The sequence below is a fragment of the Janthinobacterium sp. 35 genome (assembly GCF_002754575.1).
Classification (GTDB): domain Bacteria; phylum Pseudomonadota; class Gammaproteobacteria; order Burkholderiales; family Burkholderiaceae_D; genus Janthinobacterium; species Janthinobacterium tructae.
The window spans coordinates 2,987,122-3,044,792 of record NZ_PEFN01000001.1; the positions used below are offsets into that span (position 1 = coordinate 2,987,122).

At 61.9% G+C, this 57,671-nt stretch carries 48 protein-coding genes (1 of these 48 running past the window's edge); 39 read left to right on the top strand and 9 right to left on the bottom strand.

Annotated features, from left to right (window positions below):
- Nucleotides 1-119: 119 nt before the first annotated feature.
- On the bottom strand, nucleotides 120-692 hold the full coding sequence (locus CLU93_RS13305) for an acyloxyacyl hydrolase (protein WP_243420381.1): 573 nt from the start codon (nucleotides 690-692) through the stop codon (nucleotides 120-122).
- Between the two features lie 83 nt (nucleotides 693-775).
- Here CLU93_RS13305 and CLU93_RS13310 point away from each other — a divergent pair, with 83 nt between their 5' ends.
- On the top strand, nucleotides 776-1,678 hold the full coding sequence (locus CLU93_RS13310) for an NAD(P)-dependent oxidoreductase (RefSeq protein ID WP_373629844.1): 903 nt from the start codon (nucleotides 776-778) through the stop codon (nucleotides 1,676-1,678).
- 6 nt (nucleotides 1,679-1,684) lie between these two features.
- On the opposite strand, the gene CLU93_RS13315 is transcribed toward CLU93_RS13310, so the two are convergent.
- Nucleotides 1,685-2,878, bottom strand: coding sequence for a M20 aminoacylase family protein (locus CLU93_RS13315; RefSeq protein WP_099761835.1), 1,194 nt, complete (start codon nucleotides 2,876-2,878; stop codon nucleotides 1,685-1,687).
- Between the two features lie 205 nt (nucleotides 2,879-3,083).
- Between CLU93_RS13315 and CLU93_RS13320 the strand changes: the two genes are divergently transcribed.
- The 4 genes from CLU93_RS13320 to CLU93_RS13335 all read left to right on the top strand — a co-directional run bounded on the left by CLU93_RS13320 (nucleotide 3,084) and on the right by CLU93_RS13335 (nucleotide 9,906).
- On the top strand, nucleotides 3,084-5,159 hold the full coding sequence (locus CLU93_RS13320) for a molybdopterin-containing oxidoreductase family protein (RefSeq protein WP_099761836.1): 2,076 nt from the start codon (nucleotides 3,084-3,086) through the stop codon (nucleotides 5,157-5,159).
- A 1-nt stretch (nucleotide 5,160) separates the two neighbouring features.
- Complete coding sequence (locus tag CLU93_RS13325) at nucleotides 5,161-6,210, top strand: aminopeptidase (protein WP_099761837.1); 1,050 nt, start codon at nucleotides 5,161-5,163, stop codon at nucleotides 6,208-6,210.
- A 276-nt stretch (nucleotides 6,211-6,486) separates the two neighbouring features.
- Complete coding sequence (locus tag CLU93_RS13330; RefSeq protein ID WP_099761838.1) at nucleotides 6,487-8,169, top strand: long-chain fatty acid--CoA ligase; 1,683 nt, start codon at nucleotides 6,487-6,489, stop codon at nucleotides 8,167-8,169.
- Between the two features lie 54 nt (nucleotides 8,170-8,223).
- Nucleotides 8,224-9,906, top strand: a complete 1,683-nt coding sequence (locus CLU93_RS13335) for a long-chain fatty acid--CoA ligase (RefSeq protein ID WP_099761839.1) — start codon at nucleotides 8,224-8,226, stop codon at nucleotides 9,904-9,906.
- On the opposite strand, the gene CLU93_RS13340 is transcribed toward CLU93_RS13335, so the two are convergent.
- Entirely contained in the window at nucleotides 9,903-11,075 is a 1,173-nt protein-coding gene (locus CLU93_RS13340; protein ID WP_099761840.1) for an acyltransferase family protein, read from the bottom strand. The two genes, CLU93_RS13335 and CLU93_RS13340, sit on opposite strands and share 4 nt — an antisense overlap.
- 156 nt (nucleotides 11,076-11,231) lie before the next feature.
- Between CLU93_RS13340 and CLU93_RS13345 the strand changes: the two genes are divergently transcribed.
- Nucleotides 11,232-12,098, top strand: coding sequence for a LytTR family DNA-binding domain-containing protein (locus CLU93_RS13345; protein WP_099761841.1), 867 nt, complete (start codon nucleotides 11,232-11,234; stop codon nucleotides 12,096-12,098).
- On the opposite strand, the gene CLU93_RS13350 is transcribed toward CLU93_RS13345, so the two are convergent.
- Together CLU93_RS13350 and CLU93_RS13355 are read right to left on the bottom strand one after the other, a co-directional pair.
- A complete protein-coding gene (locus CLU93_RS13350; protein ID WP_099761842.1) occupies nucleotides 12,095-13,687 on the bottom strand; it encodes an alkaline phosphatase D family protein in 1,593 nt (530 codons plus the stop codon). The two genes, CLU93_RS13345 and CLU93_RS13350, sit on opposite strands and share 4 nt — an antisense overlap.
- A gap of 24 nt (nucleotides 13,688-13,711) precedes the next feature.
- Nucleotides 13,712-14,077, bottom strand: coding sequence for an acyl-CoA thioesterase (locus CLU93_RS13355; protein WP_243420446.1), 366 nt, complete (start codon nucleotides 14,075-14,077; stop codon nucleotides 13,712-13,714).
- Between the two features lie 136 nt (nucleotides 14,078-14,213).
- On the opposite strand from CLU93_RS13355, the gene CLU93_RS13360 reads away from it, so the two are divergent.
- The 15 genes from CLU93_RS13360 (at nucleotide 14,214) to CLU93_RS13425 (ending at nucleotide 30,974) form a co-directional block, all read left to right on the top strand.
- Entirely contained in the window at nucleotides 14,214-16,064 is a 1,851-nt protein-coding gene (locus CLU93_RS13360) for an ABCB family ABC transporter ATP-binding protein/permease (RefSeq protein ID WP_099764373.1), read from the top strand.
- Nucleotides 16,065-16,260: 196 nt separating this feature from the next.
- Nucleotides 16,261-17,217, top strand: coding sequence for an amino acid ABC transporter substrate-binding protein (locus CLU93_RS13365; RefSeq protein WP_099761844.1), 957 nt, complete (start codon nucleotides 16,261-16,263; stop codon nucleotides 17,215-17,217).
- Nucleotides 17,218-17,314: 97 nt separating this feature from the next.
- On the top strand, nucleotides 17,315-18,064 hold the full coding sequence (locus CLU93_RS13370; protein ID WP_099764374.1) for an amino acid ABC transporter permease: 750 nt from the start codon (nucleotides 17,315-17,317) through the stop codon (nucleotides 18,062-18,064).
- 1 nt (nucleotide 18,065) lies between these two features.
- Entirely contained in the window at nucleotides 18,066-18,758 is a 693-nt protein-coding gene (locus CLU93_RS13375) for an amino acid ABC transporter permease (RefSeq protein ID WP_099761845.1), read from the top strand.
- Nucleotides 18,759-18,777: 19 nt separating this feature from the next.
- Complete coding sequence (locus CLU93_RS13380; RefSeq protein WP_099761846.1) at nucleotides 18,778-19,503, top strand: amino acid ABC transporter ATP-binding protein; 726 nt, start codon at nucleotides 18,778-18,780, stop codon at nucleotides 19,501-19,503.
- Between the two features lie 186 nt (nucleotides 19,504-19,689).
- The gene (locus tag CLU93_RS13385; RefSeq protein ID WP_180287848.1) at nucleotides 19,690-21,360 is read left to right on the top strand and encodes a dynamin family protein; all 1,671 of its coding nucleotides are present in this window, start codon (nucleotides 19,690-19,692) and stop codon (nucleotides 21,358-21,360) included.
- Nucleotides 21,357-22,853: a dynamin family protein gene (locus tag CLU93_RS13390; RefSeq protein WP_099761848.1), complete on the top strand. Its 1,497-nt coding sequence runs from the start codon at nucleotides 21,357-21,359 to the stop codon at nucleotides 22,851-22,853. Before CLU93_RS13385 ends, CLU93_RS13390 begins: the two co-directional genes overlap by 4 nt.
- 24 nt (nucleotides 22,854-22,877) lie before the next feature.
- A complete protein-coding gene (locus tag CLU93_RS13395) occupies nucleotides 22,878-23,717 on the top strand; it encodes a hypothetical protein (protein WP_099761849.1) in 840 nt (279 codons plus the stop codon).
- 48 nt (nucleotides 23,718-23,765) lie between these two features.
- Nucleotides 23,766-25,901, top strand: coding sequence for a dynamin family protein (locus tag CLU93_RS13400; protein ID WP_099761850.1), 2,136 nt, complete (start codon nucleotides 23,766-23,768; stop codon nucleotides 25,899-25,901).
- A gap of 119 nt (nucleotides 25,902-26,020) precedes the next feature.
- Nucleotides 26,021-27,085, top strand: a complete 1,065-nt coding sequence (gene pyrC, locus CLU93_RS13405) for a dihydroorotase (RefSeq protein ID WP_099761851.1) — start codon at nucleotides 26,021-26,023, stop codon at nucleotides 27,083-27,085.
- Between the two features lie 7 nt (nucleotides 27,086-27,092).
- Nucleotides 27,093-27,911, top strand: coding sequence for a DUF3025 domain-containing protein (locus CLU93_RS13410; RefSeq protein WP_099761852.1), 819 nt, complete (start codon nucleotides 27,093-27,095; stop codon nucleotides 27,909-27,911).
- 1 nt (nucleotide 27,912) lies between these two features.
- Nucleotides 27,913-28,902: a Gfo/Idh/MocA family protein gene (locus tag CLU93_RS13415; RefSeq protein WP_099761853.1), complete on the top strand. Its 990-nt coding sequence runs from the start codon at nucleotides 27,913-27,915 to the stop codon at nucleotides 28,900-28,902.
- 11 nt (nucleotides 28,903-28,913) lie between these two features.
- On the top strand, nucleotides 28,914-30,128 hold the full coding sequence (locus CLU93_RS13420) for an MFS transporter (protein ID WP_099761854.1): 1,215 nt from the start codon (nucleotides 28,914-28,916) through the stop codon (nucleotides 30,126-30,128).
- On the top strand, nucleotides 30,128-30,253 hold the full coding sequence (locus CLU93_RS28580; protein WP_257224955.1) for a hypothetical protein: 126 nt from the start codon (nucleotides 30,128-30,130) through the stop codon (nucleotides 30,251-30,253). Before CLU93_RS13420 ends, CLU93_RS28580 begins: the two co-directional genes overlap by 1 nt.
- Before the next feature lie 229 nt (nucleotides 30,254-30,482).
- Complete coding sequence (locus CLU93_RS13425; RefSeq protein WP_099761855.1) at nucleotides 30,483-30,974, top strand: REP-associated tyrosine transposase; 492 nt, start codon at nucleotides 30,483-30,485, stop codon at nucleotides 30,972-30,974.
- A gap of 122 nt (nucleotides 30,975-31,096) precedes the next feature.
- Here the strand turns inward: CLU93_RS13425 and recG are convergent, their stop codons facing one another.
- Nucleotides 31,097-33,199 (bottom strand): ATP-dependent DNA helicase RecG, encoded by a 2,103-nt coding sequence (recG, locus tag CLU93_RS13430; protein WP_099761856.1) that lies wholly within the window; start codon nucleotides 33,197-33,199, stop codon nucleotides 31,097-31,099.
- 178 nt (nucleotides 33,200-33,377) lie between these two features.
- On the opposite strand from recG, the gene queA reads away from it, so the two are divergent.
- The 9 genes from queA to CLU93_RS28205 all read left to right on the top strand — a co-directional run bounded on the left by queA (nucleotide 33,378) and on the right by CLU93_RS28205 (nucleotide 41,762).
- Nucleotides 33,378-34,433 carry a tRNA preQ1(34) S-adenosylmethionine ribosyltransferase-isomerase QueA gene (gene queA, locus CLU93_RS13435; RefSeq protein WP_099761857.1) on the top strand — a complete coding sequence of 352 codons (1,056 nt, stop codon included), beginning with the start codon at nucleotides 33,378-33,380 and terminating at the stop codon, nucleotides 34,431-34,433.
- A 2-nt stretch (nucleotides 34,434-34,435) separates the two neighbouring features.
- On the top strand, nucleotides 34,436-35,575 hold the full coding sequence (gene tgt / locus CLU93_RS13440) for a tRNA guanosine(34) transglycosylase Tgt (protein ID WP_071075171.1): 1,140 nt from the start codon (nucleotides 34,436-34,438) through the stop codon (nucleotides 35,573-35,575).
- Nucleotides 35,576-35,771: 196 nt separating this feature from the next.
- Nucleotides 35,772-36,104 carry a preprotein translocase subunit YajC gene (gene yajC / locus CLU93_RS13445; RefSeq protein WP_099761858.1) on the top strand — a complete coding sequence of 111 codons (333 nt, stop codon included), beginning with the start codon at nucleotides 35,772-35,774 and terminating at the stop codon, nucleotides 36,102-36,104.
- Between the two features lie 95 nt (nucleotides 36,105-36,199).
- Nucleotides 36,200-38,065 (top strand): protein translocase subunit SecD, encoded by a 1,866-nt coding sequence (secD, locus tag CLU93_RS13450; RefSeq protein ID WP_099761859.1) that lies wholly within the window; start codon nucleotides 36,200-36,202, stop codon nucleotides 38,063-38,065.
- Nucleotides 38,066-38,155: 90 nt separating this feature from the next.
- Nucleotides 38,156-39,178, top strand: coding sequence for a protein translocase subunit SecF (gene secF, locus CLU93_RS13455; RefSeq protein ID WP_099761860.1), 1,023 nt, complete (start codon nucleotides 38,156-38,158; stop codon nucleotides 39,176-39,178).
- Nucleotides 39,179-39,251: 73 nt separating this feature from the next.
- Nucleotides 39,252-40,001, top strand: a complete 750-nt coding sequence (locus CLU93_RS13460; protein WP_143451739.1) for a hypothetical protein — start codon at nucleotides 39,252-39,254, stop codon at nucleotides 39,999-40,001.
- On the top strand, nucleotides 39,998-40,699 hold the full coding sequence (locus CLU93_RS13465) for a helix-turn-helix transcriptional regulator (RefSeq protein WP_165829559.1): 702 nt from the start codon (nucleotides 39,998-40,000) through the stop codon (nucleotides 40,697-40,699). The genes CLU93_RS13460 and CLU93_RS13465 overlap by 4 nt, the downstream gene beginning before the upstream one ends.
- A gap of 74 nt (nucleotides 40,700-40,773) precedes the next feature.
- Nucleotides 40,774-41,400 (top strand): glutathione S-transferase family protein, encoded by a 627-nt coding sequence (locus CLU93_RS13470; protein ID WP_099761862.1) that lies wholly within the window; start codon nucleotides 40,774-40,776, stop codon nucleotides 41,398-41,400.
- Between the two features lie 188 nt (nucleotides 41,401-41,588).
- On the top strand, nucleotides 41,589-41,762 hold the full coding sequence (locus CLU93_RS28205; RefSeq protein WP_180287849.1) for a hypothetical protein: 174 nt from the start codon (nucleotides 41,589-41,591) through the stop codon (nucleotides 41,760-41,762).
- Here the strand turns inward: CLU93_RS28205 and CLU93_RS13475 are convergent.
- The 3 genes from CLU93_RS13475 to CLU93_RS13485 all read right to left on the bottom strand — a co-directional run bounded on the left by CLU93_RS13475 (nucleotide 41,759) and on the right by CLU93_RS13485 (nucleotide 43,522).
- Nucleotides 41,759-42,604: an HDOD domain-containing protein gene (locus CLU93_RS13475; RefSeq protein WP_099761863.1), complete on the bottom strand. Its 846-nt coding sequence runs from the start codon at nucleotides 42,602-42,604 to the stop codon at nucleotides 41,759-41,761. The genes CLU93_RS28205 and CLU93_RS13475 overlap by 4 nt on opposite strands.
- Before the next feature lie 153 nt (nucleotides 42,605-42,757).
- Nucleotides 42,758-43,042 carry a hypothetical protein gene (locus CLU93_RS13480; protein ID WP_071075179.1) on the bottom strand — a complete coding sequence of 95 codons (285 nt, stop codon included), beginning with the start codon at nucleotides 43,040-43,042 and terminating at the stop codon, nucleotides 42,758-42,760.
- A gap of 45 nt (nucleotides 43,043-43,087) precedes the next feature.
- Entirely contained in the window at nucleotides 43,088-43,522 is a 435-nt protein-coding gene (locus tag CLU93_RS13485; RefSeq protein ID WP_165829557.1) for a MarR family winged helix-turn-helix transcriptional regulator, read from the bottom strand.
- A gap of 131 nt (nucleotides 43,523-43,653) precedes the next feature.
- Here CLU93_RS13485 and CLU93_RS13490 point away from each other — a divergent pair, with 131 nt between their 5' ends.
- The 9 genes from CLU93_RS13490 to CLU93_RS13530 form a co-directional block, all read left to right on the top strand.
- Nucleotides 43,654-44,598, top strand: coding sequence for a GlxA family transcriptional regulator (locus tag CLU93_RS13490; protein WP_099761864.1), 945 nt, complete (start codon nucleotides 43,654-43,656; stop codon nucleotides 44,596-44,598).
- A gap of 301 nt (nucleotides 44,599-44,899) precedes the next feature.
- Entirely contained in the window at nucleotides 44,900-46,141 is a 1,242-nt protein-coding gene (astC, locus tag CLU93_RS13495) for an acetylornithine/succinylornithine family transaminase (RefSeq protein WP_071075182.1), read from the top strand.
- Between the two features lie 107 nt (nucleotides 46,142-46,248).
- Nucleotides 46,249-47,280, top strand: a complete 1,032-nt coding sequence (locus CLU93_RS13500; RefSeq protein ID WP_071075183.1) for an arginine N-succinyltransferase — start codon at nucleotides 46,249-46,251, stop codon at nucleotides 47,278-47,280.
- A 13-nt stretch (nucleotides 47,281-47,293) separates the two neighbouring features.
- Complete coding sequence (astA, locus tag CLU93_RS13505; RefSeq protein WP_099761865.1) at nucleotides 47,294-48,346, top strand: arginine N-succinyltransferase; 1,053 nt, start codon at nucleotides 47,294-47,296, stop codon at nucleotides 48,344-48,346.
- Nucleotides 48,339-49,820, top strand: coding sequence for a succinylglutamate-semialdehyde dehydrogenase (astD, locus tag CLU93_RS13510; RefSeq protein ID WP_099761866.1), 1,482 nt, complete (start codon nucleotides 48,339-48,341; stop codon nucleotides 49,818-49,820). Before astA ends, astD begins: the two co-directional genes overlap by 8 nt.
- 9 nt (nucleotides 49,821-49,829) lie before the next feature.
- On the top strand, nucleotides 49,830-51,170 hold the full coding sequence (gene astB, locus CLU93_RS13515; RefSeq protein ID WP_099761867.1) for an N-succinylarginine dihydrolase: 1,341 nt from the start codon (nucleotides 49,830-49,832) through the stop codon (nucleotides 51,168-51,170).
- Between the two features lie 153 nt (nucleotides 51,171-51,323).
- Complete coding sequence (locus CLU93_RS13520; RefSeq protein WP_099761868.1) at nucleotides 51,324-56,039, top strand: NAD-glutamate dehydrogenase domain-containing protein; 4,716 nt, start codon at nucleotides 51,324-51,326, stop codon at nucleotides 56,037-56,039.
- On the top strand, nucleotides 56,039-57,058 hold the full coding sequence (locus CLU93_RS13525) for a succinylglutamate desuccinylase (protein WP_099761869.1): 1,020 nt from the start codon (nucleotides 56,039-56,041) through the stop codon (nucleotides 57,056-57,058). Before CLU93_RS13520 ends, CLU93_RS13525 begins: the two co-directional genes overlap by 1 nt.
- Before the next feature lie 136 nt (nucleotides 57,059-57,194).
- Nucleotides 57,195-57,671, top strand: the 5' portion of a protein-coding gene (locus CLU93_RS13530; protein WP_099761870.1) for a DUF1993 domain-containing protein. The gene runs 33 nt beyond the window's last position; the window shows 477 of its 510 coding nt (coding positions 1-477); the start codon lies at nucleotides 57,195-57,197; the stop codon falls past the right edge of the window.

The following is a 57,671-nucleotide window of genomic DNA, read 5'->3' on the forward strand; positions in this document are numbered from 1 at the left end:
GAAAAACCCCGATCAGCAATGGTCGGGTTTTTTTTCGTTTGGCGCTTTGGCAGGTTTTACAGCGTACAGGCGTAAAAAAAGGCAGCGCTACGCGCTGCCTTTGTCATTTATTAAACCCATTAAAAGTGATAAGCGACTTTGACGTTCATGTAATTGACGCCACTGTTAGGCTTCTTGTAGCCGCCATTCGAGAAATGCTGGATCTTCGCAGCGACTTCCCATTTGTTATTGAAGATATAGCCGACGCCGATATGGTCGCCGAACTGGAAGTGGGTCGACAGACGGTTATCGTCGTTGTCGTACAGCTTCGACAGCATGTGTACGCCAATGCCGCCTTCCGCATAGAAGCCCAGCTTGTTTGTGTTTTCAAAGCGGAACACGGGAGTAAAGCCCAGATCCCACAGTTTTTGATGCTGGCCAGGGACGTTGCGATAGCTCTTGCCATCCCAGCCGCCGATGCTGGCATCCCAGTAACCGCTCAGCTGCGTGCCATTCGATACAAACCAGGCCTTATCCCAGTTCGAGGTCACGCCAGCGCGTACCATTTGTACCTTCACGCCCTTGGCATATTCGCCGTAGACGGAGTCGATCAGTTTGTCGTCGGCGGCAAAGCCGGCGTTGGCCGCCATCAGCGCGGCAACGGCGGCGATGGATTTGAGGAGATTCTTCTTGAAGAACATAGAGACTTTCATCGTAAAATTGGCCGATAGGCTATTGTTGTACAGGCACCTTGCTTTGATGCCGCTCTCGCCACTTGTTGATCTCAGGGGTTCAATTGACATTCTCTACAAAAATCGCATTTCTCGGTATCGGTCTGATGGGGGATCCGATGGTCCGGTGCCTGCTGCGCGCTGGATATTCTGTCACAATTTGGAATCGCACGCACAGCAAGGCCCAAGTGCTGCGTGCGGCAGGGGCGCAGCCGGCCGTATCCGTGGCTGAGGCGGTCAGTGGCGCGGACGTGGTTATCTCGATGCTGGAAGCCGGTCCCATCGTGGCGCAGGTGTTGCAAAAGGCGCTGCCGGCCCTGCCCGCAGGTGCGCTGTGGATCGATATGAGTTCCACCAAGCAATCAGAGGCCCAACAATTTCATGCCACCTTGCACGCGGCAGGCCATGCCTTCATCGATGCGCCCGTGTCGGGCGGCGTCGGCGGCGCGCAGGCGGGCACCCTGGCCATCATGGCCGGCGCCAGCACCAGCGATTACGCGCGGGTTGAATCGATTCTGGCGGCCATGGGCCGTCCGACTTTGGTGGGCCCGCCCGGCAGTGGCCAGGTGGCCAAGCTGTGCAATCAGCTGATCGTCGGCGCGACCCTGAATATCGTGGCCGAAGCGCTGTTGCTGGCCCAGGCGGCGGGCGCCGATGCCGCCGCCGTACGGGCAGCCATCCGCGGCGGTTTTGCCGAGAGCAAGATTTTGGAGGTGCATGGCCAGCGCATGCTGGAACGTAACTTTGTTGCTGGTGGCCAGGTGAAGAGCCAGATCAAGGACATGCACAACATCCTCGCGGCGGCCGAGGCGGCGCACGTCACCTTGCCGGTGACGCAACTGGTAACGCAGCGCTACGAAACCATTGCTGAAACGTACCCGACAGCCGACCATGCGGCTGCCTTGCTGGCCCTGGAAGCGTTGAATCCGGGTCAGCGCCTTGGTGACGGCCCGGACAAGCTCAGTTAAGCTCAGTTAAGCGATGGGCAGGCTCGCTTCGGCCAGCTTGACCCAGAAACTGGCGCCAATCGGTAACAGATTGTCGTTGAAGTCGTAGCTGCCATTGTGCAGAACGCATGGCCCCAGGCCGTGGCCGCCATCGCGGTGCTCGCCATCGCCATTGCCGATGAAGATGTAGCAGCCGGCTTTTTCTTGCAGGAAGAAGGCGAAATCTTCCGCGCCCATGGTCGGTTCGACATTCGCGTTGACCTTGTCGGCCCCCACCACGCTTTTCATCACGTCGACGGCAAACGCCGTTTCCTTCGCGTGGTTGACCAGCGGCGGATAGTTGCGCTTGAAGTGGAACTCGACTTCGGCGCCAAAGGCGGCCGCCGTATGCACGGCGATCTCGCGCATGCGCTCTTCGATCAGGTCCAGCACGGGCGTGGTAAAGGTGCGTACGGTGCCAACCAGGCTGGCGTCATCAGGGATCACATTGGTGGCGCTGCCCGCATGGATCTGCGTGATCGACAGCACGGCCGTATCGAGCGGGCTCTTGTTGCGCGTGATGACGGTTTGCCAGCTTTGCGCGATTTGCACGGCCACCATCACGGGATCGATGCCCTTGTGGGGCTGGGCCGCATGCGCGCCCTTGCCTTTGACGGTGACGTGGAATTCATTGCTGGACGCCATCATCGGCCCTTCCACCACGCTCAGCGTGCCTGTTTCGGCGCCCGGCCAGTTGTGCATGCCGTAGATGGCATCCATGGGAAAGCGGGTAAACAAGCCATCTTCGATCATTTCGCGCGCGCCGGCGCCGCCTTCTTCGGCCGGCTGGAAGATCAGGTACACGGTGCCGTCGAAATGGCGGTGCTGCGCCAGGTAATGGGCGGCACCGAGCAGCATGGCCGTGTGGCCGTCGTGGCCGCAGGCGTGCATCTTGCCCGGGTGGCGTGAAGCATGCTCGAAGGTATTCATTTCCTGCATCGGCAAGGCATCCATGTCGGCGCGCAGGCCGATGGCGCGTGTCGAAGTGCCATGCTGGATGATGCCGACCACGCCAGTGCGGCCCAGGCCGCGTACCACGGGAATGCCCCATTGCGTCAGTTTGGCGGCGACCACGTCCGAGGTGCGCTGTTCTTCGTAGCACAGTTCGGGGTGCGCATGCAGGTCGCGGCGGATACCTTGCAGCTCGGATTGAAACGCCAAGATCGGATCAACTAGTTTCATGGAACTCTCCTGTGGATGCTGGCACGCAGCAATGTATGGCGCGCCGGACCGCGCTGTTTGATCAAAAACAGACGCGGCTAATGGTGCATTGTAGCCCTTGTTTGCCGGGTAAATCCAGCGCACGGACCAGCTTGCCATGGCGCCAACAGCAAGCACGCGGAATGGTTTACAGTATCGCCTTCCCCCAACGTTTTTGGATTGCACCATGACCACCACCCAAGTGCGCGCCGCCTGCCCGCTCGACTGCCCCGATACCTGCGCCCTTCTGGTCACGGTGACCGATGGGGTGGCAACCGCCGTCAAGGGCGATCCTGATCACCCGACCACGGCGGGCGTGCTGTGCACCAAGGTGTCGCGCTTCACGGAACGCACCTACCATGCGGACCGGCTGCTGCATCCGCTGCGCCGCGTGGGCAAGAAGGGGGAGGGAAAGTTCGAACGCATCAGCTGGGAAGAAGCATTGCAGACCATCGCGGCCCGCTTGAAACCGATCGCCGCGCGCGATCCGCAGGCGATCTTGCCGTACAGCTACTGCGGCACCATGGGCCTGGTGCAGGGCGAGTCGATGTCGTCGCGCTTTTTCAACCAGCTCGGTGCTTCCCTGCTGGACCGCACCATTTGCGCCTCGGCCGGCGCCACCGGCTACCGGTACACGGTGGGCGCCAGCATCGGCACGGACCTGGAGCAATTCCAGAACGCAAAATTGATCATCATCTGGGGCGGCAACCCGATCGCCTCGAACCTGCACTTCTGGATGCGCGCGCAAGAGGCCAAGCGCAATGGCGCCACCCTGATCGCCATCGACCCGTATCGCTCGCTGACGGCCGAAAAATGCCACCAGCATATCGCCTTGCTGCCCGGCACCGATGCGGCCCTGGCGCTGGGCTTGATGCATGTCCTGATCACGGAAAACCTGGTTGACCAGGACTATATCGACCGCTACACCGTGGGCTATGCGGAACTCAAACAGCGCGCGCTGGCATGGCCGCCCGAGCGCGTGGCCGAGGTATGCGGCATCACCACGACGGAAGTGGTGGAACTGGCGCGCCTGTACGGCCAGGCATGCCGTTCTGGCGAGGGCGCCGCCATCCGTACCAACTACGGCGTGCAGCGCGTGCATGGCGGCGGCATGGCCGTGCGCAATATCGCTTGCCTGCCAGCCCTGACGGGCGCCTGGCGCCATCCTGCCGGCGGCATGCAGCTGTCGAGCTCGGGTTCGTTCCCCGTCAACCGCAAGGCCTTGCAGCGCCCGGATTTACTCAAGGGCACGCCGCGCACCATCAACATGAGCACCATCGGCGACGATCTGCTGAAAACCAGCTCGCCCGAGTTCGGCCCGCAAGTGGAAGCCGTGATCGTCTACAACTCGAATCCCCTGGCGGTGGCGCCCGATTCCTCGAAAGTGGCGCAGGGCTTTGCCCGCGAAGACTTGTTTACGGTCGTGCTCGAACAGTTCCAGACCGATACCGTCGATTACGCCGACATCGTGCTGCCCGCCACCACGCAGCTCGAACATGTCGATGCGCATTCCACTTATGGCCATTTATACATGATGGCGAACAATGCGGCCGTGGCGCCGCTGGGCGAAGCGAAGGCGAATACGGAAATCTTCCGCCTGCTGGCCCAATACATGGGCTTTGATGATCCGTGCTTCCAGGAAAGCGACGATGCGCTGGCGGCCAAGGCCTTCGATGCGACGGATGCGCGCGCCGTGCATTTCGACTGGGAATCGCTGAAACGCACGGGCTGGCAAAAGCTGGCCATGCCCGAGGCGCCATTTGCCGAGGGTGGTTTCCCCACGCCATCGGGCAAGTGCGAGTTTTATTCCAGCGCCATGGCGCAGGCGGGACTCGATCCCTTGCCGACGTATATCGCGCCGCACGAATCGTTGGCCAGCAATCCCGCATTGGCGGCGCGTTTCCCGCTGGCCATGATTTCCCCGCCGGCACGCAATTTCCTCAATTCCACGTTCGTCAACGTGAAAAGCCTGCGCGCGGCCGAAGGCGAGCCACACCTCGATATTCATCCCGATGATGGCGCCGCGCGCGGCATCGTGGCCGGCGATATGGTGCGCATCTTCAACGACCGTGGCAGCTTTGTTGCCAAGGCCAGGGTCACGGACAAGGCGAGAAAAGGCCTGGTGGTGGGCTTGTCCGTGTGGTGGAAGAAACTCGCCAGCGATGGCAAGAACGCCAATGAAGTGACCAGCCAGCGCCTGACGGACATGGGCCGCGCGCCGACCTTCTACGATACGCTGGTCGAAGTGGAAAAGGTTGCCTGACATGCTGCGCTGGCCGGCCTGCTTGCTTGTCGGCACGGTGTGCCTGCTGCTGGGTGGCTGCACGCAGCTGCGCTATTACACGCAAGCGGCGCAGGGACAATATGCCTTGTGGTCGGGCGCGCGGCCCATCGGTGCCTGGCTCGACGACCCGGCCACCGAGCCGCGCCTGAAAGTGCGCCTGGCCAGGGCGCAGCAAATTCGCCGCTTTGCCGTCAGCGAGCTGGACTTGCCCGACAATGGCAGCTACAAGAACTACGCCACCCTGCGGCGTCCATTTGTGCTGTGGAACGTGGTGGCCACGCCGGAACTGTCGCTGCAGCCGCTGCAATGGTGTTTCCCCATCGCCGGCTGCGTCAGCTATCGTGGCTATTACAGCAAGGACGAGGCGCTCGCATATGCCGACGAGTTGCGCGCCCAGCATTACGACGTGCAGGTGAGCGGCGTGCCCGCGTATTCCACCCTGGGCTGGTTCGATGATCCCCTGCTGTCGACCTTTATCAATTACAACGATGCGGAACTGGCGCGCCTGATCTTCCATGAGCTGGCGCACCAGGTGGTGTACGTGCCCGGTGATTCGGCCTTCAACGAATCGTTTGCCAGTGCCGTGGAAGAGGCGGGCGTGCAGCGCTGGCTGGCGCGCGAGGGCAATGACGCCATGCGTGCGTCATACGCCCAGTATGCGGCGCGGCGCCAGGATTTTCTGGCCTTGCTGCTGGCATACCGGGGCAAGCTGGAGACCGTGTATGCGAGCGACGCCAGCGAGGCGGACAAGCGCGCGCGCAAGGCGCAGGTGTTTGCGGCGCTGCAAGACGCGTATCAGGTATTGAAGCAAGACTGGGGCGGTTTTACCGGTTACGACCGCTGGTTCGAGCAGCCATTGAGCAATGCGCACCTCGCTTCCGTGTCGACCTACAATGAATTTTTGCCTGCCTTCAAAAAATTGCTGGAAGAAAAAAAGAACTTTCGTGCTTTTTATGCTGCAGTGCACACAATGGCCCAGATCAAGAAGCCTGAGCGCAGGCATGCGCTGGAACAATTGTCCAGCCCCTGACCCGTAAAGATTGTCCCGTACGGTGAGGCAAGCGATTCGGTAACAGTGTATTTATCATGCTGCAGTGCAGCACAAAATGCGCTTAGAGTTGCTGCTCGAATACTGTTGAAAGCGCTTGCATGGAAGCGCGGCGCCCGATAGCATCGCATTAGTAGCATAGAGCAATTGCTCGTCAGAATGCTCAAACTGACTGCAGGACGACAGAATCCGCAGCAATGATCCGCGCCGGCAGGCTGCGCCGGCTCCCCCACGATTATTCGAGACAAGAGGCACAGGATGGAAAAAATTTGGCTGAAGTCATACCCTCCCGGCGTTCCCGCCGACATCGATCCTGATCAATATCGTTCGCTGGTGCATTTGCTGGAAGAGGCGTTTCAAAAATATGCGGACCGCAATGCCTATGTCTGTATGGACAAATTTCTCACCTATGCCGAGCTCGACACCTATTCGCGCCAGCTCGGTGCCTGGCTGCAAAGCCGTGGCCTGAAGAAGGGCGCCCGGGTCGCCCTGATGATGCCGAACGTGCTGCAGTATCCGGTGGCGATCGCTGCCGTGCTGCGCGCCGGTTACACGGTGGTCAACGTCAACCCGCTGTACACGCCGCGCGAACTCGAGCACCAGCTCAATGATTCGGGCAGCGAAGCCATCATCGTGCTGGAAAACTTTGCCCATACGCTGGAACAAGTGTTGAGCAAGACGGCCGTCAAGCACATCGTCGTCGCCAGCATGGGCGAGATGCTGGGCGGTTTGAAGGGCATGCTCGTCAATTTTGTCGTGCGCAACGTCAAGAAGATGGTGCCCGCGTATTCCTTGCCGAACGCCATGCGTTTCAAGCAGGCGCTGGCGCTGGGCAGCCGCATGAAACTCACGCCCGTCGAGCTGAGCATCAACGACCCTGCTTTCCTGCAATACACGGGTGGCACGACGGGCGTGTCGAAAGGTGCGACCTTGAGCCACCGCAACGTGATCGCCAATGTGCTGCAGAGCGAAGCGTGGTCGGGCGCGGCGCTCGATCCGAACAGCCGCGAGCAGCTGATCATCGTTTGCGCCTTGCCGCTGTACCATATCTTTGCCCTGACGGCGTGCGCGATGTGGGGCACGCGCGTGGGTGCGCTGAATATCCTGATCCCGAATCCGCGCGATATCCCTGGGCTGATCAAGGAACTGGGCAAGTACAAGTTCAACCTGCTGCCGGCGGTCAATACGCTGTATAACGCGCTGGTGAATCACCCCGACTTTGCCAAGCTCGACTTCTCTGGCTTGAAGATCGCCAATGGCGGCGGCATGGCGGTGCAGCAAGCCGTCAATGACAAGTGGCTGCAGGCGACGGGCGTGTCCATCATCGAGGGTTATGGCCTGTCGGAAACGTCGCCCGTCGCCACGTGCAACCGCGCCGACAGCACGGTGTTTTCCGGCACCATCGGCTTGCCGATTCCGTCGACCGAGATCACGATTCTCGACGATGACGGCAAGGAAGTGCCGCTGGGGCAGACGGGCGAGATCGCCATCCGTGGCCCGCAAGTGATGACGGGCTACTGGAACCGTCCCGATGAAACGGCCAAGGTCATGACGGCCGACGGCTATTTCAAGTCCGGCGACGTTGGCATCATGGATGAGCGCGGCTACGTGAAGATTGTGGACCGCAAGAAAGACATGATTCTCGTCTCCGGCTTCAACGTGTATCCGAACGAAGTCGAAGCCGTTATCGCAGCCCATCCGGGCGTGCTCGAGTGCGCCTGCGTGGGCGTGCCCGACGAGCATTCGGGCGAAGCCGTGAAAGTGTTTGTGGTACGCAAGGACCCGAACCTGACCCAGGCCGTGCTGGCCGCGTATTGCAAGGAACAATTCACGGGTTACAAGCGGCCGAAATACATCGAGTTCCGCGATGAACTGCCGAAAACCAACGTCGGCAAGATTTTGCGTCGCGCCCTGCGTGACGAGAAAAAGATAGCAGCATAAACAATGTGGATGCGCCAGGAGGCGCATCCCTTTTACAGATAAAGATGAGGCGAGATGGACAAGATTTGGTTGAAGTCATACCCGGACGGCGTTCCCGCAGAGATAGATTGCACGCAATACCGTTCCGTAACACATTTGCTGGAAGAGTCGTTCCAGAAATATGCGGACCGCAACGCCTTCGTGTGCATGGATAAATTCATGACCTATCGCGAGCTCGATCAACTGTCGCGGCAGATGGGTGCCTGGCTGCAAAGCAAGGGCCTGCAACGCGGTGCGCGCGTGGCGATCATGCTGCCGAACGTGCTGCAATATCCGGTGGCCATGGCGGCGATTTTGCGCGCCGGCTATACGGTGGTGAACGTCAACCCGCTGTACACGCCCCGTGAATTGCAGCACCAGCTGATCGATTCGGGCAGTGAAGCGATCATCGTGCTGGAAAACTTCGCCACCACGGTGGAGCAGGTGTTGCCGCATACCCAGGTCAAGCATGTGATCGTGGCCACCATGGGCGACTTGCTGGGCGGACTGAAAGGCACCATCGTCAACTTCGTCGTGCGCAAGATCAAAAAAATGGTGCCCGCGTTTTCCTTGCCGGGCGCCATCAGTTTCAACAAGATGCTGGCCGAAGGTGCGCGTCTGACCTTGCAGCCGGTGCAGCAGGGGCATGACGATATCGTCTTCCTGCAATACACGGGTGGCACGACGGGCGTCTCAAAAGGCGCGATGCTGTTGCACCGTAACGTGATCGCCAACGTATTGCAAAACGAGGCGTGGATGTCGCCCGTGATGACGCCTGAAATGCGCGCCACCTCGATGGGCTTCATGTGCGCCTTGCCCCTGTATCACATCTATTCGCTGACGGTCAGTGCCCTGATGGGCATGCGCCTGGGCGGCATGAGCGTACTGATCCCCAACCCGCGCGACATCCCCGGTTTCGTCAAGGAATTGGCCAAGCACAAGATCGTCGTCTTTCCGGCCGTCAATACCCTGTACAACGCGCTGCTGAACAATGCCGAGTTTGCCAAGCTCGATTTCTCCAGCTACAAGGTGTGCAATGGCGGCGGCATGGCCCTGCAGCGCAACGTGGCCGAACGCTGGCTGAAACTGACGGGCTGCCCGCTGATCGAAGGCTATGGCATGTCGGAAACATCGCCCGTGGTGACGGGCAACCGCGTCGACATCACGGAATTCACGGGTACCATCGGCTTGCCATTCCCGTCGACGGAAGTGGCGATCTTGAACGATGACGGCGTGGAAGTGCCGCTGGGCGAACCGGGCGAGATCGCCGTGCGCGGCCCGCAAGTGATGGCCGGCTACTGGCAGCGTCCGGATGAAACGGCCAAGTCGATGACGGCCGACGGCTACTTCAAGACGGGCGACGTGGGTGTCATGGACGAGCGCGGCTACGTGAAGATCGTGGACCGCAAGAAAGACATGATCATCGTCTCCGGCTTCAACGTGTATCCGAATGAAGTGGAAGACGTGGTTTCATCGTGCCCGGGCGTGCTGGAATGCGCGTGCATCGGCGTGCCGGACGCCAACGCGGGCGAAGCCGTGAAAGTGTTTGTTGTGCGCAAGGATCCGAACCTGACGGTGGAACAGATCCGCGAGCATTGCAAGCATGAATTGACGGCCTACAAGAAACCGAAATACATCGAGTTCCGCGATGAATTGCCGAAAACCAACGTCGGCAAGATCTTGCGCCGTCAATTGCGCGACGAGAAGAAGGTAGCTTAGTTCGCCGCCATGGCTGTGTCCGCCGCCAGGTTCCGCCCTGGGCGGGCGGGCAAGCCGAAGCAGGGGCGCAGCCAGTTCACCTTGCTGATCAGCAGCGAGGTTCCCAGCCAGCAGGTCGCCAGCGTGCCAGCCAATATCAGCAGCGGTTCGAGCACGGGGCCCAGCTTCAGGGGCACCAGCCAGTAGGCCAGCAGCACGATCGCGCTCTGGTGCAGTATGTACCAGGGAAAGACGGCCTGGCGCGCCCAAGGCAGCCAGGAAAAGGGGCGGTTCAATAACGTATGCGACCAGCCCAGGATGGCGCAGATGGCCAGCCACATGTACAGGTTGCGCATGGGCCAGGAGCCGGCCGAGGCCCAGGTCAGCAGGTTTTCCGAATACATCTGGTCAAATACCATGTACACGGCAAACGCGCCCAGACCCAGCCATAGCGTCTGCCAGCGCAGGCGCGTCAGTTCTGCCCACAATCCCTTGTCATTACCCAGCCACCAGCCATACACGAACATGGTGAAATAGATGCTGTGCGCATACCAGTCGTGCACCACCGCATGGGTTTCCGGATAGCGCATTTTCAGGAACACCGTGGCGGCAAGGGTGGGTAGCGCCGGCAAGACCAGCAAGCGCCAGCCGCGCAAGTGCTGGAACAGGGGGCGCAGCGCCGCCAGCAGCGGCTGCAGCGCCACCAGCACGATGATGTACAGCAGCAAGTACACCAGATACCACAAGTGATTCCACGTAAAACCATATTGCCAGCCTGCGAAGGCGCCGGCCGGCCAGGCATGGCCGCCAAAGTAATGCAGCAGGAACTGTCCATAGCCGGGTTCGACCAGGCCGTTGCTGACCCCTTCGCAATACGGCTGGAGGGGAATGATGATGGCCATGCCGAACAGCAGCGGCAGCAGCAAGCGCTTGATCCTGCGCCAGAGGAAGGCCCCGCGTGAGGTCTGCGTCATCATGGCGCACGACACGCCGGAGATGAGAAAGACGATTTCCATGCGCCAGCGGTTAATGAAGACCAGCGGCATGTTCAAGGCATCCGTGGTGTAGCTGCTGTGCATGTGAAAGTTCCATCCATCCATGTACAGCAAGGCAGTGTGATAGACAATCAGCAAGCTGAAGACGAGAAAGCGCAAGGCGTCGATATCGTGGCGGCGGGTGTGATGGCTCATGATCGGTGGGCAAATGGTGAAGGAAGCCCCAGCATAGGCAGCGGCGGGGCTGGCAGCCAGCGCGAAGTGACCAGCGGACGGCTGGCTGGGACGAATGGATCGCCTGGGATGGGTGTGGGACGTTACAATCGTGCAACTAATTTACCTACTGAAGTCATGCGCGTCTCTTCCACCGACATGTTGCAACGTTATCAACGCTGGCGCCGCGTGGCCGAGCCGGGATTCTGGATCGTGCTGACTCTGCTGCAGGCCAGCGTCAACAGCTGGCTGGCCTGGCTTGACCTGCGGCGCGCCGGGCTCGCTACGCCATACTGGGAAGTGGCCGTGTGGGAGTGGAGCAGCAATCTGGTGCTGCTGGCGCTGGTGCCCGTGGTCGTGCTGGCGGGACAGTACCGGCCGCTACACCTGGTGTTCCAGCGCCAGAACCTGCGCTGGCACCTGGCTGCGTCGGTCGTCTACAGCCTGGTGCATGTGGCGGCCATGGTGGCCTTGCGCAAAATTGCCTATTGGAGCCAGGGCAGCCACTATGATTTTGGCGACTGGTGGCGCGAGTTGCCGTATGAATACCTGAAAGATGTGCGTGCTTACTTCCTCGTCTTGTTGGCGGTGGGGTTTTACCAGTTGCTGCTGATGCGCTGGCAAGGCGAGGCGACACTGCTAGGCGAACCCGATGAAGGCCCAGCCGTGGAGCCGGTGCAGCAGCCGGAACGCTTCCTGGTACGCAAGCTGGGTAAGGATTTTCTGTTGCCGGCTGCCGATATCGAGTGGATACAGGCCTGGGGCAATTATGTGAACCTGCACGTGCGCGGCCACGATTATCCGCTGCGCTCGACCATGGCCGCCATCGAGCGCCGCCTCGACGGCAAGCGCTTTGTGCGCGTGCACCGCAGCTATATCGTCAACCTTGATTTCGTACAGAGCATCGTGCCGCTGGAATCGGGCGATGCGCGTGCCGTGCTATCCACGGGCGGGGAGGTACCTGTCAGCCGGCGCTACCGCGATGCCTTGAAAAGTACCTGCTAAGTGGGCTGCAGGCCCGCCTTGCCGTCCTGGACGGTAAAGCGGGCCAGTGTCGCGATGGTAGAAGTGCTGTCGCGCACATTCTCCAGGCCCTGGAACAGGGTCGTCGTTTTCTTTGGCGTGATTTCCATCAACATATAGCCGCGCTTGTCGCTGCGTCCGTAGCGGATGTGCGGGTTCATCGCCACATACTGCTCGGTGCGCGCCTGCGGGCGGGAGCTCGACGTGATGGACGTGCCGCAAAACTCGGTCGCCAGCACGGGATTATCCTTGCCGGTGGGGCGCATGGCGTTGCGGCTCAGTTCCGTCGCATAAAAGGTATGTACGTCGCCGGACAGCACCAGCGGGTTGCTGGCCTTGCTGCTGCGCAAGGCGTCGAGCAGGTGCTGGCGCGCCAGCGGATAGCCATCCCAGCCATCGGTCCAGATGCGCTCGTCGCCGGGGCGCAGGATGGGCACCTGGCTCGATTGCGCCATCAGCGTTTGCTGGGCCAGGATATTCCAGCGCGCCGGAGACGTATCGAGACCGGTTTGCAGCCAGCGCTGCTGCTCCTCGCCCAGCATGCTGCGGCCGGGTTTGCGCAAGTCGGGGCAGTTGCGCGTGGTGACGGAATTGGAGCCACCGCGGCCCGGCCTGGCGCACGCGTGGTAGGCGCGGTATTGCCGGTCGTCCAGTACGTGGAAGCGCGCCAGGCGGCCCCAGTCATAGCGCTGGTAGATGCGCATGTCGACGAAGCCGCGTCGCCCCAGCGGTAGCAACCGCAGCGGCATGTGTTCATAAAATGCCTGGTAGGCGGCCGCGCGGCGCTGCAAAAAGGTGGGTGTGAGCAATTCGTCGCGGTCGTTGCCGTAATCGTTGGCCACTTCATGGTCATCCCAGGTGACGATCCACGGCGCGGCCAGGTGCGCGCCCTGCAAATCCTGGTCGCTCTTGTATTGCGCATAGCGGGCGCGGTACTCGTCCAGGCTAAAGCTTTCGTGCGTGCGCATGGCCCGGCTCGGGTGCTGCAGCTGGTACGGTCCCCACTCATAAATGTAATCACCGAGAAAGGCCACCAGGTCGGGCGCGGCCGCCGCGATGTGCCGGTGCGCCGCATACGCGCCGAATTCCCAGTGCTGGCACGAAGCGACGGCCAGTTTCAGCGAGGCAGGCATGGCGCCGGGCTCGGGCGCCGTGCGCGTGCGGCCCACGGGACTGACGGCGTCGCCAAAGATAAAACGGTACCAGTACCATCGCCCGGGCGCCAGGCCCGCCACATCGACGTGCACGCTGTGTGCGAGGGCGGGCGTGGCCGTGGTTTGCCCCTTGGCGACGATGCGCCGAAAACCTTCATCGGCGGCCACTTCCCAGCGCACATTCAGGGCGATGGCGGGCGTGGTGTCTGCCTGCAGCGGGTCGTAACAGATGCGTGTCCACAGCACGACGGCGTCCGGCAAGGGCGAGCCGGAGGCGACACCGAGCGCAAACGGATAGCCGTTGCCGTTCAGGCGCGTGGCGGCGCTCGCGCTGGAACCCGACAGCACGCTGCCGGCGGCGGCCAGCGAGACGATGCGCGCAGCCCTCTGCAGGAAGATGCGGCGCTGGCTATCCATGCCGTCTGAAAATAAAACGTAGGATTATTGCGACAATAAGGTCTCGATCGGCGGCACCTTGCGCGGCTTGCGGTCGGAGTCCGTCGCCACATAGATCAGGGTCGCTTCCGTGACTTTCACGATGCACGCCTGCAGGCGGTTGCGCTCGGCATACACCTCGACATTGACGGTGATCGAGGTATTGCCAACCTTGACGATTTCGGCGTAGAAGGAGAGAAGATCGCCGACGAAGACAGGGTTTTTGAAGATGAAGGAATTGACGGCGATGGTGGCGACACGGCCGTTGGCGCGCCGCGTGGCCGGCAGGGAACCGGCGATATCGACTTGCGCCATGATCCAGCCGCCGAAGACGTCGCCGTACACATTGGCGTCGGATGGCGCGGGCATCATGCGCAATTCCGGCATTTTTCCGGCGGGCAAGCCGGAGGCGAGGCAGTTATCAGGACGGTCGGGGGAGGTGCTCATCTTTTATTCTCATGAAAGGCTACAATTGCCCCGATTGAACCATAAAAAGCCGACCTTCGCCATGCGCCGTTCCCAGACTCCCCCTCCGCCCCGCTCGCCAGCCTCCGCCAGCCACAGCGATTTCGCCACCATCAAGACCTTGCTGCCGTATCTATGGGTCTACAAATGGAGAGTATTGCTGGCGCTGCTATGCCTGGTGGGCGCCAAGCTGGCCAACGTGGGCGTGCCCCTGATCCTGAAAAAACTCGTCGACGCCATGACGATCACGGCGGCGCATCCGCAAGCGCTGCTGGTGTTACCGGTCGGCTTGCTGGTGGCGTATGGCTTGCTGCGCCTGTCGACCACCTTGTTTACGGAATTGCGCGAATTCCTGTTTGCCAGGGTCACGCAGCGGGCCGTGCGCACCATCGCGCTGCAAGTGTTCCGCCACCTGCATGCCTTGTCCTTGCGCTTTCACCTGAACCGCCAGACGGGCGGCATGACGCGCGATATCGAACGGGGCACGCGCAGTGTCGGCTCGCTCATTTCCTATACCTTGTTCAACATCTTGCCGACCCTGGTGGAAATCACCCTCGTGCTCGGCTATCTGGTCTTGCATTACGACATCTGGTTCAGCGTGATCACGGCGGTGGCGCTGGTGTCCTACATCGCGTTTACCGTCTTGGTGACGAACTGGCGCACGCATTTCCGCCGCACCATGAACGACCTCGATTCAAAAGCCAATACCAAGGCCATCGATTCGTTGATCAACTATGAAACCGTGAAATATTTCGGCAACGAGGATTACGAGGCGAAGCGCTACGACGAAGGCTTGCAGCGCTATGAATCGGCGGCCGTGAAATCGCAGACTTCATTGTCCCTGCTCAATACGGGCCAGTCCTTGATCATCGCCACGGCCGTCACCTTGATCCTGTGGCGCGCCACCGTGGGCGTGATCAACGGCAGCATGACCTTGGGCGACCTGGTGCTGGTGAACGCCTTCATGATCCAGCTGTATATCCCGCTCAATTTCCTGGGCGTCATCTACCGCGAAATCAAGCAAAGCCTGGCTGACATGGAGCGCCTGTTTTCCTTGTTGAACGAAAACCGCGAAATCGCCGATACGCCGGAGGCAAAACCGCTCGTCACGCGGGGCGCGGCCGTGCGCTTTGCGCATGTGAATTTCAGCTATGAAGCCAAGCGGCAAATCCTGTTCGACGTGGATTTCCAGATTCCGGCCGGCACCACCACCGCCGTGGTGGGCCACAGCGGCTCGGGCAAGTCGACCCTGTCGCGCTTGCTGTTCCGCTTCTACGAAGTCGATGGCGGCAGCATCACCATCGATGGCCAGGACTTGCGGGCAATCACACAGGATTCCCTGCGCGCCGCCATCGGCATCGTGCCGCAGGACACGGTGCTGTTCAACGACACCATCGAATACAACATCGCCTACGGCAAGCCGGGCGCCAGCAAGGACGCCATCGTGGCGGCGGCGAAAGCGGCGTCGATCCATGATTTTATTGAAAGCTTGCCAGATGGCTACAACTCCATGGTGGGCGAGCGGGGCTTGAAGCTGTCGGGCGGCGAAAAGCAGCGCGTGGCCATTGCCCGCACCTTGCTGAAGGACCCGGCCATCCTGATCTTCGACGAAGCGACGTCGGCGCTCGACTCCAAGGCCGAGCAGGCGATCCAGGCGCAATTGAAGGACATCGCCAAAAACCGCACCACCCTGGTGATTGCGCACCGGCTGTCGACGGTGGCCGACGCCCAGCAAATCCTGGTGCTCGACCATGGCCGCATCGTCGAGCGGGGCACGCATCCGCAATTGCTGGCCGCGAATGGCTTGTATGCGCAGATGTGGCAACGCCAGCAGGCGAATATGGATGATGAGGCGCAAGAGGAGGCGTTGGCGGGGCTGGCGCCGGCAAAATAAATCGGCGGGGGACAATCAGTAGGAAAAATGCTACAGCCGCGCTGATTCCGGCGCGCGTATAGCGCCTATTTGACGGCAATCGCAGAAAACGGCTGGTTCGGCGCTGAAAATGAAATAAAATTAATTCCATTGGTGGCGTTTGCACCACAGTTGTTTCGTCCGGCTTTGTATCCGGTTTGTCCGTCCAGGAGAATTTATGAAATTGACCAAAATCATCGCCACGCTGCTCAGCGTCGGCGTCATCAGCAGCATGTCGCCAGTCCAGGCTCAGGAATTGACCGGCACCTTGGCCAAGATCAAGAAAGCCGGTTCCGTCACCCTCGGCGTGCGCGACGGCTCCGTGCCCTTCTCCTATCTCGATGACAAGCAGCAATACCAGGGTTATTCGATCGACCTGTGCATGAAAGTCGTCACGGCCCTGCAAAAGCATCTGGGCCTGACCGAACTGAAAGTGGTGATGAGCCCCGTCACCTCGGCCAACCGCATCCCGCTGATGGCCAACGGTACCATCGACCTCGAATGCGGCTCGACCACGAACAACCTGGAGCGCCAGCAGCAGGTGGCATTCGCGCCCACCATGTTCGTCATCGGCAACCGCGTGCTGTCGAAAAAAACCTCGAACATCAAGACCCTGGAAGACTTGCGCGGCAAGACCCTGGTGGCCACGGCAGGCACCTCGACCATCAAGCAGATGACGATTTTGAACAAGGAAAAAAACCTGGGCATGACCATTGCCGTCGGCAAGGATCATCCTGAATCGTTCCTGATGCTGGAAACGGGCCGCGCGGTGGCCGAAGCCAACGACGACATCCTGCTGGCATCGCAAGTGGCCAACTCGAAAAACCCGAACGACTACGAAATCACCAAGGAAGCGCTGTCGGTCGAGCCGTACGGCATCATGCTGCGCAAGGGCGATCCAGCCTTCAAGAAAGTGGTCGACGAAGCGCTGATCCGCCTGTACAAGAGCGACGACATCAACCGCATTTACGCGAAATGGTTTACCTCGCCAATCCCGCCGAAAAACATCAACCTGAAATTCCCCATGCCGGCGCAATTGAAGGCCGTGTTTGCGAATCCGACCGACTCCGGTGACCCGGCCGCGTATGCGGCCGTGCCCGAAGCGCAGAAGACTTCGGACAAGCGGAAAAAGTAACAAGAGTGCGTAACAAATCGGGGGGCGCAAGCCTCCCGGTTTTATTTGCGGGGTAGGCGGCTGGCCGCTTTCCTCGAGCTGCATGGGAAGGATGATCATGAATTACAACTGGAATTGGCGCATCTTCTGGGAGATGTCCCCCGATGGCGTGGGCACGTATATGGATACCCTGTGGTCCGGCCTGGTGTGGACCCTGGCCACGGCCGGTGCGGCCTGGATCATGGCCTTGATCCTGGGCCTGGTGATCGGCACCGTCCGCACCCTGCCGAACAAATGGCTGGTGGGCCTGGCCAATGCGTATGTGGAATTGTTCCGCAACGTGCCGCTGCTGGTGCAGATGTTCCTGTGGTATTTCGTCATGCCGGAATTGCTGCCGCCGGACCTGGGCGCCTGGGTCAAGTCGCTGCCGAACGCGCCGTTCATCACGGCTGTGCTGTGCCTGGGATTCTTTACCTCCTCGCGCGTGGCCGTGCAGGTCACGACGGGTATCGAGGCGCTGCCGCGCGGGCAGAAACTGGCAGGCACGGCGCTGGGCCTGACCCTGCCGCAAACCTACCGTTTCATCTTGCTGCCGATGGCCGCGCGCGTCATCATGCCGCCGCTGACCAGCGAATTTTTGAACATCATCAAGAACAGCTCCGTGGCATTGACCATCGGCCTGATCGAACTGACGGCCAGTGCGCGCGCCATCCAGGAGTTTTCCTTCCAGGTGTTCGAGGCGTTTTCGGCTGCCACCATCATTTACGTCGTCGTCAATCTGCTGGTGGTGGTGCTGATGCACCTGATTGAGAAAAAGGTCGCCATCCCGGGCTTCATCGTCGCCGGCGCCAAGACGGGAGGACACTGACATGTTAGGTAACTTCGATTTCGATGTCATCTCCCGCTCGTGGGTTTACCTGTTCCAGACCGGCATGGTCTTCACCCTGAAACTGACGGCGCTGGCCATGGTGGGCGGCATCGTGCTGGGCACCCTGCTGGCGCTGATGCGCCTGTCCAGCAACCGCCTCATCTCGGGCGTGGCATCGAGCTACGTCAACCTGATACGCTCGATCCCGCTGGTGCTGGTGATCTTCTGGTTCTACTTCCTGGTGCCGTACATCGCCGCCTGGGTCATCGGTGCGAACGAACCCGTGAAAGTGGGCGCATTTTCTTCTGCGCTGATCACCTTCATCATGTTCGAGGCGGCCTACTATTGCGAGATCATGCGCAGTGGCATACAGTCGATTCCCCGCGGCCAGGTATGGGCCGGCCAGGCGCTGGGCATGAATTACCGGCAGACCATGGGCAGCATCGTGTTGCCGCAAGCGTTCCGCAACATGATCCCCGTGCTACTGACGCAGACCATCGTGCTGTTCCAGGACGTGTCGCTCGTGTACGTGCTGTCGATCCCCGATTTCGTCGGCGCCGCCTCGAAAATCGCGCAGCGCGATGGCCGCCTGGTGGAAATGTATGTGTTTGTCGCCGTCGTGTATTTCGTGTTGTGCTATGCCTTGTCGTTCCTGGTAAAACGCCTGCAGAAACGCGTCGCCATCATTCGCTAACCGTAAAAGAAAGAACAAGATGATCGAACTCAATAACGTCAGCAAATGGTATGGCCAGTTCCAGGTACTGACCGACTGCACCACCGAGGTCGCCAAGGGCGACGTGATGGTCATTTGCGGCCCGTCCGGCTCCGGCAAGTCGACCCTGATCAAGACCGTCAACGGCCTCGAACCGATACAGCAGGGGCAGATCATCGTCGACGGCATCAGCGTCAACGACCCGAAGACGAATTTGTCGAAACTGCGCGCGCGCATCGGCATGGTGTTCCAGAATTTCGAGCTGTTTCCGCACCTGTCCATCCGCGAAAACCTGACCATCGGCCAGATCAAGGTGCTCGGTCGCAGCGCCGACGAAGCCAATGCCAAGGGCTTGAAATACCTGGACCGCGTGGGCCTGCTGTCGCAGCAGGATAAATTCCCCGGCCAGCTGTCGGGCGGCCAGCAGCAGCGCGTGGCGATCGCCCGCGCGCTGTCGATGGACCCGATCGCCATGCTGTTCGACGAGCCCACTTCGGCGCTCGATCCGGAAATGATCAACGAGGTGCTCGACGTGATGGTGGGCCTGGCGCAGGAAGGCATGACGATGATGGTCGTCACGCATGAAATGGGCTTTGCCAGGCGCGTGGCCAACCGCATCGTCTTCATGGACCAGGGCAAGATCATCGAGGATTGCAGCAAGGATGACTTCTTCAACACCACGCGCTCGGACCGCGCGCGTGATTTCCTGGCAAAGATCATTCATTAGCCGATTGAGCCAGGTCCGCTACCGGCGGCCCTGATCGCACCTGCGTTTCTTCTGTCCGTCGCTGGAGATATGTCTCCAGCGACACATCTTGTCGTATCCCCATGTTAAATTAGTTGCATTGAAGAAATTTCAATGTGCGCGTCATGCCGCGCTACTTTTTTCATTTCATCTGAACGGGATCATTACATGTTTTCACCGCAAATCCATCTTCTTGAGGTACTGCCGGCCATCAGGCAATTGTTCCAGACTTATCAGCAGCCGCAAGAGTGGTTGGCCGGCGTGGAACAGCAAACGCGCCATTTCCTGGTGCGTGTACCTTTCGTGGGGGCGTTCAGTAGCGGAAAATCGAGCTTGTTGAATGCCTTGATGGGGGAAAGCTTGCTGTCGACGAATGTCGATCCGCAAACCTCGATTCCTGCGGAGCTCGCATACGGCAAGCCGGAACGTTTTACCTTATGTCTTCCTGATGACACAGTCAGGCCATTGGCGCGCAGCCAGGTATTGGAACTGCAAGCTGGCCAGGCACCGGCAGGCGCCTGGCTGGACTTGCATGTGGAATGCGATACCTTGGCTCGGCTGCCCCATTTGAAACTGGTCGACATGCCAGGCTGGGACTCGGGCAATGGCCAGCACGGACGCGCCATCGACGATTACGTCGAGCGCAGCCTGGCTTATTGCATCGTGGTCAGCGCGGAGGAGGGTGGTCTGCATGCAAGTATCCGTGCTGCCCTGGCGGAGTTGCAGCTGCACGACATGCCGGTGATCGCGGTCATCAGCAAGGCCGATAAAAAATCGCCTGACGATGTGCAGGAGGTGGCGCGCCAGGTGGCCCGGGAGATTGAGGGCATTTCTGGACGGGCACCTTTGCGGGTAGTGACAGTTTCTGCGCGCACGCATATGGTGCGCGAGCTCGATGATGCGCTGCAGGAACTCGAAGCGTTGGCCGAGCCATTGTTCCTGCATTCGGTCACCAGGCCCTTCGTTGCCCGCCTGCGCCCATTGGTCCAGTATCTGGATGTATTGCTCAATCGAGAAGATCTGGACCGGGAAAAAATCGTTCTCGAAAAGATGCGTGTTGCAGAGGAAATAAAACTGTTTGAAACGCGGCTGGGGCAAGAAACCGCACAGCTCGACGCCAGCTTGCCGGCCGTCCTGGAAGCCATCCTCCTGCATGTGCGCAATCGTTTGCACGAGCAGCTCGAGGCATGGACGGTTGCCGCATTGGGCGGTCGTGACGTGAGCGCGCAGATTGACCAGGCCATCCGTCTGGGCATGACCAGTGGCATCCAGGCCGAATTTGATGTGGTCATGCGCCGCTATTTTGACCGAGTCGGCGATTTTACGCCGGCTGTACTGGATATAGACCTGCGTATTCCTGGCGGTGCTTCGGTGGCGAAAGACAGCGATGCGGGCATTGATCGCGCGATGATACACATGGTGGCGGATCAAGCCATCGATTTGCTTGCCAGCCGGTTTCCGGTTGCAAAAGTGCTCAAGCCCTTGTTGCTGGGTTTGATAGACATCTTGCAGCGGATCTTTGCCAATCGCGGCAAGGCTGAAGTTGCTCAAGCGCAGCGTCATGAGGAAATCCGCATGCATCTGCTCAACCAGGTCTTTCCGCAAATACAGCAGGCCGCGCGCACCGCCTTGCAAACGACGTTGCAGGCACATGTGCAGCAGGCCAAAGCCGGTATTGTTGCAGCAGCAGAACAGCAACTGGCCCAGCGCCAGGCAGCGCTGGCCAAGCTTGATGCCGACCTGGCGCAAGGCGATACGGCGTTCCAGCAGAAGCGCCGGCAGTATGAGATTGATCGCCACGCGGTCCAGTCCATTATCGACGCCTGCGAGCAGCCATGAGCGTGCTGTTGTCTCCGGACGAGATCGAAGCGCGATATCGTCTGTTATGCCGCGTCACCGCTGGTGAGCCAGCCGCCGCAGGCGCGGCCGCCATCAATGACGAGTTCGATGCGCTGCAGCAGCTTGTCCGGTACGATTTGATGGAACTGGCGCGGCATGGCGCGCCGGCTGATTTCAGCCAGATCGTCGCGGCACTGGAAGAAGGCTTGGGACAGTTGCAACAATTGTGCAGCTTTCCCATGCTGACCGGGAAAAAGACCGTCGGCGTCGGTGGTGCGTTCAGCGCCGGCAAATCCAGCCTGATCAACGCCCTGCTTGGCCAGCAATTGCTGGCCGTCGAGGTCGACCCGACCACCGCGCTGCCGACCTATCTGTTGCGACATCAGCAAAGCGTGATTCTTGGGCTCAATCGCCTGTTGCAGAAGGTCGAACTGAGCAAGTCCGAGTTTCTCAGCCTGACGCATGGTGAGCAGGAAGCGTACGGCAGCAATGCAGGGGCGATGTTGCAAAGCGCCCTGTATGCGCTACCGGAATTTCCATGGCCTGCGCTGGCCCTGATCGACGTGCCTGGCTATTCCAAACCCGATGGCAACGTCCTCAAGGCGCGTACCGATGCCAGGATCGCCCACGCACAACTGAGTGCGGTGCAGGCCGTGATCTGGGTCGTGTCGGTCGAAGCTGGCGGCATCTCGGAACAAGACCTGGTGTTCCTGGCGTCGCTGCCCCGTGAGATGGCATGCCTGATTGTCGTCAGCCGTGCCGACAAGCGCGACCCGCAGTCCGTGGCGGCGGTCGTGAAGGGTATTGGCGAGGCCGTATCGGCACGCGGCATTGCGGTGCTCGCCGTGGTGCCTGTGTCCACGCGAGACAGTCAGGCTTATCCCTTGTCAGCCGTGCGCGAACAATTGCAGCTCTGGAATGATGAGCTGCCGGCAATAGGTCCTGCCGAGCGCTTCAAAAGCCAGTTTTTTCGTTATGAGCGTTACCTTGCGCATGAAGCACAGCAGCGCCGCCGCCAGCTGGGCCTGATGAAGCGGATACTGGCTTTGTCCACCGAGGTGGAAGCGCAGCACGATGCCGGCGAGCTGCTTGCCGAGATGCAGCTCGCGCTGGAATGGGCGCTCAGGCAGGCGGCGGACCTGCAGGCGTTCCAGCAGCGCTTCTTTGCTCACTTGCATACGCTGGTGCAGGCCAGCGGCATGGCGGTGCCGGCCGGTGCCGGTGCGGGACAGGGCTGCCTTCCCCCGCTCGACTTGCTGTCGCTGTTGCGTGCATTGCATGCACCGGGCCATGCATCGCAAGTGCATCGCCGCCATCTTGCCTTGCTCAGCCGTCCGGCTGACGCGACACGGCGGCCGTCGCTGTTGCGGCGTACATCGCAGCGCTACCTGCCACTGCTGCAGCCTTACTCGGCGGCTGCTGAAGCCAGCAATGCCGCGCGCTTGCTGCACCAGGGAAGCCGCCCGGCCACCGTGCGCATCCTGTCTTTTTAATACGTTACACCCTCAGGAAAAATCATGAATTCCCATCATTTTGACTTGCCGCGATTGCTGCGCGATACCGATGCCCTCAAAGTAGAAATGTTTCCCTTGCCGCCGCATTTTGCAATTGCCTGCGATGAATATACGCGCTTGTGCCATGCCAGCGCCGTGGCCGCGACGCTGTTGGCCGATCAACCCATCAGCGAGATGGCAGGCCGCTTGTTCGACATGTTGCTGACCTCGCTGGGGCTGGCTGAGCGGCGAAATACCGTCTGGCAGATGGCCGCCGATCTGAACCGGGATAGCCTGCGCGAATTCTTGCAGGCGGTCCAGCAGCACCAACTGGCGTCCAGCTTCATGCTCGACGTCCTGGTCCTGTGCCGGCTGGACGGCCCGCTGTCGCAACCGCAGCTGACTTTGCTGTCAGAGCTGGCCGAATTGTTGCAGCTGCCCGAGGATGAATTGCTGGTGCTGACTTTCTGGGCCGCGAAAGTATTGGGCCTGCCGTTAGATACGGCGTTGCCTGAGAGCTGCTTGGTTTCCGTTTTTGTCACTATGTACAGCAGGCAAAAAAAGCATGTTTCCGGCGGATCTGGCAGCATGATTTTTCATGGGTTTGAGGTTGAAAAGCAATTTGCTCAACCCGGCGAAATGCTGGCCGAGGAGCAACTGATTTTGATCTCCAATGAGATTGCTCAAGGTGAAAAAATGCTTGTTCGAGAAGCGAGCAGCGGGCTGGCGGGCTACTTGCACAAAGTACTATTGAAAAAGGGTGACTTCTTGAAAGGCGGCGAGCTCGCTGCCTCATTCCTGCCTTTTCCGCCAGCCTATGCGGTGTGGCGCGAGGCCGTGGGGATACCCGCAGTCGCACCGTAAGGTGCCGCATCAGCATTCCCCCATACTTATCATCGCAGGAAGAATTGAATGAATCATCAATTGATGGATTTCGAGCGCCAGCTCAACGGCCTGTGCGCAGCGCTGGAAGCCTGGCGCAGCACGCATTTTCAGCACGAAATCAGTGCGCTTGGCGTGCAGCGCCAGGATTTCCTGACGCAAATGACACGCTTCGACCAGGCACGGCAGCATTTAAGCATCGGCATCATCGGCCAGGTCAAGGCGGGGAAAAGCAGCTTTCTGAATGCCTTGCTGTTTGATGGTCGCCCCGTGTTGCCCGAAGCTGCCACGCCGAAGACGGCCAACCTGACGCGCATCGCGCATGGCCCGGCGCCGGTGCTGACGGTGGAGTACTACAGCCCGCAGGAATGGGCCGGTATCGTTGACATGGCGGCAGGCGTGGCACAAGACGATGGCGCCAGGGTCGCGCGTGAACTGGTCAACATGGCCCGTGACAGAGGTGTCGATATCGCCGCCACCCTGGCCAAGGGCAGCGAGCGGCTGGTCGCCACGCATGCAGAACAGCTGCCGCTCAATGACTACGCAGGCGAGAACGGCCGCTATACGGCCCTGGTCAAGGCCACCAGCCTTGAACTGCCCATGGAGGAACTGCGCGGGCTTGATCTTGTCGACACGCCGGGCATGAATGATCCGGTGATCAGCCGCACGCAAAAGACCAAGGAATACATGGCGCAGTGCGACGTGGTGTTTTTCCTGTCCCGCTGCAGCCAGTTCCTGGATCAATCCGATACCGATCTGCTGCATCTGCAATTGCCAGGCAAAGGCGTCAAGCGCATCGTACTGGTCGCCGGGCAGTACGATTCCGTGCTGCTCGATGATGGTTATGACCGAAGCTCGCTCGCCGCCACCGAAGATAATATCAAGTCGCGGCTGTCGCGGCGTGCGGCGCAGGCGATGGACAAGCTTGCCAATGAACGCCAGGCGCAAGGCCGTGGTGAACTGGCGGCCATGCTCCATGGCCTGCGTGCGCCCGTCTTTGCCAGTACCTTTGCGCATGGCTTTGCCAGTTGGCCCGAGCATCGCTGGAACAAGAACATGCATCATGTGCATGGCCAGATGCAGGCGATGGCAAGGCAATGCTGGAATGGCGCAGTCATCAGCAACGAAGACTGGGCCCGGCTGGCCAACTTTGATGCGCTCAAGGCCGCATATGAGCAGGCACGGCTGGACAAGCACGACCTGCTGGAGCAGCAGCGCCAGGACGTCTTGCCGCGCGCACGGCGTGAACTCGGCCTGTGTTTGCGTGAATTGACGGATGCGGCGCAACGGCGCGCCCAGCAACTGCAAACAGGCGATCTTGCCACCCTGGAGCGCCAGCGCCAGGCCTGTGAGCACCGTATCGCCGATATCGTCACCTGCCTGACACAGGAAATTGACAAGCATACACAGGCCGCACGGCGCACCAGAGATACCATGCTGGCGCAATTGAAAGGCGCCATGGCCGACTTTTCCAACCTGAAAGAAAAATCGGGAACGGAAACCCATACCTCATCGCATGAAGTGAGCACCTCGCGCTGGTATAACCCCTTTTCCTGGGGCAATACCGAGACCGTTTATCGCAGCTATACCAGCAGCTATACATATATGGCTGCGGCCGATGCTGTGGAGCAAGTGTTGACGTATGGCCGCACCAGCGCCGCCGATATCGAGCACGCTTTCGCCCGCGTCGTCAACCGCGGGGAACTGCTGGCGGCCTTGCGCAGCGCATTGTTGCGCGCCCTCGATACCGATGATGCCGCTTTCGATCCAGGTCACTTTCGCCGGACCTTGCAAGCATCGATGGAGCGCCTGGTGTTACCCGAGCTGCAACTGGAGGTCAGCGGTATCGGTGCCGGTATCGGTAGCCGTTTCAAGGGTGAAATACGTGACCCCGAGCACATGGCGCGCTTGAGGGCGTCGCTGACCCAAGCCTTGCAGGATGTCTTCCAGGATATTGGTAGTGCTTTTGAGCTTGGCGTAGCGCAGTTGTGTCAGCAACTCGATGGCGTTCGTGCCTCGCTGGAGCAGCAAATGGTGGCGGATCTGCGGCAGGAGTTGTCGTCCTTGCAGCAGGCGTTTGCAGACAAGGAAAATGACCTCGCGATTGGCGCCAGGATTGCCGTGCTCGCGGCCGGCGTGCTTGCCACCCTTGAGACTCAAGCCTGACAATCAAGCGATCAGGCACCTGAAACTGCTTATCGCCCAGGCGGGTGACTGGCCTGCAAAGGCTGCCCCGCGGCTGGTAAAATGGCGTTATTCGCAATGACCGCCTGAGAGCAGCCGCCATGTCCACACTCGATCACACCCCAGCCGCCGTCCCATCCTCCATCACCATCACCCGTCCTGACGACTGGCATCTGCACCTGCGCGACGGCGCCGTCATGGCCAGCGTGCTGCCGCACAGCGCGCGCCAGTTCGGCCGCGCCATCGTCATGCCGAACCTGAAGCCGCCCGTCACCACCACGGCGGACGCCAGCGCCTACCGCGAGCGCATCCTGGCCGCCGTGCCCGAAGGCGTGAACTTCGATCCGCTGATGGTGCTGTACCTGACGAACAACACCTCGCCCGACGAAATCCGCCGCGCGCAGGACAGCGGCATCGTGCAAGCCGTCAAATTGTATCCGGCCGGCGCGACGACGAATTCCGACCTGGGCGTGACGGATTTGAAGAATTGCTACAAGGTGCTCGAAGTGATGCAGGAAGTGGGCATGCCCTTCCTCGTGCACGGCGAAGTGACGGACCCGGAAATCGACATCTTCGACCGCGAAGCCGTCTTCATCGAGCGCGTGATGCGTCCGCTGCGCAGCGCCTTCCCGGCCCTGTCCGTGGTGTTCGAACACATCACCACCAAGGATGCGGCGCAGTATGTGGCTGAAGCGGAAGGCCCGATCGCCGCCACCATCACGGCGCACCATCTGCTGTACAACCGCAACGAGATTTTCAAGGGCGGCATCCGTCCGCATTACTACTGCCTGCCCATCCTCAAGCGCGAAGAGCACCGCCTGGCGCTGATGACGGCCGCCGCCAGCGGCGACGAGCGTTTCTTCCTCGGCACCGACTCGGCGCCGCATGCGCAAGGCGCCAAGGAAATGGCTTGCGGCTGCGCCGGTTGCTACACGGCCCTGCACGCGATGGAAATGTATGCCGAAGCGTTCGAACGGGCCGGCGCGCTGGATAAACTGGAAGCGTTCGCCAGCTTCCACGGCCCGGCCTTCTACGGCGTGCCGCGCAACACGGACAGCATCACCCTGAAGCGTGAAAGCTGGACCTTGCCAGCCTCGCTGCCGCTGGGCGACAGCCATGTGATTCCGCTCAACGCGGGCGAGCAGATCAACTGGAAAATGGTCTAAGCGCTTCATGCTCCCATCGATAGACTGGACCCGCCCCTGGTTTGCCACGGTGCTGCCGGCGCGACGGCAGCTGGACCTGCAGCGCGACACGGTGATCGTCGCGCTGAACGGCCGGGCGCGGGCGCTGGACTTGCGCAATCCCACCGGCCTGCCGCTGGCCTTCGTGCCGCAAGCGGACTTGCCCGAAGGCGTGGCCTATGAAGAGTTCATCGGCGCGACGGGCGGCGTGCCCACGCGCGACAATCTGCACGATTTTTTCAACGCGCTCGTGTGGCTCACTTTCCCCCGCATCAAGCGGCAATTGAATGCGCTGCAGGCGGCGCAGATTGCCCTGTCCGGCGTCGGCAAGTCGCGCGGTCCGGCACGCGACGGCGCGACGATTTTCGATGAGAATTCCGCCTTGCTGGTGCTGCGCGACAGCGATGCCGGACGCGCGCTGGAAGCGGCGCTGCGCGGGCACGACTGGCGCAGCGCGTTCATTGCGCAGCGTGAGAAATTTGGCGCTGGCGGCGACGCCGATGTCTGGCTGTTCGGCCACGCGCTGATGGAAAAACTGGTGGCGCCGCGCAAGGCCATCACGGCGCACACGCGCGTGATCTTTGCCGGCGACGCCTACTTCGCACTCGATGATGCGGCACGCCGCGCCTGGCTCGACGAGCGCGTGGCGCAAGACCTGGCCCGTGATGGCTTGACGACAGCCGACTTCACGCCGCTACCCGTGCTCGGTTTACCCGGCTGGTGCGAGGGCCAGGACGACGATTTTTACAATGACGCGGCGGTGTTCCGCCCGAAGCGCAAGGCAGCAGGCGCAGAAAGAGATCAATAGCATGGAAAACACCGTCCGCTGGGGCATCCTCGGCACCGGCAAGATCGCCCGCGCGATGGCCCAGGGCTTGCGCGATGCGCCCGGCGCGCAACTGGTGGCGGTCGCTTCGCGCAGCGATGCCGGCGCACAGGCCTTTGGCGCCGAATTCGGCATCGAACGTTGCCACGGTTCCTACCAGGCGCTGGCCATGGACCCCGGCGTGGACGTGATCTACATCGCCACGCCGCACACCCTGCATGCGGAAAACGCTTTGCTGTGCCTGGCCGCAGGCAAGCACGTCGTGTGCGAAAAACCGTTCACCATGAACGCGCGCGAAGCGCAGGCCGTGGTCGATATGGCACGCGATAAAAAACTGTTTTTGATGGAAGCCATGTGGAGCCGCTTCCTGCCAGCCGTGCAGGAAGCGCAGCGCATCATCGCCAGCGGCGAAATCGGCGTGCTGCAGCAGGTGCAGGCCGATATCGGCTTTGTCGCCGATTTCCCGCCCGAGCACCGCATGTTCAACCCCGAACTGGGCGGCGGCGCGCTGCTCGACGTGGGCATCTATCCGCTGTCGATGGCGGCGTTTTTCCTCGGCGCGGTATCGCAGGTGCAGGCGCTCGCTGAAATGGGCGCCACCGGCGTCGATGAGCAGGTCGTGTTTTCCCTGCTGCACGCGGGTGGTGGCACCTCGTCCTGCGCCTGCAGCCTGCGCGCGCAAACGCCGACGGAAATGACCATTTCCGGCAGCCTGGGGCGGATTCGCCTGCCCAACCGTTTTTACAAACCCGATCATCTGATCGTCGAAACGATGGATGGCGCACGCCGCGTCGTCGCCATGCCCCACCTGGGCAATGGCTACGCGCATGAGGCCATCGAAGCGATGCGATGCATCCGCGCCGGCCTGCTGGAAAGCCCCGTCATGCCGCACGCGGACAGCGTGGCCCTGATGCACAACCTTGACACCATGCGTGGCCAGATCGGCCTCGTCTACCAAGCCGACCAGGCGTAATCAGGAACCCCATGACATTGCCCTCATCGCGTCCCAGCCTGAAAACCGTCCTCATCGCCAGCGGCGTCGTGCTGACCCTGGCGATGGGTGTGCGCCATGGGCTGGGCTTCTGGATGCAGCCGATCTCGCAAGCGAATGGCTGGACGCGCGAAACGTATTCGCTGGCGCTGGCCATGCAAAACCTGATGTGGGGCGTCTTCGGTCCGTTCGCCGGCATGGCGGCCGACCGATTCGGCACCATGCGCGTCGTCATCGTCGGCGCCATCAGCTACATGGCGGGCCTGGTGTGGATGGCGCTCGTGACGCAGCCCACCCTGTTCATTGTCGGCTCCGGCATCTTCATCGGCCTGGCGCTGGCCTGCACTGCCTTTGGCGCCATCAGCGGCATCATCGGGCGCAGCGCGCCGCCCGAGCAGCGCTCGTGGGCCTTCGGCATTTCGTCGGCGGCCGGCTCGTTCGGCCAGTTCCTGATGATGCCGGTGGAGCAGCAGCTGATTTCCGCCGTGGGCTGGCAAAACGCCTTTTATGTGCTGGCTGCGCTGGTGCTGCTGGCCATGATCCCGATGGCCTTCTACCTGCGCGAGCCGCCCGTGACGCACGCCAGCGGCCCGCAGCAAAGCGTGGGCGCGGCCTTCAGCGAAGCCATCGCCAGCCGCTCGTTCTGGCTGCTGCTGGCAGGGTATTTTGTCTGTGGTTTCCAGCTGGTTTTCATCGGTGTGCATTTACCGGCCTACCTGAAGGACCAGGGCCTGATGAATCCGAACATCGCCGTCACGGCGCTGGCGCTGATCGGCCTGTTCAATATCGTCGGCTCCTATTACGCGGGCAAACTCGGTGGCAAGATCGCCAAGCGCTATCTGCTGTCGGCCATCTACGTGACGCGCGCCGTGGTCATCACCGTGTTCCTGCTGGCGCCATTGTCGGCGTGGTCGGTGTACCTGTTTGCCGCCGGCATGGGCGTGCTGTGGCTGTCGACGGTGCCGCTGACGAACGGCATCATCGCCGGCATCTTCGGCGTCAAGCACCTGTCGATGCTGGCCGGGATGGTGTTCTTCTCGCACCAGGTGGGCAGTTTCCTGGGCGCGTGGCTGGGCGGCTATCTGTACGAGCACCAGGGCAGTTACCACATCGTCTGGATGATCACCATCGGCCTGGGCTTGCTGGCCGCGCTGATCAACCTGCCCATCGACGAGCGCGCCGTCAAGCGCGTGGCGGTGGCCGCGTAGTGGCCAGCTGGCGCACATGGCTGTGGCGCCTGGCTGGCGCCGCGCTGCTGGCCGTCGTCTTCCTGGCCTATCTGCGGCCGGACTTCATGCTCGACCTGGCGAACCGCTTCTGGATGTGCATGTAGGCTGCGCGGGCGCAAGGTAGTTTGCGAAAAGTCGGATTACGCTGGAAGTCGGATTACGCTGGAAGTCGGATTACGCTACGCTAATCCGACCTACCCGACCTACCCGACCTGCCGTCAGCGTATTTGCGTAGGTCGGATTAGGCCGCAGGCCGTAATCCGACAACATCGGGAAATAAGCAATATCGATGGCGCTTAGGCCGCAGGCCGTAATCCGACAACACCCGAAATCATGCGATACCGACGCGCATACCAGCCAGGCGGCAGCTTTTTCTTCACGGTGGTGACTGCCCGTCGCCGGCCCGTTTTTGCTACCGCCACTGCCGTGGACGTGCTGCGGGATGCTTTTCGCGCCGTGCGCCAGAAACGGCCATTCGACATCGAGGCCATTGTCATCCTGCCCGATCACCTGCACTGCATCTGGACCTTGCCTGCCGTCGATACCGATTTCATGACGCGCTGGCGCTTGATCAAGATATGGTTCAGCAAGCATGCAGGATTGAAAGACGTTTGGCAGCATCGCTACTGGGAGCATGTGCTACGCGACGAACGCGACTTGATAAATCATGTCGATTACATCCAATACAACCCTGTCAAACATGGTTTAGTGGGCAAAGTTATCGATTGGCCGTATTCCAGTTTTCACAGGTATGTCAAGCACGGCTTGTGTGCAGAGGATTGGGGTGGGGACGGTGTGGCGATTGAGGGTGTTGGACGGGAGTGAATGTTGTCGGATTACGTCAGAAGTCGGATTACGCTACGCTAATCCGACCTACCCGACCTACCCGACTTGCCGCCACGTCTATCGCGTAATCCGACAACACCTAAAAGCCAGCAATACCAGATTTACACCTTTAAAAACTCTTCCTTGCCACCCAGCCAGCGCGCCAGATGCGCTTCCACGGTGGCCGCCGCCGCTGCGGTGGTGGCGTGCAGCAGATCGTGCGCCACGTCGCGCGCCTGATCGACCAGCCATTGATCCGTCTCCAGGTCGGCGAAGCGCAGCATGGCCTGGCCGGACTGGCGCGCGCCAAGGAATTCGCCTGGGCCGCGGATTTCCAGGTCGCGGCGGGCGATTTCAAAACCGTCCGTCGTCTCGCGCATGGTCATCAGGCGCTGGCGCGCCACGCCTCCCAGCGGGCCCTGGTACAGCAGCAGGCAGACGCTGGCCGCCGTGCCGCGCCCCACGCGGCCACGCAACTGATGCAGCTGCGACAAGCCAAAACGCTCGGCGTGCTCGATCACCATCAGCGAGGCGTTCGGCACGTCGACGCCCACCTCGATGACGGTGGTGGCCACCAGCACGTGGATCTGGCCGGCGATGAATGCATCCATCACTGCCTGTTTTTCCGCCGGCTTCAGGCGGCCGTGCACCAGGCCCACCTGCAGCGCGGGCAGGGCTTCGGCCAGCATCATGTAGGTGTCGGTGGCCGTCTGCAGCTGCAGCGCTTCCGATTCCTCGATCAGCGGGCAGACCCAGTACACTTGCCTCCCTTCCAGCGCGGCCGCATACACGCGGGCGATGACTTCGTCGCGCCGGTTCTGGTCGATGGCGCGCGTGACGATGGGACTGCGTCCCGGCGGCAGCTCGTCGATCACCGACACTTCCAGGTCGGCGTAATACGTCATGGCCAGGGTGCGCGGGATCGGCGTGGCCGACATCATCAGCTGGTGCGGCACGGCCGCGCTGTCGCCCTTGTTGCGCAGGGTCAGGCGCTGGCCCACGCCGAAGCGGTGCTGCTCATCGACGATCACCAGGCCCAGTTTGGCAAACAGCACGTTGTCCTGGATCAGCGCATGCGTGCCGATCACCAGCTGCGCTTCACCCGATTCGATCAGGGCCAGCGCGGCCGTCTTTTCCTTTTTCTTCAGGCTACCCGTCAGCCAGGCCACTTTCACGCCCAGCGGCTCCATCCAGGCGGCGATCTTGCGGAAGTGCTGCTCGGCCAGGATCTCGGTGGGGGCCATCAGCGCGGCCTGGTAGCCGCTGTCGATCGCTTGCGTGGCGGACAAGGCGGCGACGACCGTCTTGCCGCTGCCGACGTCGCCTTGCAGCAGGCGCTGCATCGGATACGGCTGGTGCAGGTCGGCGCGGATTTCCGCGAGCACGCGCGCCTGCGCGCCCGTCAGCTTGAAGGGCAGGGCGGCGGCAAAGGATGCCGAGAGTTTGCCGACGATGGGCAAGGACGCCGCGCCTTTCGAGCGGCGCGCGCGCTGGGCGCGTTTCAGCGACAGCTGCTGCGCCAGCAGCTCATCGAATTTCATGCGCACCCAGGCCGGGTGCGAGCGGTCCATCAGCGCGCTTTCATCGATGTCCTGCGGCGGATAGTGCAGCAGGTGCACGGCGGCGCGGAACGGCGACAGCTGCATCTGGCGTAACAGCTCGTCAGGCAAGGTATCGTGCCAGTCGATGCGGCGCATGGCGTCGGCGATCTCGCGCCGCAGCACGTGCTGCGACAAGCCTTCGCCGGACGGATACACGGGCGTCAGCGCCGTGGGCAGGGGTGCGCCCTCGTTGACCACTTTATACGTCGGGTGCACCATCTCGGCGCCAAAAAATCCGTGTTTGAGTTCGGCACGCGCACGTACCCGCGTGCCTTCGGCCAACTGCTTGACCTGGCTGCCGTAGAAATTCATGAAACGCAGCAGCAAATTGCCCGTTTCGTCGGCGATCGTCACCAGCAATTGCTTGCGCGGCTTGAAATTGACTTCGCAGTTGGTGACGACGCCTTCCACCTGCCACGACTCGCCGCCGCGCAGGCAGGCGTCGCGTATCGTGTAGACCTTGGTCTCGTCCTCGTAGCGCATCGGCAAGTGCAGCACCAGGTCCATATCCGTGCGCAAGCCCAGTTTGGCCAGCCGGCTTTCCGTGCTGACCACTTTTTTGGCGGCTTTCGGCTTGGCGGCCGGCTTGGCTGTGGGAGGAAGATCGGGCTTGGGTTCGGACATATCGGAGATTTTTGTGCCGCTAGCGTAAAATAGAGGGTTGTCCGGCACACCCTGTGCGTACCGCAGTCGGAAATTGTTGCGGCGGATTATTGTAATGCCTGTATAGGCGCACAGTATAGTGCCAGATGTTCCATTGCGCACTCCTAATCATTTTTGACGTACTTTTGAAGCAAAACGCATGTATTCGCTTTCCGATTTCGATTTTAATTTGCCGCAAGAAAACATTGCGCAAACTCCGTTGGCCGAGCGCAGCGCCTCGCGCCTGTTGCATCTGGACGGCGACGCCCTGGTCGACCGCCAGTTCGCCGACATTGTCGGGCTGTTGCAGGCGGGCGACCTGCTGGTGATGAACGATACGCGCGTACTCAAGGCGCGCTTCTTTGGCGTGAAGGAAAGCGGCGGCAAGATCGAGGCACTGGTCGAGCGCGTGCTCGACGAGCGCACCGTGCTGGCCCAGGTGCGCGCCTCGAAGTCGCCGCCGCCCGGCTGCCGCATCCGCCTGGCCGACGCCTTCGACGTGACGGTGGGCCAGCGCGCCGGCGAATTCTTTACCCTGCATTTCGAGGCCGACGTATTTGAGCTGATCGAGGCGCATGGCCGCTTGCCGCTGCCGCCCTACATCGAGCACGATGCCGACGAGTTCGATGAAACGCGCTACCAGACCGTCTTCAACAAGGTGCCGGGCGCTGTCGCCGCGCCGACGGCGGGCCTGCATTTCGACCAGGCCCTGCTCGATCAATTGAAGGCCAAGGGCGTCAACTTTGCCTATGTGACCCTGCACGTGGGCGCCGGCACCTTCCAGCCCGTGCGCACGGAAGTACTGGCCGAACACAAGATGCACACCGAGTGGTACACCATGCCGCAGGACACCGTCGATGCCGTGCGCGCCGCCCAACTTGCCGGGCGCGACGTGGTGGCCGTCGGCACGACCAGCTTGCGCGCGCTGGAGTCGGCTTCGCAAAGCGGTCAGCTGGTGGCGGGCAGCGCCGATACGGCCCTGTTCATCACGCCCGGCTATGCCTTCAAAACGGTGACGCGGCTGATCACCAACTTCCATTTGCCGAAGTCGACCCTGCTGATGCTGGTGTCGGCCTTTGCCGGCTATGCGCCGATCCGCAACGCCTACGCGCATGCGATCGCGCAGAACTACCGTTTCTTCAGCTATGGCGATGCGATGCTGCTGACCACGCAATCGCGCGCTGCACTGAACCTTGATACTCCCGTGAAAGACTGACCATGCTGGAATTTACACTACTCAAGACCGACACGAGCGGCCTGACCAAGGCACGCCGCGGCACCTTGAAACTCAACCATGGCGTCGTGCAGACGCCGATCTTCATGCCAGTGGGCACTTACGGCACCGTCAAGGCGATGTCGCCGCTGGAACTGAACGAGATCGACGCGCAGATCATCCTGGGCAACACGTTCCATTTGTGGTTGCGTCCTGGTAACACCGTCATGGAGAAGTTCGGCGGTTTGCACGGTTTCATGGGCTGGAACAAGCCGATCTTGACCGATTCGGGCGGATTCCAGGTGTTTTCGCTGGGCGCCATGCGCAAGATCACGGAAGAGGGCGTGCATTTTAATTCGCCCATCAACGGCGATAAACTGTTCCTCTCGCCGGAAGTGTCGATGCAGGTGCAGCGCGTCCTCAATTCCGACATCGTGATGCAGTTCGACGAATGCACGCCGTACGAGATTGAAGGGCGTCCGGCCACCATCGAGGAAGCGGCCAAGTCGATGCGCATGTCCTTGCGCTGGGCGCAGCGCTCGAAGGACGAGTTCCACCGCGGTGAAAACCCGAATGCGCTGTTCGGCATTGTGCAGGGCGGCATGTTCGAAATGCTGCGCGACGAGTCGCTGGCCAAGCTCGAAGAGATCGATTTCCCCGGCATCGCCATCGGCGGCCTGTCCGTCGGCGAGCCGAAGGAAGACATGATGCGCATGCTGGCCCACGTGGGCCCGCGCCTGCCGGCCAACAAGCCGCATTACCTGATGGGCGTGGGCACGCCGGAAGACCTGGTCGCGGGCGTGTCGAACGGTATCGACATGTTCGACTGCGTCATGCCGACGCGTAACGCCCGCAATGGCTGGCTGTTCACCCGTTTTGGCGACATCAAGATCAAGAACGCCAAATACAAGGAAGACCAGGCGCCGCTCGACGAAACATGCAGCTGCTACGCCTGCCGCAATTTCTCGCGCGCCTACCTGCACCATTTGCACCGTTCCAAGGAAATCCTCGGCGCGCGCCTGAACACCATCCACAACCTGCATTACTACCTGGACTTGATGCGCCAGATGCGTGAAGCGCTCGATGAAGACCGTTTCCACGCGTTTACCCTGCAATTCCATGCGGAACGCGCACGCGGAACTTAAGAAAAGCTTAGCTTGCGCCCTGGCGGCAGCCAGGCTGGAAGTTTTGTGTATTGGTGCTTGGACTGGGGCGATAAAGCATTGCATAATGCCTTTTTAGCCCCACTTAAAGTTGCCATGCCTGCAATTCGGGTTGCGGCGTATAGCCAATGCTAGAATACAGCGCTATTTTTTCAAACTGATTAGAACTGGAGTCACCGTGTTTTTCATTTCCAACGCTTATGCGCAAGCCCCAACCGACGCCCTGGGCTTCGGCGGCAACCTGACCAGCTTCCTGCCGCTGGTATTGATGTTCGTGGTCATGTATTTCCTGATGATCCGTCCACAGCAAAAACGCGCCAAAGAACAACGGGCGATGATGGATGCGCTGGCCAAGGGTGACGAAGTCGTCACCGCTGGCGGCATGCTGGGCCGTGTTGTCAAGGTAGTGGACGCTTACGTCACCATCGAAGTGGCGACCGGCACCGAAATCACGGTGCAAAAGAGCTCCATCACCACCTTGCTGCCTAAAGGCACCCTGAAGGCGCTGTAATTCCTCGCTGTCATTGCCTAGGCAATGATGACCGGGGCGGCTATCCGCCGCCCCTCGCGACGCCTCCGACGCTCAACACTGAACGCTGAATCAATATGAATCGCTATCCTGCCTGGAAATACATCATCATCGTCGTCGCCTTATTGCTGGGCGCACTCTATACGGCGCCCAATTATTTCGGTGAATCACCGGCGCTGCAAGTAACCAGCGGCAAGTCGACCGTCAAAGTGACGAGCGAGCTGATGACGCAAGTCGCGGAAATATTGACGAAAGAAAACGTCAAGTCGGAAGGTGTCACCATGGATGGCGCTGGCAACCTCGCCTCCGTGCGCGTGCGTTTCGCCGATCCCGATACCCAGTTCAAGGCGAAACTGGTGCTGGAAAAGGACCTGAATACGGATGCCAGCGACCCTGCGTACATCGTGACGGTCAACCTGCAAGCCAATACCCCATTGTGGATGCAAAAATTGCATGCCTTGCCCATGTTCCTGGGCCTGGACTTGCGCGGTGGCGTGCACTTCCTGATGCAGGTCGATGCGAAAGCCGTACTGAACAAGAAAGTCCAGGGCGTCCAGTCCGCCGCGCGTAGCGTGTTGCGCGACAAGAATATCCGTCACGCCGGCATCGAGCGCGTGGGTGACAGCGTGCAGATCAACTTCCGTGACGCCGATACGCGCCTGAAGGCCAAAAATGTGCTGTCCGACCAGATGACGGAACTGGCTTTCGCCGATGCGGGCGAAGGCAGCGATTTGAAACTGAACATCACCCTGAAACCGGCGGCCCTGAAGGCGACCATCGACGAAGGCGTGAAACAGAATATCTCCACCCTGTCCAAGCGCGTCAACGAGCTGGGCGTGGCCGAGCCGCTGATCCAGCAACAAGGTCCTGACCGTATCGTGGTGCAATTGCCTGGCGTACAGGACGTGGCCCGCGCGAAAGCCATCATCGGCCGCACGGCGACGCTGGAAGTGCGCCTGGTCGACGAAGGCATCGTGCCTGGCACGGAACTGTCGAGCGCCATTCCGTTCAACTCGGAATTGTTTACCGTTGGCAAGGGCGTGCCTGTCGTCCTGTCGAAAGACGTGATCCTGACGGGCGACTATATCTCCAGCGCGACGGCCAGCTTCGACCAGAATCAGCAAGCGGCCGTGTCGATCGACCTGAACGGCGACGGTGGCCGCAAGATGCGCGAAGCGACGCGTGAGCGCGTGGGCAAGCGCATGGCCATCGTGCTGTTTGAAAAGGGCAAGCCGGAAGTGCTGTCGGTGGCGACCATTCAGCAGGAACTCGGTTCGCGCTTCCAGATCACCGGCATGGGCGGCGCGGAAAACGCGAATGAACTGGCGCTGCTGCTGCGCTCGGGCGCCTTGTCCGCACCGATGACCGTCATCGAGGAACGCACGATCGGACCGCAACTGGGTGCGGAAAACATCGCCAAGGGCTTCCACTCGACCCTGTATGGCTTCATCGCCATCGCCATCTTCATGATCGCCTACTACATGCTGTTCGGCGCCTTCAGCGTGCTGGCCCTGGCCACCAACCTGCTGTTGCTGGTCGGCCTGCTGTCGATGATCCAGGTGACCCTGACACTGCCAGGTATCGCCGCGATCGCGCTGGCGCTGGGCATGGCGATTGACGCCAACGTGCTGATCAATGAACGTATCCGTGAAGAGTTACGTGCCGGCAGTACGCCACAAGCGGCGATCTCCGCCGGCTTCGACCGTGCATGGGCCACGATTCTCGACTCGAACGTGACCACCCTGATCGTCGGCCTGGCGTTGCTGGCCTTCGGCAGCGGTCCCGTGCGCGGCTTTGCCGTCGTGCATTGCCTGGGCATCCTGACGTCGATGTTCTCCTCCGTGTTCGTGTCGCGCGGCGTGGTCAACCTCTGGTATGGCCGCAAGAAAAAGCTGACGACCTTGTCGATCGGCACGGTGTGGGTGCCGGGCACGAGCAAATAAGCGGCGGCCCCGACTCACCCAATAGCGACAACAGCGATCGCGTCCGGTGGCACAACCGCCGGACGCACAGAATAGAACTCAGAGGATTTCATGGAATTTTTCCGGATCAAAAAAGATATTCCCTTCATGCGCCATGCGTTGATTTTCAACGTCATCTCGGCCGTGACCTTCCTTGCCGCCGTCTTCTTCCTGTTCCACAAGGGCTTGCACCTGTCCGTGGAATTCAAGGGCGGCACCGTGCTGGAGGTGAAGTACCCGAAAGCGGCCAACCTTGAAGGCATACGCGGCACCCTGATAGGCATGGGCTACGAAGAGCCTGGCGTGACCAGCTTCGATACGGCGCGCGACGTGATGATCCGCCTGCCGGTGGAAAAGGGCGTGACTGCCGCGAATACCTCGCAGCGCGTGTTCGAAACCCTGTGCAAGGTCGAGCAAGGCACGACCAAGGGCATCGATACCGTCACCGACAAGGGCGAGCACGTCATCAAGACCGCCTGTATGGACGCCGCCGGCAACGAAGCGCTGGTGCTGCAGAAAGTCGAATTCGTCGGTCCGCAAGTGGGCGACGAATTGACGCAGAACGGCTTGAACGCGCTGGTGATGGTGATCCTGGGCGTGATGATCTACCTGGCCATCCGCTTCGAATGGAAATACGCGGTCTCGGCGATTATCGCCAACTTGCATGACGTGGTGATCATCCTGGGCTTCTTTGCCTTCTTCCAGTGGGAATTCTCGCTGACGGTGCTGGCGGCGATCCTGGCGGTGCTCGGCTACTCGGTCAACGAATCGGTGGTGATCTTTGACCGTATCCGCGAAAACTTCCGCAAGCAGCGCAAGGCGACCGTGCATGAAGTGATCGACAGCGCGATCACCAGCACCATTTCGCGTACCATCATCACCCACGGTTCAACCCAGATGATGGTGCTGTCGATGCTGGTCTTCGGCGGCCAGACCCTGCACCACTTCGCACTGGCGCTGACCATCGGTATCTGCTTCGGTATTTACTCGTCCGTGTTCGTCGCGGCCTCGATCGCCATGTGGCTGGGCGTCAAGCGCGAAGACTTGATCAAGCCGGTCAAGGAAAAAGACGAAACCGACGGCGCCGTGGTGTAAGCGCAGTTTCTTGCATGACGAATTCAAGAACGATCACCCGCGCGGTGGTCGTTTTTTTTTGTAACGGATGACGATGAAGCGTTTGATAGTGATGGGCCTCATGGCTGGCATCGGCACGCTGGGCAGTGCCGCGGAATTGCGCCGCGTAGGCAGCGATACCATCGCCCTGCGCGGCGCCATCGCCGAGGGCGACGTGGATCAGTTGCGGCAGCTGGCCACGCCAGCGACCACGGTGCTGCGCATCAATAGCGATGGCGGCGACCCGCAGGCGGCCATGCTGCTGGGGCGCTACCTGCGCCAGCAGCAATGGCGCCTCGCCATCGACACCGTGTGTGCCGGCAGCTGTGCTCTGTACGTTTTCCCGGCCGCGCACCATACAAGCATTCCAGACATCGCCGTGCTGGCACTGCAGGAGTCAGCCTTTCTGCGCGCGCAGGAAGGCCCGCAGCACATGCGCCGCAGCCTGCTCGAGGCGGGCGTACCGGCCGATGAGCTGGAGCGTGAAACTGCGGCGCTGGCCGTGCAACTGGCGCAGGTGGCGGCGCTGGAAGCGGCGTTTGCCGCGGAGCTGGGCATCGCCCCCGCCTTCTACCGCGATTTCCGGCAGGTGGCGGCGCAGGCCGATGGCGTGCGCCAGCGCTTTCCCGACCAGGATGCCGCCGTCCACTGGTGGCCGGCCGCCGCCCGCCTGCAGCGCTGCTACGGCATCGCCGGCGTGGACGAAGGCCTGCGCGCGGCCCGCCTGGCGCCAGACGGCTATCTGTACGTGCCGGCCCTGTCGGCCCTGGTGATGGGCGACCAGGCTTTGCAGGCTTGTCCATGAGCCGCAGCGGCCGTTTGTTCCTGCTGATGGACGCCATGCGCGCCAAGCGCGTGCCCGTCACGGCGGCCCAGCTGGCGCAGCAGCTGGGGGTATCGGAGCGCACGATTTACCGCGATATCCAGACCCTGGCCGAACTGGGCGCACCCCTGCAGGGTGAGGCCGGCATCGGCTATGTGCTGCGCCGCGGCGCCTTTCTGCCGCCACTGATGTTCGGACCCGATGAACTGGAAGCGCTGGTGCTGGGCGCGCGCTGGGTGCGCCGCCAGGGTGATGCGGGCCTGGCGCAGGCGGCCAGCAATGCCCTGGCGAAGATCGCGGCCGCCTCGCCGCGCGACCTGCGCGACAGCATGGCCGAGACCAGCCTGTGGGTGCCGCTGGGCCGTCCCGCCGATGGCACGCAGCCGGCCGACCGCTACGTGCAGCCGGTGCGCGAGGCCATCCGCTATGAACAGAAGCTCACGCTGGCCTATCAGGATGAGCACGGCAGCGCCACCTCGCGCACGGTGTGGCCGTTTGCCCTGGCCTTTTTTGAAGGCAAGCGCCTGCTGGCCGCCTGGTGCGAGCTGCGTGGCGATTACCGGCATTTCCGCATCGACCGTATCGCCGACGTGCAGCAGCATGAGGAGCGCTATCCCACGCGGCGCCATGTGCTGTTGGATACCTGGCGCAAGGCGCATGAGATTGATCCGGAATCGTGAGATGCGCTCCTGACAAAAACTGTCAGTGACTGGTTCTACGATAGTGGCTTCTTCACTCACCGGAGCCATCCACCATGCGCCTGTACCACCACCCCATGTCTTCGAATGCCCGCCGTGCCCTGATGACGGCGATCCACCTTGGCCTGCCTCTGGAACTGGCCGAAGTCGACCTGATGAATGCGGACGACCGCCGTCGCCTGGCCGAACTGAACCCGAACGGCAAGGTACCCGTGCTGGCCGATGGCGATTTCCTGCTGTGGGAATCGTGCGCCATCATGCAATACCTGGCCGAGCAGGTGCCGGGCCAGACGATTTATCCGCAGGCGCCGCAAGCGCGCGCCGACGTCAACCGCTGGCTATTCTGGGCTGCGCAGCACTTCGCGCCGGCCATCAGCGTGCTGGCCTGGGAACGCGCCTGGAAGGGCATGACGGGCAATGGTCCGGCGGACCCGCTGGAAGAGGCGCGCGGCGAGCGCGATCTGCATGAGTGCGCCGTGGTGCTGGACGCGCATCTGGCGCAGCGCGACTGGCTCAGCGGCGACGCCCTGACCCTGAGCGACTTTGCCGTGGCCGCGCCGTTGATGTACAGCGAGGCGGTGCGGCTGCCGCTGGCGCAGTACCAGCATATCGAGGCGTGGTTTGCCCGCGTGCGGCAGCTGCGCGCCTGGCAGGAAACGGATGTGCAGCTGTTGCTGGGATAATCTGCCCGCTAAGTGTGCCAGCGCACGGAGCCGGTGCGGCGCACCACATAAGATAGGGCTGTCTCTTTCAGGACATCCCTAGCTTTGGACTTTACCCGCTTTCGAGCGGGTTTTTTTTGGGCATAGCGGCTTGATAAATTGATCATCGCTGCACAGATGCGGCGTCTCCCACTGTCAGCAGGTACGCCATGTTCATGCCACGCCATCCGAAGCCACTCTTGAGTACCCGGGCGGTCGCCACGCAAGTCGCCCAGCAGAAGCAGGGAACGCAGGCCATGGACAAGCATGTGCTGATCGTCGACGTGAAGAAGCCGGCGCCGGGCGTGCCGATCATGCCGCCGGTGCCGGTAAAACAGGATTAATGCACGAGCACCTTCAGCAGCGACTGCACTTCATCGTCCGATTCTTCCATGATGCTCGACAGGGTCGCATCGCCGATCACGCAATCGATGCTGCCGGCGGCGCGGGCGGCGCGCACGGCGATGGCGGCCGGGCTTTCGTTGAGGGGCGACGAGACGGGCGCCAGGTCATTCGCCAGCAGCAAGGTGTCGCCCAGCGATTCGGGCGGGATGGCGCGCAAGCCTTCCCACAGCGCAGCGATGGCGCCCATCACGGCTTCCGGCACCTTCAGTTTGGTCAATACGCCATGGCCGATGGCTTGTTCGCCATGTTCGACCCAGTCCTCCGGTTCGCCGTCGAGGATGCCGGGGAATTCGGCTGCGCGTGACAGCAGATAAAAGCCGCCCACTTCATGCATGATGCCGGCAAACAGGGCCGTATCGGGGTCCACCCTGGTGACGCGGCGAGCCAGTACCTGCGACAGGGCCGCCACGTGGGCCGTATGTTCCCACAACTGCTTGGCCTTCGCCTGCAGCACGGGATCGGTAATGGTGCTGCCCAGCTGGCGCACGATCAGCGACGCTACCACCGACTGCAGGGTACGCACGCCGAGCCGTTGCACGGCATTGCGCACGCTGGTGATTTCGTTGCCGGAACGGTTGAACGCCACCGAATTGGCGATGGCCACCGTGCGCGCGGCCAGCAGCGGGTCGGCTTGCACCAGCTTGGCAGCGGCCTCGATATGGCAGTCGGGATCGGCCAGCGCCTCTTGCAGCTTGAGCGAAGCGTTCACATTGGCAGGAAAGGTCAGCTCGCCACGAGCGGCTTGTGCGGCGATGCTTTTAAAGGCGTCGAGTCTGTTCATTGAAAAAATTATACTCGCAATATTTCCGTACGGAACTTTTTAAGCGTGATCTTTTCGCAAACAAGCGAGTAAAAGGCAAGTAAACCCCCGTAAACGGAAAAAGGGCAGGCCACTGGATCAGCGGCATGCCCTTTTTGGATTATGCGAGCGCTATCAGTCAGATTCGCTGAAGATCGCGTCGCAGCCTTCAACGAGCTCGTCGCTGTCTTCCAGCTCATCCGTCAAGCCCAGGTCGAAGAGTTCCTCGACGGCATTCATGAAGCTGTTGTGCTTGGTGGCGCCGATCAGGCGGTAGATTTCGCCGTCTTCGTTGCGCACGCCGATGATCAGTTTTTCCTGGCGTACCAGTTCCGGCGTGCTGGCGTTGAGCAGCAGGTTGCCGATGATGTGTTTATCGAAATGAGCGGGCTTTTTGCCGTCGAGCAGTGTGGTTTTCAACTTGGTTTCCTTTGTCTTGTTTGAATGTCTGTGCTTGGTGAATGATCAACTGTGGCCGTTGGCGATGGCGTGTTTCAGGCTTGCCAGGGTGGTTTCCAAGCGCATGAAATCGTCTTCGGTATAGCCGTCAAACAAGCGCTGTCCCTGCTTTGTCAGCTTGGGGAACACGTCATGGAACACCTGTTCACCCTCGCAGCTCAAGCGCACGAAGTAGGAGCGCTTGTCTTTGTTGCAACGTTCGCGTACCACCAGCCCCTTTTGCTCCAGCCGGTCCACCACGCCCGTCAAGGTACCCTTGGTAATCAGGGTTTTCTGCCCCAGTTCCTTGTAGGACATGCCGCAGGTGTTGCCGAGCGTGGCAATGATGTCGAATTGTGCATGCGTCAAGCCGTACTGGCGCACGAAGTCGCCTGAAAACCGCTCGAAGCCTTGCATGCATTCGGCCAGCAGCCGGATACTTTTTAAATATCGTTCACCCATGGGGTGTGATTATATCCTTCCATCCCGCTTTTTTCCGCCGGGGCAGCGGCGTTATTGCATCAAGGGTTCGATGGGGCGGAAGTCCGGTATCATGTGGGCAACTCAGCCCTTGCCCCTGGTCCGTCCCGCCGATGTCTTTCGCTAATCTTTCCCGTATCGGCCTCGACAAACCGCTGCGCCTGCTATTGGTCCATGCCGGCGATGCCGAGTCGATTACCTGGGCGGGCCTGGTGCAGCCGCTGCGCCTGTGCGCGCGGGCACTGGGGCCGGACGCGCTGCAACTGGACGTGCGCACGCCCGAGCAAGTGGCCGCGCAGGGCGGCAACTGGCATATCGCGCTGCTGGTGGCCGATGAAACGGAGGCGCCGCTGCGCGCCGAGCTGTGCCGGGCCGTGATCGAGCGCTGCCGTTCGGCGCCATTCTGGGGTGGCGTGGGCGCAGCCGTGCTGTGGCTGGCCGACGCGGGCGTCATGGATGGCGTGCGCATCGCCTTGCCCTGGGCCCTGTACGCCGATGCGGAAGCGAAGGCCGAACGCGCCATCCTGACGCCGCACCTGTTCGACATCGACGGCCCGCACATTACCTGCTGCGGCGGCGCGGCCAGCATCGACTTTTCGCTGACCCTGATCGAAACCATCTTTGGCGCCGACGTGCAGGCGCTCGTCAAGGAAGCGTTGTGCGTGGACAAGGTACGCGGCAAGGAAGAACGCCAGCGCGTGGCCTTGCAGGCGCGTTTCGGCGTGCTGCAGCCGAAATTGTCCGAAGCGGTCACCTTGATGGAAGCCAATATCGAGGAGCCGCTGTCGACCGATGACATCGCCAGCCTGGTGGGCCTGTCGCGGCGCCAGCTGGAACGGCTGTTCAAGCAATACCTGGGCAGCTTGCCGTCGCGCTACTATCTGGAGCTGCGCCTGCAGCGCTCGCGGCAACTATTGCTCGATACACATTATTCCATCGTGCAAGTAGGCCTGATGTGCGGCTTTTCCTCCGGTTCGCACTTTTCCACGGCGTTTGGCACCCTGTTTGGCAATACCCCGCGCGAAGAGCGGCAAAGAAAGCTCATGCCACCAGCTTAGAGCCTATCCCAGTAGGGAGCGTCTTCTGCTGGCAGCGCATCAGGAGCGCGGACAAGGCGTGAGGAGGACGCGTGGCGAGCCACGCAACGACGATCAACGCAGTCCCCGCTTCTGAGGGGCGCCAGCAGGGGATGTATTCATCTACTGGGATAGGCTCTTAGTCAGCGGCAAGGAAGCTGTGATGAATTGTGAAAATCCTTGTCGCAGATTCAAAAGAGTTTTAGCATCCCGCTTTTTATAATGCAGTACACACGTAGCTGTCGTAGCTGCGGAGTACCTAACATATTGATGGGGAAATGCTATGAATGCCAAGCTTGATTCGACCGTAACGGCTCGTCCAGTCACCCGGGATACCTTTGACCAGGTCCTCGTTCCTACCTACGCCCCTGCAGCCATGGTTCCCGTGCGCGGTTCCGGACTGGATCTGTGGGATCAGACCGGCAAGCATTACCTCGATTTCACCTCCGGCATCGCCGTCAACAGCCTGGGCCACTGCCATCCTGTGCTGGTCGACGTGCTGACCAAGCAAATCAATAATTTGTGGCATTTGGGCAACGGCTACACCAACGAACCGGTGCTGCGCCTGGCGCTGGCCCTGACGGAAGCGACTTTCGCCGACCGCGCTTTCTTCTGCAACTCGGGCGCGGAAGCCAACGAAGCGGCCCTGAAACTGGCGCGCAAGTACGCGCACACCAAATTCGGCGCGCACAAGTCGCGCATCATCTCGTGCTTGAGCTCCTTCCACGGCCGCACTTTGTTTACCGTCTCCGTCGGCGGCCAGGCCAAGTACACGGAAGGCTTCGAGCCGCTGCCACCGTCGATCGACCACATCGCCTACAACGACATCGAAGCGGCGCGCGCCGCCATCGGCGATGACGTGTGCGCCGTGATCGTCGAGCCGGTACAAGGCGAAGGCGGCGTGGTGCCGGGCAATCCTGAATTCCTCAAAGAGCTGCGCGCCCTGTGCGACAAGACGGGTGCTTTGCTGATTTTCGACGAAGTCCAGAGCGGCATGGGCCGCACTGGCGCGTTGTTCGCCTACATGGGCTATGGCGTCACGCCGGACATCCTGACGGCCGCCAAGGCGCTGGGCAACGGCTACCCGATCGGCGCCATGCTGACCACGAATGAACTGGCGCAAACCCTGTCCGTCGGTACCCACGGCACCACCTACGGCGGCAACCCGCTGGCCGCTACTGTGGCCTTGAGCGTACTGGAAACGATCAACACGCCAGCGTTCCTGGCGCGTGTGAAGGAAGCGAGCGTCAGCACCATCGCCATGCTGCAAGGCTTGATCACGGATTACCCGCAAGTGTTCTCCATCGTGCGCGGCAGCGGTTTGCTGCTGGGCCTGGTAGTCAGCGATGCCTGGAAGGGCCGCGCGAAAGACATCCAGAAGGCGGCCGAAGCGCAAGGCTTGATGGTGCTGATCGCCGGCATGGACGTGGTGCGCCTGGCGCCGGCCCTGATCGTCTCGGACGAGCAGATTGCCGAAGCGGGCCGTCTGCTGCGCGTCGCCATCGACGGCATGCTGAAAGCCTGAGGCTAGCCTCGCTCCCTGTTTGATCACCGGCCCGCCGCTTTGCTGCGGGCCGGCTTGGTTCTACCCGGGTATTGAGCCCAAGTATCGTCAGCATTGAAGGAGTACCCATGTATGTTGTCCGTCCGGTAGAAATTGCGGATATCGCAGCCCTCGAAGCGCTGGCCGCGGTAACCATGCCGGGTGTCCATACCCTGCCGAAGACGCGCGAAAAAATCGCCGCCTCCGTCGAGCGCTCCATCGCCTCGTTTGCCGCCCATGTCGACATCCCCAGCGAAGAGTCGTATCTCTTCGTGCTTGAATCCCTGCTCGACAAGAGCATCTTTGGTACCGCCGCCATCTTCGCCTCGGCCGGCTCGAACGGCACCTATTTTTCCTTTCGCAACGACGTCATCCAGCAAGTCTCGCGCGACCTGAACATCAGCCACAGCGTGCATGCGCTGACCCTGTGCTCCGAGCTGACGGCGTATTCGCAGCTGTCCGGCTTTTACGTGCGCAATATGGAGCAGGCGGGCCTGGAAGCGGCCCTGCTGTCGCGCGCGCGGCTGCTGTTTGCCGTGCTGGCGCCGCACCGTTTCGGCGACCGCTTTTTCGTGCCGCTGGCCGGCATCACGGACGCCAACGGCCAGTCGCCGTTCTGGGATGCGCTGGGCCGCAAGTTCTTCCAGATGGATTTCCTCGATGCCGAAAAAGTCATCGGCGGCGCGCGCAACCGCACCCTGATCGTCGAGCTGATGCCGCATTACCCCGTGTACGTACCGCTGCTGCCAGGCGACGCGCAGGCGGCCATGGGCCAGATCCACCCGAGTGGCGAACTGGCGTTCAATTTGCTGACGGAAGAAGGCTTTGAGGCTGACGATTACATCGACATCTTCGATGGCGGTCCGATCCTGCAGGCGCACAAGCATGCGCTGCGCTCGTTTACGGGCTCGCTCACGCGCCGCGTCGTCGCAGGCGTCACGCCCAGCCGCACGGGCCTGAAAGTGCATTACGCGGTCGCGTCGGGCGCGGAGCGCAACTTCCGCGCCGTCACCTTTACCTGCGATGCGCTTGAAGCGCAGGACACCGTCGGCTTGCCGCCCGAGCTGCTCGAAGCGCTGGCCGTGGCCGAAGGCGACAGCGTCATTTGCGTGCGTATTTAACCGAGAGAACATTATGCTAGTAGTACGCGCCATCAACGCTTCTGACCTGGACGCCCTGTACGGCTTGGCCAGCCAGGTCGGCACCGGCATGACCACCCTCAAGCCGGACATGAAAATGCTGGGCGACCGCCTGGCCATTGCCTGCGCCTCGTTCGCCGAAACCATCGCGCCCGAAAAGCGCGACTACATGTTCGTCATGGAGGATACGGATACGGGCCGCCTGGCCGGCGTGTGCGCCATCAAGGGCGCCGTGGGCCTGGAAGAGCCGTTCTATAACTATCGCATCGGCACCCTCGTGCATTCGAGCCGCGAGCTCGACGTGTTTACGCGCATGGAAACGCTGTACCTGTCGAATGACCTGACGGGCAGCACGGAGCTGTGCTCGCTGTTTTTGCACCCCGATTACCGCAGCGGCAACAACGGCAAGTTGCTGTCGAAAAGCCGCTTCCTGTTCATCGCCCAGTTCCCGCACCTGTTCACAGAAAAGCTGATCGCCGAAATGCGCGGCTACCAGGCGCCGGACGGCAGCTCGCCGTTCTATGAAGGCCTGGGCCGCCACTTCTTCAAGATGGATTTCCACCACGTCGACGACTTGACGAGCCTGGGCAAAAAATCCTTCATCGCCGAACTGATGCCGCGCCAGCCCATGTACGTGGCCTACCTGCCCGACGAAGCGCAGGAAGTCATCGGCAAGGTGCATCTGAGCACGGCGCCCGCGCGCCGCCTGCTGGAACAGGAAGGCTTGCACTTCGAAGGTTATGTCGACATTTTCGACGCTGGTCCCGTGCTGCAGGCGCGCGTGTCAGAACTGCGCGCCATGCGCGACAGCATGCCGGCCATACTCGACGCAGAGGCCGCGCCTGAAGTGTGCGGCGACCTCGCCCAGGCCGAGCCTTACCTGGTGTCGAACACCGACTTGAAAGATTTCCGCATGATCGTCACCAGCGCCAATCCGCATAGCGGCAAGATCGCGCTCGATGACGATGAATTGCACCTGCTGCGTTGCCATCACGGCGACACCGTGCGTACCTTGTCACTCAACCCGAGGAAGCATCCCCATGTCTAATGTGAATACCATGCAATCGAACTTCATCAACGGCGCCTGGCTGCCAGGCACGGGCCGTGAACTGCTGACCATCGACCCGTCGAACGGCAAGCAAACCTGGGCCAGCCTGGAAGCGACGCCAACGCAGGTCGAAGAGGCTTGCCAGGCCGCCCGCGCCGCCTTTGAAGCGTGGGCCGATACGCCCGTCGAAGAACGCATCGCCATCTGCGTGCGCTTTCGCGAACTGCTGAAGGAGCATGCGGAAGCGCTGGCGCTGCTGATCTCGGAAGAAGTGGGTAAACCCTTGTGGGAGTCGCGCACGGAAGTGGCCACCATGGCCAACAAGATCGATATCTCGGTGCAGTCCTACCACGCGCGCACGGGCATCACGCAAAGCAAGATCGCCGATGGCGACGCCGTGCTGCGCCACCGCCCGCATGGCGTGTTCGGCGTCTTTGGCCCGTACAATTTCCCTGGTCACCTGCCGAATGGCCACATCGTGCCAGCCCTGATCGCCGGTAACACCATCGTTTTCAAACCCAGCGAATATGCGCCGCGCACTGCCATCAAAACCGTGCAGCTGTGGCAGCAGGCCGGCTTGCCGAATGGCGTCGTCAACCTCGTCAACGGCGGGCGCGACACGGGCGTGGCCCTGGGCGCGAATGCGCACCTCGACGGCGTGCTGTTTACGGGTTCGTGCCAGACGGGCATCAGCCTGCACCGCCAGTTCGGCGGTCAGCCGGGCAAGATGCTGGCGCTGGAAATGGGTGGCAACAATGCCCTGGTCGTATGGGATGTGCAGGATGTCGACGCCGCCGTGCACCACGCGATCTTCTCCGCTTTTGTGTCGGCCGGCCAGCGCTGCACCTGCGCGCGCCGTCTGGTAGTGCAAGATAACGCCGCCGGCGCAGCGTTTGTGGCGCGTCTGGTGGAAGTGGCGGCGAAACTGGGCATCGGCGCGTCCGACGCGCAGCCGCAGCCTTTCATGGGGCCTGTCGTGTCGAGCGCCGTGGCCGCGCGCCTGGTACAGGCGCAGGCGGACATGGTTGCCAAGGGCGGCACCACCCTGCTGCAGATGCGCCAGTTGAACCCCGCGGCGGGTTTTGTGACGGCCGGCATCGTCGACGTTACCAACGCTGTCGGCATCCCCGACGAAGAGTGGTTCGGTCCACTGCTGCAAGTGATCCGCGTGGCCGATTTCAACGCTGCCCTGAAGGCTGCCAACGCCACCGAATTCGGCCTGGCCGCCGCGCTCCTGTCCGACGATGCGGCGCTGTGGCAGCTGTTTCAAACGCGCGCGCGCGCCGGCATCATCAACTGGAACCGCCCGACCACGGGCGCGGCCAGCACGGCGCCGTTCGGCGGCATCGGCAAGTCGGGCAACCACCGTCCGAGCGCCTATTACGCGGCCGATTACTGCGCCTACCCGGTCGCCTCGATCGAAAACAGCGCGCTGGAAATGCCGGCCAAGCTGTCGCCCGGCCTGAATTTTTAAGGAGTTCCCATGCACAGCACGCGCGAATACAATTTTGACGGCCTGGTCGGGCCATCGCATAACTATGCCGGCCTGTCGTTCGGCAATGTGGCCTCGTTCAGCAATGTGAAAAGCGCTTCGAATCCGAAGCAGGCCGCCTTGCAGGGTCTGGCCAAGATGCGTGCGCTGGCCGCGCGCGGCTTTGCGCAAGCCTTGCTGCCGCCGCAGGACCGGCCCAATTTCCGCCTGCTGCGCAGTATCGGTTTCACGGGCACGGACGCCGAGGTGCTGGCGCGCGCCTGCAAGGAATCCCCTGTGATTCTGGCCTGCGCCTATTCGGCCTCGCCCATGTGGACGGCGAACGCCGCCACGGTCAGCCCGTCGGCCGACACGCAGGATGGCCGCGTGCATTTTACGGCCGCCAACCTGAATAACAAGCTGCACCGCGCCTTCGAGCACGCGCAGTCGGCGCGCAGCTTGCGCGCCATCTTCAGTGACGAAAAACACTTTGCCGTGCACGACGCGCTGCCGTCCACGCCCGCCTTTGGCGACGAGGGCGCGGCCAACCACACACGTTTGGGCGCCAGCCACGGCGCGCCATCGGTGGAGTTGTTCGTGTATGGCCGGGTGGAGTTCGATCCTTCCGCGCCGTCGCCGAAGCGCTATCCGGCGCGCCAGACCCTGGAAGCGTCGCAAGCCGTGGCGCGCCTGCATGGCCTCGATGCAAAACGCACCGTGTACGTGCAGCAGAATCCCGAGGTGATCGACCAGGGCGTGTTCCATAACGACGTCATCGCCGTCGGCAATGGCAATGTGCTGTTCTATCACGAGCAGGCGTTTGCCGATGAAGAGGCGAGCCTGTCGCAGCTGCACCGCGCCGTCGCCGCCACCGGTGCGCAACTGGATGCTCTGCGCGTGGACACGGGCCAGGTACCGATCCAGGATGCGGTGACCAGCTATCTGTTCAACAGCCAGTTGCTGACGAAAGAGGGCGGCAAGATGGCGCTGGTGATACCGCAAGAGTGCCAGGAAAACCGCGCTGTGTCGCGCTACCTGGAAGGCCTGGTGGCCAGCGGTGGACCCATCGATGAACTGATTCATTTCGACCTGCGCCAGAGCATGCGCAACGGCGGCGGGCCCGCCTGCCTGCGTTTGCGCGTGGCCCTGACGCAAACCGAAGCGCGCGCCATGCACCAGGGCGTGATCATGACGGAAACGCTGTACCATCGGCTGGTGCAGTGGGTGGAGAAGCACTACCGCGACCATCTGGAGCCGGGCGACCTGGCTGACCCGCAGCTGGCGCTGGAAGTGCATGCGGCGCTTGAAGAATTGACGATCATCCTCAACTTACCTGGATTGTACGACTTGTAGGCGATAGAAAAAACACAGAAAAAATCCGAGACAGACTATCCGCAACACAGACAGAATTGGACGGGCGACCCCCGTCTCTTGACACCGCTGCCGCCCAGCCACAAGCCCGAACGACAGCGTTGGACATTCACATTACCGTAATGGAGATGCAAGATGAATCACACGCCACAAGATTTGCGCACACAAACGCTGGAGCTGATTAACGCGGCCGGCAATGCGAACAAGGCGGCAGCGCCTGTCGTACAACTGGTGCAGGCATGGCTCGACTCGCTCGACGCCGAAGACCTGGCCGATATCGCGCCCGACAGCCTGGCGCCCGTGCTGGTCGACGGTTTTACGCAAGCGGCCAAGCGCACCGGCAGCGGCTGCCAAATCGCCACCCTGCGTTATGCGGATGGCCGTGGCGGCATGGCGAGCGCCTTGCTGATCCTGAACGAAGACATGCCTTACCTGGTCGACTCCATCGTCATGGCCATGCGCCGCCAGCACCTGGCCGTGCGCGGCGTGATGAACACCGTGTTGCCCGTGCGCCGCGCCGCTGACGGCAGCGTCGAAGCGGTGCGCCAGCCTGGCGACCCGCTCGAATCGTATGTGCTGGTACTGCTCGACGAAGAGCTGGCGCCGGAAGCCCTGGCTGCGCTGGTCGCCGCCCTGGAGATGGTCGCGCGTGACGCCGCCGTCGTGCGCCGCGATGCTGCCGCCATGGGCGAGCGCCTGGCCTCCGTCGCCGTGGCTGCTGTCCAGCATGGCGAAGAAGGCGCGGAAGTCGCCGCCTTCCTGGAATGGGCCCGCAGCGGCGGCTTTGAAGTGTTCGGCTATGCGTACTACCGCGTCAAGCCGGGCGTGCGCGAACTCGAACGCGACATCCCGAGCCGCGTCGGCGTGCTGCAGGATACGGCCCACCCCGTCTACAGCACCTGCCTGGCGAATATTCCCGGCGACTTCGACACCCTGGCCAAGCGCGAATCGGCGCTGTCCATCGTCAAGGCCGACGTGGCGGGCACTTTGCACCGCGACCAGCAGCTCGATTTCATCGGCGTGCGCGACATGGATGCGCAAGGCGCGATCCTGGGCGAGCATTGCTTTGTCGGCCTGTTCACCCGCGCCGGCAATTCCACCCCGCTGGCGGCGCTGCCGTTTGCGCGCGGCCGCGTGGCCAAGGTACTGAGCCTGGCCGGCGTACGCCAGCAAGGCTTCCGCGCCGAGAAATTCCGCGAAATCCTCGAATCCCTGCCGCGCACCGAAGCGCTGGAAGCGGATCTCGACTGGCTGGCGCAAGTGTGCGGCGCCGTCGTGTCGCTGTACAAGCAGCCGCGCACCAAGGTCTTTGCGCGCCGCGACGTGTACGCGCGCCACCTGAACGTGCTGGTCTACCTGCCGCGCGAGCGCTACAGCGCCAGCGTGGCATCGAGCCTGGCAAAAGCCCTGCAAGCCAGTTCCGGCGCCACGCACGTGAGCACGCAAACCCTGGTGGCCGACGGTCCCCTGGCGCGCGTCTACCTGATCGCGCATGCCGCCCGTTACCCGCTGGACCTGGAAACGGATATCGAACAGCCGCTCCTTAGCGTGCTCGATGGCTGGCATAACGGCTTTGCCGCCGTGGCCGACGCCGTGCCCGACGTGGCCCTGCGCACCAGCCTGCGCAAACTCTGTGCCACCTTGCCGCTCGATTACGTTGCCGCCACCGCGCCGGCCGTCGCCTTCCGCGATCTCGACACCATCCTGCGCAACACCGACCCATCGCATGTGGCCGTGCGCATCGAGACGGGTGCCGTCACCACCATCCGCCTGCATTCGGCCAACAAGGTGCCGCCGCTGTCGGCCATCCTGCCGGCCCTGCACAATGCGGGCGTGGCCATCGACCGCGAGCAGGCCTTCTCGATTTCGCCACCGGACGGCACGCGCTATTTCGTCACCAGCCTGACGGTCGATGCCGCCAGCGCGGCGAAACTGGCACAGCCATCCGTCGTCGCCGTGGCGCAGGAACTGTTTGCTGCCCTGTTCAATGATGAAGCTGAAGATGGCCGCCTGAATGGCCTGGTCATCGAAGGCGGTTTGTCGACGCGCGAAGTGCAGCTGGTGCGCGCCTACACCAGCTACTGGCGCCAGACGGGCAGCCGCTTCTCGGTGCGCTACATTGCCGAAAGCCTGCGCAAGCAGCCGGCCCACGTGAAAGCCCTGGTTGACGCCTTCCTGCAACGCTTCGATCCCGCGCTGTCCGACGCGCAGCACGCGGCCGCCCTGGAGGCGATCGCCACCATCAAGGCCGGCCTGCCATCCGTGAACCACGCCGATACCGAGGAAATTCTCGGTGCGCTGGCCGACCTGATGGCCGCCACCCTGCGCACCAGCTATTTCCAGAACAATCAAGCCGGCGACAAGATCATCTTCAAGTTCGACACCAGCAGCCTGGCGCTGGTGCCGGAACCGCGTCCTTACCGCGAGATTTTTGTCTTCTCGCGCCGCTTTGAAGGCGTGCACCTGCGCGGCGGCCCTGTCGCCCGTGGCGGCTTGCGCTGGTCCGACCGCATGGAAGACTACCGCACCGAAGTGCTGGGCCTGGTGAAAGCCCAGATGGTCAAAAACGCCGTCATCGTGCCGGCCGGCGCGAAGGGCGGTTTTGTCTGCAAGATGATGCCGAAGGACGCCGTGCGCGAAACCATCGCGGCCGAAGGCGAAGCCGTGTATCGCCTGTTCATTTCCAGCCTGCTGGAAGTGACGGACAACCGTTCGCTGGGCAATATCGTGCCGCCGGTCGATACCGTCTGCTTCGATGAAGCCGATCCTTACCTGGTGGTCGCCGCCGACAAGGGCACGGCCACGTTCTCGGACATCGCCAACGGCATCGCCGTGCAGCGCGGTTTCTGGCTCGGCGACGCGTTCGCCTCGGGCGGCTCGAACGGTTATGACCACAAGAAGCTGGGCATCACGGCCAAGGGCGCATTCGAAGCCGTGAAGCGCCACTTCTATGAAATGGACCACGACTTGAACACCACGCCGATCACCATGGTCGGCGTGGGCGACATGTCCGGCGACGTGTTCGGTAACGGCGTATTGCTGTCGCGCCAGCTGAAACTGGTGGCCGCATTCGACCACCGCCACATCTTCCTCGACCCGACACCGGACGTCGCCGTCTCGTTCGACGAACGCGCGCGCCTGTTCGCCTTGCCGCGCTCTTCGTGGGACGACTACAACAAGGAATTGATCTCGGCAGGCGGCGGCGTGTATCCGCGTTCCGCGCGCACCATCGAGCTGTCGCCGCAAATCCGCGCCGCGCTCGATATCGCGGAAACCTCGCTGGCGCCGGAAGAACTGATGCACCGCATCCTGAAGTCGCCGGTGGATCTGTTCTACAACGGCGGCATCGGCACCTATATCAAGGCATCGACCGAGACGCACGCCCAGGTGAAGGACCGCGCCAACGACCATATCCGCGTCAGCGGCAATGAGCTGCGCGTGAAAGTGGTGGCCGAAGGCGGCAACCTGGGTGCGACGCAGGCAGGCCGCATCGAGTTCGCGCTGACGGGTGGGCGCATCTTCACCGATGCGATCGACAATTCGGCCGGCGTGGATTGCTCGGACCATGAAGTGAACGTGAAAATCTGGCTGGACGTGGAAGTCAATGCGGGCAAGCTGACGGAAGCGGAACGCAATCGCGAGCTGTATGCGATGACGGACGACGTCGAGCGCCTGGTCTTGCGCGACAACACGCAGCAGACGCATTTGCTGTTGCGCGAGTTGCAGGCGCAAAGCGAAAGCGCGGTGCAGGATGGCTATGCCGCGCTGATCGCCAGCCTGGAAGAAGAGGGTGCCCTGTCGCGCGAGCTGGAGCAACTGCCTTCGGTGGCCGAACTGGCGCGCCGCAAGCTGGATAACCGTGGCCTGACCACGCCGGAACTGGCGGTGGTGATCGCCAACGTGAAGAACCGCTTCAAGCGCATCTTGTCCGCGCTGCCGTTGACGGATGAAACCTGGGCCGAACCGGTCTTGAAACCGTACTTCCCGTCGCTGCTGGTGGAAACCCGTTCGGCGCTCGACCACCCGCTGGCCAACGCTATCCTGGCGACCGTGCTGGCCAATGAAGTGATCAACCGCTGCGGCCCGCTGATGATCCGCAACCTGGCGGCAGAACATGGCGTGGACGAGTCGGCCGTGATCCTGGCCTGGGGCCAGGCCTGGGTGGCGCTGAATCTGGCGCCCGTCTTCGACGCGCTCGATGCGGATGCCTTGACGATTCCGCGTGCCGTGTCGATCAAGGTCGACGCGCAAACGCGCGTGCTGCAGCAGACCATGATCGCGGGCGTCTTGTCCGTGCCGGCCGAGCAATTGCGTGGCGCCGGCCTGGCCGAACTGACGCGTTTGTTTGGTGCGGAATCGAAGCGCGAACTGCTGCAAGCCGTTGGCATCAAGTCCGAAGCGGCGCTGGTGCCGGGTTTGACGCCGGCCTTCGTGCAAGCGTGGGATGCGGTCGACGCGCTGGAAGTCGTCGCCGGCTTCCTGTTCCCGGCCCTGTCCGTGCCGCGTCCTGCGGCGATGGACCTGGCGGCCTTCCTGCAAGTGGGCCTGGCCCTGCGCAGCCAGGCGGGCATCGATACGCTGGAGCGTGGCCTGAAGCTGGCCGCGCAAGGCAAATCGCAGGAACAGTTGCGCAACTACGCGCAGCAAGCGCTGCGCCGCACGCAACAGCGTCTGCTGACGCAGGTGCTGGCGCGTGCCGGGCAAGGCAATGCGGGCCAGGCCGTCGATGCGGTGACGGGCGCGCTGGGCTTGTCGGCGTATGTGGCGGCGACGGAACTGGAGCAAGCCATGCTGGACGTGTGGACGCTCTCCGAGGCTGTGAATAAAGTGACAGTGGAAGCGGCGGTGTAATGACGCAAGCAGTACGACAAGTTGGACCGGGCGCTGGCGGCTTGCCGCCAGCCGTGCAGGCGCTGGCGCAGGCCGATTTCAGCGGCGTGGCGCAGTTGTTTGCCAACGCCGGTTTCACGGTGGCCTTGCCGGCGCCGGGCATGCTGCAAGTCGTCAAGCCGCAAGCCGATGCGGGGCGCGCCAGCGTGGCCGTCTCGGTGGGCGTGCATGGCGATGAGACGGGGCCGATCGAAGTGCTGGCGCATCTGCTCGACGCGCTGTCGCGCGATGCGTCGATGCTGGCCGTCGACCTGCTCGTCTGTGTGGGCAATGTCGATGCGATCCGGGCCGGCAAGCGTTTCATCGACGCCGACCTGAATCGCATGTTCCGCCCCGTGCGGGGGAGTTTGGCGCAAGCGGCGGAAAGCGCGCGCGCCGATGAAATGATCGCTGCGACAACAGCGTTCTTTGCAGCGGCCGGTCCCGTGCGCTGGCACCTGGATTTGCACACGGCCATCCGGCCTTCCGTGTACCCCACGTTTGCCATCGTGCCGGACCTGGTGGCCGACGACGCCAAGGCGCAGCTGATAGCCTGGCTGGGCCAGGCGGCCATCGGCGCCATCATCATGAACCCGCAGTCGGCCGGCACGTATAGTTATTATTCGGCCGAACATTGCGGTGCGGCCGCCAGCACGGTGGAGCTGGGCCGCGTGGGCACTCTGGGGCAGAACGATTTATCGCTGTTCGACGACGTGTCGCGGGCGCTCGATGGCTTGCTGCGTGGGCTGCCTGCGCAGCCCGTCAAGGCGCAACCGCACGTGTTCAAGGTGGCGCAGGAAATCATCAAGCACAGCGATGAATTCCGCATGGCGTTTGACCGCAGCACGCAAAACTTTACGTCGCTGCCGCAGCACGCCGTGATCGCCAGCGATGGCGAGCACGTCTACACGGTGCGGCACGCAGAAGAGCTGGTGGTATTCCCGAACCCGGACGTGCGCGTGGGCTTGCGCGCCGGCTTGATGGTGGTGCGCGTGGCCTGATCGTCCAGCCTTCACACAGCATTTGGCGCCAGCCGGGGAAACCCGTTTGGCGCCATTTTTTTGCCTGGCGTTCGGTGCGCACCCGCAGGCGGCGCCTCGGGTACACTGGCTCATCGTTCACTATCAGGAGTTCGCCATGTCCGTGTCTATGTATCAGGCAACCATTCCCGTCTTCATCCGCGGCTTGCGGGTCGTTTCGGCCCTGCTGGAAAAAGCGCAAGCGCACGTGGAGGAAGATGGCATCGTGCCCGAGATTTTACTGGGCGCGCAGCTGGCGCCCGACATGCTGGACTTGACGGCGCAGGTGCAGCGCGCCAGCGATACGTCGAAGATGTCGGTCGAGCGCCTGAGCGGCGTGCCGGCGCCGAAGTTCGAGGATAACGAAGCGTCGTTCGAGCAGCTGCAAGAGCGCATCGCCAACACCATCGCCTACATCGACAGCGTCAACGCGGGCCAGATGGCTGGCAGCGCGCAGAAGGAAGTCGTGCTGAACTGGACAGACGAGGGCAAGAAATTCTCGGGCGACGATTACCTGCTCGGCTTTGCCTTGCCGAACTTCTATTTTCACGTCTCCATGGTCCACGCCATTCTCAGAAACAATGGCGTGGCCGTG

Coding starts and splice junctions, on each gene's coding strand:
- CLU93_RS13410 (WP_099761852.1), top strand. CDS start 27,093: ATGCTCCCATCGATAGACTGGACCCGCCCCTGGTTTGCCACGGTGCTG.
- pyrC (WP_099761851.1), top strand. CDS start 26,021: ATGTCCACACTCGATCACACCCCAGCCGCCGTCCCATCCTCCATCACC.
- CLU93_RS13355 (WP_243420446.1), bottom strand. CDS start 14,077: ATGATGCCCGCGCCATCCGACGCCAATGTGTACGGCGACGTCTTCGGC.
- CLU93_RS13420 (WP_099761854.1), top strand. CDS start 28,914: ATGACATTGCCCTCATCGCGTCCCAGCCTGAAAACCGTCCTCATCGCC.
- CLU93_RS13340 (WP_099761840.1), bottom strand. CDS start 11,075: ATGAGCCATCACACCCGCCGCCACGATATCGACGCCTTGCGCTTTCTC.
- CLU93_RS13490 (WP_099761864.1), top strand. CDS start 43,654: ATGTCTTTCGCTAATCTTTCCCGTATCGGCCTCGACAAACCGCTGCGC.
- CLU93_RS13415 (WP_099761853.1), top strand. CDS start 27,913: ATGGAAAACACCGTCCGCTGGGGCATCCTCGGCACCGGCAAGATCGCC.
- astB (WP_099761867.1), top strand. CDS start 49,830: ATGCACAGCACGCGCGAATACAATTTTGACGGCCTGGTCGGGCCATCG.
- CLU93_RS13460 (WP_143451739.1), top strand. CDS start 39,252: ATGAAGCGTTTGATAGTGATGGGCCTCATGGCTGGCATCGGCACGCTG.
- CLU93_RS13395 (WP_099761849.1), top strand. CDS start 22,878: ATGAATTCCCATCATTTTGACTTGCCGCGATTGCTGCGCGATACCGAT.
- CLU93_RS13400 (WP_099761850.1), top strand. CDS start 23,766: ATGAATCATCAATTGATGGATTTCGAGCGCCAGCTCAACGGCCTGTGC.
- CLU93_RS13325 (WP_099761837.1), top strand. CDS start 5,161: ATGCTGCGCTGGCCGGCCTGCTTGCTTGTCGGCACGGTGTGCCTGCTG.
- CLU93_RS13425 (WP_099761855.1), top strand. CDS start 30,483: ATGCGATACCGACGCGCATACCAGCCAGGCGGCAGCTTTTTCTTCACG.
- CLU93_RS13390 (WP_099761848.1), top strand. CDS start 21,357: ATGAGCGTGCTGTTGTCTCCGGACGAGATCGAAGCGCGATATCGTCTG.
- astD (WP_099761866.1), top strand. CDS start 48,339: ATGTCTAATGTGAATACCATGCAATCGAACTTCATCAACGGCGCCTGG.
- CLU93_RS13485 (WP_165829557.1), bottom strand. CDS start 43,522: ATGGGTGAACGATATTTAAAAAGTATCCGGCTGCTGGCCGAATGCATG.
- CLU93_RS13350 (WP_099761842.1), bottom strand. CDS start 13,687: ATGGATAGCCAGCGCCGCATCTTCCTGCAGAGGGCTGCGCGCATCGTC.
- recG (WP_099761856.1), bottom strand. CDS start 33,199: ATGTCCGAACCCAAGCCCGATCTTCCTCCCACAGCCAAGCCGGCCGCC.
- CLU93_RS28205 (WP_180287849.1), top strand. CDS start 41,589: ATGTTCATGCCACGCCATCCGAAGCCACTCTTGAGTACCCGGGCGGTC.
- CLU93_RS13375 (WP_099761845.1), top strand. CDS start 18,066: ATGTTAGGTAACTTCGATTTCGATGTCATCTCCCGCTCGTGGGTTTAC.
- CLU93_RS13380 (WP_099761846.1), top strand. CDS start 18,778: ATGATCGAACTCAATAACGTCAGCAAATGGTATGGCCAGTTCCAGGTA.
- CLU93_RS13335 (WP_099761839.1), top strand. CDS start 8,224: ATGGACAAGATTTGGTTGAAGTCATACCCGGACGGCGTTCCCGCAGAG.
- CLU93_RS13360 (WP_099764373.1), top strand. CDS start 14,214: ATGCGCCGTTCCCAGACTCCCCCTCCGCCCCGCTCGCCAGCCTCCGCC.
- tgt (WP_071075171.1), top strand. CDS start 34,436: ATGCTGGAATTTACACTACTCAAGACCGACACGAGCGGCCTGACCAAG.
- astA (WP_099761865.1), top strand. CDS start 47,294: ATGCTAGTAGTACGCGCCATCAACGCTTCTGACCTGGACGCCCTGTAC.
- CLU93_RS13320 (WP_099761836.1), top strand. CDS start 3,084: ATGACCACCACCCAAGTGCGCGCCGCCTGCCCGCTCGACTGCCCCGAT.
- CLU93_RS13305 (WP_243420381.1), bottom strand. CDS start 692: ATGAAAGTCTCTATGTTCTTCAAGAAGAATCTCCTCAAATCCATCGCC.
- CLU93_RS13520 (WP_099761868.1), top strand. CDS start 51,324: ATGAATCACACGCCACAAGATTTGCGCACACAAACGCTGGAGCTGATT.
- secF (WP_099761860.1), top strand. CDS start 38,156: ATGGAATTTTTCCGGATCAAAAAAGATATTCCCTTCATGCGCCATGCG.
- secD (WP_099761859.1), top strand. CDS start 36,200: ATGAATCGCTATCCTGCCTGGAAATACATCATCATCGTCGTCGCCTTA.
- CLU93_RS13465 (WP_165829559.1), top strand. CDS start 39,998: ATGAGCCGCAGCGGCCGTTTGTTCCTGCTGATGGACGCCATGCGCGCC.
- CLU93_RS13370 (WP_099764374.1), top strand. CDS start 17,315: ATGAATTACAACTGGAATTGGCGCATCTTCTGGGAGATGTCCCCCGAT.
- CLU93_RS13345 (WP_099761841.1), top strand. CDS start 11,232: ATGCGCGTCTCTTCCACCGACATGTTGCAACGTTATCAACGCTGGCGC.
- CLU93_RS13365 (WP_099761844.1), top strand. CDS start 16,261: ATGAAATTGACCAAAATCATCGCCACGCTGCTCAGCGTCGGCGTCATC.
- CLU93_RS13470 (WP_099761862.1), top strand. CDS start 40,774: ATGCGCCTGTACCACCACCCCATGTCTTCGAATGCCCGCCGTGCCCTG.
- CLU93_RS13525 (WP_099761869.1), top strand. CDS start 56,039: ATGACGCAAGCAGTACGACAAGTTGGACCGGGCGCTGGCGGCTTGCCG.
- queA (WP_099761857.1), top strand. CDS start 33,378: ATGTATTCGCTTTCCGATTTCGATTTTAATTTGCCGCAAGAAAACATT.
- astC (WP_071075182.1), top strand. CDS start 44,900: ATGAATGCCAAGCTTGATTCGACCGTAACGGCTCGTCCAGTCACCCGG.
- CLU93_RS13500 (WP_071075183.1), top strand. CDS start 46,249: ATGTATGTTGTCCGTCCGGTAGAAATTGCGGATATCGCAGCCCTCGAA.
- CLU93_RS13315 (WP_099761835.1), bottom strand. CDS start 2,878: ATGAAACTAGTTGATCCGATCTTGGCGTTTCAATCCGAGCTGCAAGGT.
- CLU93_RS13385 (WP_180287848.1), top strand. CDS start 19,690: ATGTTTTCACCGCAAATCCATCTTCTTGAGGTACTGCCGGCCATCAGG.
- CLU93_RS13330 (WP_099761838.1), top strand. CDS start 6,487: ATGGAAAAAATTTGGCTGAAGTCATACCCTCCCGGCGTTCCCGCCGAC.
- CLU93_RS13475 (WP_099761863.1), bottom strand. CDS start 42,604: ATGAACAGACTCGACGCCTTTAAAAGCATCGCCGCACAAGCCGCTCGT.